Annotated in this window: 52 protein-coding genes, 2 tRNA genes and 1 pseudogene (1 of these 55 running past the window's edge); 30 read left to right on the top strand and 25 right to left on the bottom strand. The window is 32.7% G+C overall.

All coding sequences use genetic code 11. The annotated features are described in order from the left end of the window. Both J3U24_RS00275 and J3U24_RS00270 read left to right on the top strand, forming a co-directional pair. On the top strand, nt 1–383 hold the 3' portion of the coding sequence (locus J3U24_RS00275) for a hypothetical protein (protein ID WP_267336847.1). Its footprint begins 295 nt before the window's first position; the window shows 383 of its 678 coding nt (coding positions 296–678); its start codon lies beyond the left edge, outside the window; its stop codon occupies nt 381–383. A 570-nt stretch (nt 384–953) separates the two neighbouring features. Next, nucleotides 954–1,304 (top strand): hypothetical protein, encoded by a 351-nt coding sequence (locus J3U24_RS00270; protein ID WP_267336846.1) that lies wholly within the window; start codon nt 954–956, stop codon nt 1,302–1,304. 222 nt (nt 1,305–1,526) lie between these two features. Here J3U24_RS00270 and J3U24_RS11545 read toward each other — a convergent pair. Then, nucleotides 1,527–2,582, bottom strand: a pseudogene (locus J3U24_RS11545) (bifunctional transcriptional activator/DNA repair enzyme AdaA). A 301-nt stretch (nt 2,583–2,883) separates the two neighbouring features. Here J3U24_RS11545 and J3U24_RS00255 point away from each other — a divergent pair. Next, nucleotides 2,884–3,534, top strand: coding sequence for a DUF421 domain-containing protein (locus J3U24_RS00255; RefSeq protein ID WP_267336842.1), 651 nt, complete (start codon nt 2,884–2,886; stop codon nt 3,532–3,534). A gap of 82 nt (nt 3,535–3,616) precedes the next feature. On the opposite strand, the gene ispE is transcribed toward J3U24_RS00255, so the two are convergent. Further along, entirely contained in the window at nt 3,617–4,456 is an 840-nt protein-coding gene (ispE, locus tag J3U24_RS00250; protein WP_267336840.1) for a 4-(cytidine 5'-diphospho)-2-C-methyl-D-erythritol kinase, read from the bottom strand. Nucleotides 4,457–4,467: 11 nt separating this feature from the next. Next, nucleotides 4,468–5,088 carry a lipoprotein insertase outer membrane protein LolB gene (lolB, locus tag J3U24_RS00245; protein ID WP_267336839.1) on the bottom strand — a complete coding sequence of 207 codons (621 nt, stop codon included), beginning with the start codon at nt 5,086–5,088 and terminating at the stop codon, nt 4,468–4,470. 156 nt (nt 5,089–5,244) lie between these two features. Here lolB and hemA point away from each other — a divergent pair, with 156 nt between their 5' ends. From hemA to J3U24_RS00225, 5 genes are all read left to right on the top strand, one after another. Then, the gene (gene hemA / locus J3U24_RS00240) at nt 5,245–6,516 is read left to right on the top strand and encodes a glutamyl-tRNA reductase (protein WP_267336837.1); all 1,272 of its coding nucleotides are present in this window, start codon (nt 5,245–5,247) and stop codon (nt 6,514–6,516) included. A 30-nt stretch (nt 6,517–6,546) separates the two neighbouring features. Continuing rightward, a complete protein-coding gene (locus tag J3U24_RS11540; RefSeq protein WP_065563430.1) occupies nt 6,547–6,795 on the top strand; it encodes a DUF1289 domain-containing protein in 249 nt (82 codons plus the stop codon). A gap of 113 nt (nt 6,796–6,908) precedes the next feature. After that, nucleotides 6,909–7,151 (top strand): zinc ribbon domain-containing protein, encoded by a 243-nt coding sequence (locus J3U24_RS00235; protein ID WP_065563429.1) that lies wholly within the window; start codon nt 6,909–6,911, stop codon nt 7,149–7,151. Between the two features lie 99 nt (nt 7,152–7,250). Beyond that, nucleotides 7,251–7,337, top strand: a tRNA-Leu gene (locus J3U24_RS00230). 136 nt (nt 7,338–7,473) lie between these two features. Continuing rightward, nucleotides 7,474–8,268, top strand: coding sequence for an acid phosphatase (locus J3U24_RS00225; RefSeq protein ID WP_267336836.1), 795 nt, complete (start codon nt 7,474–7,476; stop codon nt 8,266–8,268). Between the two features lie 65 nt (nt 8,269–8,333). Here the strand turns inward: J3U24_RS00225 and J3U24_RS00220 are convergent, their stop codons facing one another. Then, complete coding sequence (locus tag J3U24_RS00220) at nt 8,334–9,215, bottom strand: LysR family transcriptional regulator (protein ID WP_065734148.1); 882 nt, start codon at nt 9,213–9,215, stop codon at nt 8,334–8,336. Nucleotides 9,216–9,369: 154 nt separating this feature from the next. Here J3U24_RS00220 and J3U24_RS00215 point away from each other — a divergent pair, with 154 nt between their 5' ends. Beyond that, nucleotides 9,370–10,332 carry an aldo/keto reductase gene (locus J3U24_RS00215; RefSeq protein ID WP_267336834.1) on the top strand — a complete coding sequence of 321 codons (963 nt, stop codon included), beginning with the start codon at nt 9,370–9,372 and terminating at the stop codon, nt 10,330–10,332. A gap of 122 nt (nt 10,333–10,454) precedes the next feature. Here the strand turns inward: J3U24_RS00215 and J3U24_RS00210 are convergent, their stop codons facing one another. Together J3U24_RS00210 and J3U24_RS00205 are read right to left on the bottom strand one after the other, a co-directional pair. Further along, complete coding sequence (locus J3U24_RS00210) at nt 10,455–11,207, bottom strand: hypothetical protein (protein ID WP_267336832.1); 753 nt, start codon at nt 11,205–11,207, stop codon at nt 10,455–10,457. A gap of 29 nt (nt 11,208–11,236) precedes the next feature. After that, nucleotides 11,237–12,001: a hypothetical protein gene (locus J3U24_RS00205; protein ID WP_267336830.1), complete on the bottom strand. Its 765-nt coding sequence runs from the start codon at nt 11,999–12,001 to the stop codon at nt 11,237–11,239. 284 nt (nt 12,002–12,285) lie between these two features. On the opposite strand from J3U24_RS00205, the gene J3U24_RS00200 reads away from it, so the two are divergent. The 3 genes from J3U24_RS00200 (at nt 12,286) to J3U24_RS00190 (ending at nt 15,477) form a co-directional block, all read left to right on the top strand. After that, the gene (locus J3U24_RS00200; RefSeq protein WP_220226059.1) at nt 12,286–13,110 is read left to right on the top strand and encodes a MetQ/NlpA family ABC transporter substrate-binding protein; all 825 of its coding nucleotides are present in this window, start codon (nt 12,286–12,288) and stop codon (nt 13,108–13,110) included. Between the two features lie 172 nt (nt 13,111–13,282). Further along, complete coding sequence (locus tag J3U24_RS00195; protein ID WP_267336829.1) at nt 13,283–14,245, top strand: hypothetical protein; 963 nt, start codon at nt 13,283–13,285, stop codon at nt 14,243–14,245. Nucleotides 14,246–14,577: 332 nt separating this feature from the next. After that, nucleotides 14,578–15,477, top strand: a complete 900-nt coding sequence (locus J3U24_RS00190) for an endonuclease/exonuclease/phosphatase family protein (protein WP_220226057.1) — start codon at nt 14,578–14,580, stop codon at nt 15,475–15,477. A gap of 75 nt (nt 15,478–15,552) precedes the next feature. Here J3U24_RS00190 and cmoB read toward each other — a convergent pair whose 3' ends face one another. Continuing rightward, nucleotides 15,553–16,521, bottom strand: coding sequence for a tRNA 5-methoxyuridine(34)/uridine 5-oxyacetic acid(34) synthase CmoB (cmoB, locus tag J3U24_RS00185; RefSeq protein ID WP_267336828.1), 969 nt, complete (start codon nt 16,519–16,521; stop codon nt 15,553–15,555). A gap of 34 nt (nt 16,522–16,555) precedes the next feature. Next, nucleotides 16,556–17,326: a carboxy-S-adenosyl-L-methionine synthase CmoA gene (cmoA, locus tag J3U24_RS00180; RefSeq protein ID WP_065734141.1), complete on the bottom strand. Its 771-nt coding sequence runs from the start codon at nt 17,324–17,326 to the stop codon at nt 16,556–16,558. Nucleotides 17,327–17,358: 32 nt separating this feature from the next. On the opposite strand from cmoA, the gene J3U24_RS00175 reads away from it, so the two are divergent. Together J3U24_RS00175 and rnd are read left to right on the top strand one after the other, a co-directional pair. Then, nucleotides 17,359–18,510 carry a metallophosphoesterase gene (locus J3U24_RS00175; protein WP_267330344.1) on the top strand — a complete coding sequence of 384 codons (1,152 nt, stop codon included), beginning with the start codon at nt 17,359–17,361 and terminating at the stop codon, nt 18,508–18,510. 14 nt (nt 18,511–18,524) lie between these two features. Next, nucleotides 18,525–19,613: a ribonuclease D gene (gene rnd / locus J3U24_RS00170; protein ID WP_267336827.1), complete on the top strand. Its 1,089-nt coding sequence runs from the start codon at nt 18,525–18,527 to the stop codon at nt 19,611–19,613. A 40-nt stretch (nt 19,614–19,653) separates the two neighbouring features. Here rnd and J3U24_RS00165 read toward each other — a convergent pair whose 3' ends face one another. Next, nucleotides 19,654–20,346 carry a 5'-methylthioadenosine/adenosylhomocysteine nucleosidase gene (locus J3U24_RS00165; protein ID WP_065734138.1) on the bottom strand — a complete coding sequence of 231 codons (693 nt, stop codon included), beginning with the start codon at nt 20,344–20,346 and terminating at the stop codon, nt 19,654–19,656. A gap of 102 nt (nt 20,347–20,448) precedes the next feature. Between J3U24_RS00165 and J3U24_RS00160 the strand changes: the two genes are divergently transcribed. Then, on the top strand, nt 20,449–21,219 hold the full coding sequence (locus J3U24_RS00160; RefSeq protein WP_267336825.1) for an SDR family oxidoreductase: 771 nt from the start codon (nt 20,449–20,451) through the stop codon (nt 21,217–21,219). Nucleotides 21,220–21,246: 27 nt separating this feature from the next. Then, nucleotides 21,247–22,116, top strand: a complete 870-nt coding sequence (locus J3U24_RS00155) for a co-chaperone YbbN (RefSeq protein WP_267336824.1) — start codon at nt 21,247–21,249, stop codon at nt 22,114–22,116. A gap of 169 nt (nt 22,117–22,285) precedes the next feature. Here J3U24_RS00155 and map read toward each other — a convergent pair whose 3' ends face one another. Next, the gene (gene map / locus J3U24_RS00150; protein WP_267330348.1) at nt 22,286–23,074 is read right to left on the bottom strand and encodes a type I methionyl aminopeptidase; all 789 of its coding nucleotides are present in this window, start codon (nt 23,072–23,074) and stop codon (nt 22,286–22,288) included. A 208-nt stretch (nt 23,075–23,282) separates the two neighbouring features. Between map and rlmC the strand changes: the two genes are divergently transcribed. The 6 genes from rlmC (at nt 23,283) to J3U24_RS00120 (ending at nt 31,761) form a co-directional block, all read left to right on the top strand. Further along, nucleotides 23,283–24,425 (top strand): 23S rRNA (uracil(747)-C(5))-methyltransferase RlmC, encoded by a 1,143-nt coding sequence (rlmC, locus tag J3U24_RS00145; protein WP_267330349.1) that lies wholly within the window; start codon nt 23,283–23,285, stop codon nt 24,423–24,425. Between the two features lie 274 nt (nt 24,426–24,699). Beyond that, complete coding sequence (locus J3U24_RS00140) at nt 24,700–26,895, top strand: TonB-dependent hemoglobin/transferrin/lactoferrin family receptor (RefSeq protein ID WP_267336823.1); 2,196 nt, start codon at nt 24,700–24,702, stop codon at nt 26,893–26,895. 90 nt (nt 26,896–26,985) lie between these two features. Continuing rightward, entirely contained in the window at nt 26,986–28,644 is a 1,659-nt protein-coding gene (locus tag J3U24_RS00135; protein WP_267336822.1) for an ABC transporter ATP-binding protein/permease, read from the top strand. A gap of 45 nt (nt 28,645–28,689) precedes the next feature. Next, complete coding sequence (locus J3U24_RS00130) at nt 28,690–29,217, top strand: HugZ family protein (RefSeq protein WP_065562842.1); 528 nt, start codon at nt 28,690–28,692, stop codon at nt 29,215–29,217. Nucleotides 29,218–29,417: 200 nt separating this feature from the next. Then, the gene (gene gshA, locus J3U24_RS00125; protein ID WP_065734133.1) at nt 29,418–30,980 is read left to right on the top strand and encodes a glutamate--cysteine ligase; all 1,563 of its coding nucleotides are present in this window, start codon (nt 29,418–29,420) and stop codon (nt 30,978–30,980) included. A 1-nt stretch (nt 30,981) separates the two neighbouring features. Continuing rightward, entirely contained in the window at nt 30,982–31,761 is a 780-nt protein-coding gene (locus tag J3U24_RS00120; RefSeq protein ID WP_065562840.1) for an endonuclease/exonuclease/phosphatase family protein, read from the top strand. Here the strand turns inward: J3U24_RS00120 and J3U24_RS00115 are convergent. From J3U24_RS00115 to rnhA, 3 genes are read right to left on the bottom strand one after another with little or no spacing between them, the layout of a single operon-like run. Next, the gene (locus tag J3U24_RS00115; RefSeq protein ID WP_081303339.1) at nt 31,742–32,992 is read right to left on the bottom strand and encodes a transglycosylase SLT domain-containing protein; all 1,251 of its coding nucleotides are present in this window, start codon (nt 32,990–32,992) and stop codon (nt 31,742–31,744) included. The genes J3U24_RS00120 and J3U24_RS00115 overlap by 20 nt on opposite strands. A gap of 42 nt (nt 32,993–33,034) precedes the next feature. Beyond that, entirely contained in the window at nt 33,035–33,763 is a 729-nt protein-coding gene (gene gloB, locus J3U24_RS00110; RefSeq protein ID WP_267330355.1) for a hydroxyacylglutathione hydrolase, read from the bottom strand. A gap of 40 nt (nt 33,764–33,803) precedes the next feature. Further along, complete coding sequence (rnhA, locus tag J3U24_RS00105) at nt 33,804–34,277, bottom strand: ribonuclease HI (RefSeq protein WP_065562837.1); 474 nt, start codon at nt 34,275–34,277, stop codon at nt 33,804–33,806. 158 nt (nt 34,278–34,435) lie between these two features. On the opposite strand from rnhA, the gene dnaQ reads away from it, so the two are divergent. From dnaQ to J3U24_RS00090, 3 genes are all read left to right on the top strand, one after another. Next, complete coding sequence (gene dnaQ, locus J3U24_RS00100; RefSeq protein ID WP_267336821.1) at nt 34,436–35,167, top strand: DNA polymerase III subunit epsilon; 732 nt, start codon at nt 34,436–34,438, stop codon at nt 35,165–35,167. Nucleotides 35,168–35,290: 123 nt separating this feature from the next. Beyond that, nucleotides 35,291–35,367 (top strand) — tRNA-Asp (locus J3U24_RS00095). Between the two features lie 86 nt (nt 35,368–35,453). Beyond that, the gene (locus tag J3U24_RS00090; protein ID WP_065734130.1) at nt 35,454–35,816 is read left to right on the top strand and encodes a YbaN family protein; all 363 of its coding nucleotides are present in this window, start codon (nt 35,454–35,456) and stop codon (nt 35,814–35,816) included. A gap of 94 nt (nt 35,817–35,910) precedes the next feature. Here the strand turns inward: J3U24_RS00090 and J3U24_RS00085 are convergent, their stop codons facing one another. Further along, nucleotides 35,911–36,963, bottom strand: coding sequence for a hypothetical protein (locus tag J3U24_RS00085; protein WP_267336820.1), 1,053 nt, complete (start codon nt 36,961–36,963; stop codon nt 35,911–35,913). Nucleotides 36,964–37,477: 514 nt separating this feature from the next. On the opposite strand from J3U24_RS00085, the gene J3U24_RS00080 reads away from it, so the two are divergent. The 3 genes from J3U24_RS00080 (at nt 37,478) to J3U24_RS00070 (ending at nt 42,790) form a co-directional block, all read left to right on the top strand. Further along, nucleotides 37,478–40,249 (top strand): flavocytochrome c, encoded by a 2,772-nt coding sequence (locus J3U24_RS00080; protein WP_267336819.1) that lies wholly within the window; start codon nt 37,478–37,480, stop codon nt 40,247–40,249. Nucleotides 40,250–40,278: 29 nt separating this feature from the next. Next, nucleotides 40,279–41,238: an FAD:protein FMN transferase gene (locus J3U24_RS00075; RefSeq protein ID WP_267336818.1), complete on the top strand. Its 960-nt coding sequence runs from the start codon at nt 40,279–40,281 to the stop codon at nt 41,236–41,238. A 91-nt stretch (nt 41,239–41,329) separates the two neighbouring features. Beyond that, nucleotides 41,330–42,790, top strand: a complete 1,461-nt coding sequence (locus J3U24_RS00070; RefSeq protein WP_065734126.1) for a DASS family sodium-coupled anion symporter — start codon at nt 41,330–41,332, stop codon at nt 42,788–42,790. A 46-nt stretch (nt 42,791–42,836) separates the two neighbouring features. Here J3U24_RS00070 and J3U24_RS00065 read toward each other — a convergent pair whose 3' ends face one another. The 4 genes from J3U24_RS00065 to J3U24_RS00050 form a co-directional block, all read right to left on the bottom strand. Further along, nucleotides 42,837–44,360 carry an exopolyphosphatase gene (locus J3U24_RS00065; RefSeq protein WP_267336817.1) on the bottom strand — a complete coding sequence of 508 codons (1,524 nt, stop codon included), beginning with the start codon at nt 44,358–44,360 and terminating at the stop codon, nt 42,837–42,839. 10 nt (nt 44,361–44,370) lie between these two features. After that, nucleotides 44,371–46,428, bottom strand: coding sequence for a polyphosphate kinase 1 (ppk1, locus tag J3U24_RS00060; protein WP_065562829.1), 2,058 nt, complete (start codon nt 46,426–46,428; stop codon nt 44,371–44,373). Nucleotides 46,429–46,540: 112 nt separating this feature from the next. Then, nucleotides 46,541–47,953, bottom strand: a complete 1,413-nt coding sequence (gene pykF / locus J3U24_RS00055) for a pyruvate kinase PykF (protein ID WP_065562828.1) — start codon at nt 47,951–47,953, stop codon at nt 46,541–46,543. Nucleotides 47,954–48,284: 331 nt separating this feature from the next. Next, nucleotides 48,285–48,701: an META domain-containing protein gene (locus J3U24_RS00050; protein ID WP_267336816.1), complete on the bottom strand. Its 417-nt coding sequence runs from the start codon at nt 48,699–48,701 to the stop codon at nt 48,285–48,287. Nucleotides 48,702–48,774: 73 nt separating this feature from the next. Here J3U24_RS00050 and hrpA point away from each other — a divergent pair, with 73 nt between their 5' ends. Continuing rightward, entirely contained in the window at nt 48,775–52,644 is a 3,870-nt protein-coding gene (hrpA, locus tag J3U24_RS00045; protein ID WP_267346951.1) for an ATP-dependent RNA helicase HrpA, read from the top strand. Nucleotides 52,645–52,693: 49 nt separating this feature from the next. Here hrpA and J3U24_RS00040 read toward each other — a convergent pair whose 3' ends face one another. From J3U24_RS00040 to J3U24_RS00030, 3 genes are all read right to left on the bottom strand, one after another. Continuing rightward, nucleotides 52,694–53,737 (bottom strand): YdgH/BhsA/McbA-like domain containing protein, encoded by a 1,044-nt coding sequence (locus J3U24_RS00040; protein ID WP_267330365.1) that lies wholly within the window; start codon nt 53,735–53,737, stop codon nt 52,694–52,696. A 47-nt stretch (nt 53,738–53,784) separates the two neighbouring features. Further along, on the bottom strand, nt 53,785–54,414 hold the full coding sequence (locus J3U24_RS00035) for a helix-turn-helix domain-containing protein (protein ID WP_267346950.1): 630 nt from the start codon (nt 54,412–54,414) through the stop codon (nt 53,785–53,787). A gap of 406 nt (nt 54,415–54,820) precedes the next feature. After that, nucleotides 54,821–55,303: a phage/plasmid replication protein, II/X family gene (locus J3U24_RS00030; protein ID WP_267346949.1), complete on the bottom strand. Its 483-nt coding sequence runs from the start codon at nt 55,301–55,303 to the stop codon at nt 54,821–54,823. Nucleotides 55,304–55,337: 34 nt separating this feature from the next. Here J3U24_RS00030 and J3U24_RS00025 point away from each other — a divergent pair, with 34 nt between their 5' ends. Next, the gene (locus tag J3U24_RS00025; protein ID WP_065734120.1) at nt 55,338–55,535 is read left to right on the top strand and encodes a hypothetical protein; all 198 of its coding nucleotides are present in this window, start codon (nt 55,338–55,340) and stop codon (nt 55,533–55,535) included. Between the two features lie 419 nt (nt 55,536–55,954). On the opposite strand, the gene J3U24_RS00020 is transcribed toward J3U24_RS00025, so the two are convergent. The 4 genes from J3U24_RS00020 to J3U24_RS00005 form a co-directional block, all read right to left on the bottom strand. Then, nucleotides 55,955–56,242 (bottom strand): hypothetical protein, encoded by a 288-nt coding sequence (locus J3U24_RS00020; protein ID WP_267337874.1) that lies wholly within the window; start codon nt 56,240–56,242, stop codon nt 55,955–55,957. 195 nt (nt 56,243–56,437) lie between these two features. Beyond that, nucleotides 56,438–56,722, bottom strand: coding sequence for a hypothetical protein (locus J3U24_RS00015; RefSeq protein WP_267337873.1), 285 nt, complete (start codon nt 56,720–56,722; stop codon nt 56,438–56,440). Between the two features lie 28 nt (nt 56,723–56,750). Then, nucleotides 56,751–57,035: a hypothetical protein gene (locus J3U24_RS00010; protein ID WP_267337872.1), complete on the bottom strand. Its 285-nt coding sequence runs from the start codon at nt 57,033–57,035 to the stop codon at nt 56,751–56,753. Nucleotides 57,036–57,190: 155 nt separating this feature from the next. Next, nucleotides 57,191–57,475 carry a hypothetical protein gene (locus J3U24_RS00005; protein WP_267346948.1) on the bottom strand — a complete coding sequence of 95 codons (285 nt, stop codon included), beginning with the start codon at nt 57,473–57,475 and terminating at the stop codon, nt 57,191–57,193. Nucleotides 57,476–57,671: the final 196 nt, after the last annotated feature.

Genomic DNA, 57,671 nt, shown 5'->3' with positions numbered 1-57,671 from the left:
TTTCAGAAAAGGCTTATGATGTAATTAAAATGTATAAAATCCCATCATTATTAAATAAAATTAATATAAGTATTGAAGGATGGGAAAATGATAAATTTTATTTGATAGGTTTTCCGATGATCCCTGATACCGAAATAGATTTAAAAAAATCCATTTTTTATGACACACAAAGAAATGAAAAAGTTAACTTCAAAAGTTATCAAGATTATAACGAGATAAATTTTAATCTAGTAGCATTGAATCTATTTCTACTTAATAAGTATCATTATGATATTATTAATATACAAGGAAAAGGTATGTTTTTTTCAGAAGACCTAATTTATGCATTAAAAGAAAATAATATTATTGGTTTTGAAATTAGAGAAATTATTTTAGAAAATTAGATAATACATTAATAACTAAATAAAAAAGCCTACTCAATGAGTCGGCTTTTTAAATTTAGAATATTATTCAACTGGTCTAAAAGTTCTCATTCCGAATTAGGGAGTAAGGATTTAACAAGCAAAAAAAGGTTATAAAAATCTAACGTAGAATGGCAGAGCGTAAGCCCTTTACACTCCGTTTCCGCTAAAAGGTCTGTTTACTCGATAATACAAATAGAGTTAAGCATAAAACCTAAATTCTTGTCATCAGGAATCAATAAGATTTGGTAAATTAGTTAAGAATTCTTGAGGATTAATGAGTAAATTTATACCTAAATACGATTTAGAAAAAGCACCAGCTAAAAATTAGTCCCTAAAGCAGGGTTATACAATAAAAAATCTTATAACAAACACTGTAGTTTAAAGGAGTATAAAAGGAATTAATACGGCAAAAATTTATTAGCTAGAGACATTAGGGAACTTAAAAGAGTATATCCAGATATTCCAAATTCAAAGCTAAAAGAACTCATAGCGTTTAAAGAGATGTAAACTGAAGCGTTTAAAAAAGCCTGAAATAAGATGAAAATAAATATGAACGATGTAGAATTTGTAAATAATATAATTTTAGAAGTATTGAAAAATAATTTAGATCAGTATAAAGTTAATTTGAGTAATTTGGATAATAAACAAGATGAATTACCTGAAGGGGAATGGAAATATGGAGTATCTCTTTATAATAAGTTAGATGTAAAAGACAAAGATAAATTTATATCTTTTTTAAAATTATCAATTACAGATACAATTTCTAATTTATTAGGTATTATTGACGGTGTCAGTTATCTGAAAGGGCAAGAGGAAGATTTCCAATTTTCATATAAAGGAAAAAAACTTAATGGAAATCTACAGGATATATTTTTAGAGGAAATAGAAGATGAAAGTTAATAATTAAATAATAACATTGGAACATGAAACGGGGCTTTATCATAATTAGTTACGATATTATAATTCTGCAACCAGCTTATATATTAGCCAAGACCCGATAAAACTTGAAGGAAACTATTATTTTCATGGTTAAGAATCCTCAATCCTGCTGTTCTCATCAATCCTTTTAATATACTCTTTTAACTTTGTTAAATTAATCTATTTTTTAGATAAAAATAGTTATTAATTTGAGTGTGTATCTGATTTTATGATTCTATTTTCATGTTCAATTAACCATTTTTTTCTTTCTAATCCACCACCATAGCCAATAAGTTCGCCATTTGTTCCGATTACTCGATGGCAAGGTATAATGATCGCAACTCGGTTATAACCATTTGCGCTGGCTACGGCTCGGATTGCTTGTGGTTTATTAATCTTTTGCGCTTGTTTTTTATAGGTGGTTAATTCACCATAAGGAATTTGCTTTAAGCAATCCCAAACGGTTTGTTGAAATAACGTACCTGGGATATGTAAGGCAATGGTAAAATCTTTTCTTGTTCCCTTAAAATATTCGGCAATTTGAACTTTAGTTTGTTTAATATGTTTATTTTCACCAAAAATAATCTTCATTTTAAGTAGAGATTGTAGTTGTTCAAATTCGGTTTCTAGCATTCTTCGATCTACAAATTCTAATAGACAAACTCCTAGACTAGTTGCGCAAACAAACATTGGGCCGAGAGGGGTAGTAAAACGGTCAATTAAAATGATGTCTTGTTGATTGCTAGTTGAAGGTGATTTTTTCATGATTTTTTTGTAGGTGTAACCAAATCCACTTAAGGAGTTGTAGCCACTATCCATTGCAGTATTAATCACATTTTTTCCTTATTTTAATTCTTGGAAAGCATTGTTAATTCGATACATTAGTTGATAAGCATGGAAGGTGATCCCATAGTGTTTTTTGAACCATCTGCGAATGATTTCAGGGCTTAATTGATTTTGTCTTAATTGATAATCGGTAATCTTATTTTTAGGAGTATTGCTAATTAATAATATTGCTTTAATTATTTCGTCAGGTGCAGCGTTTTCAGTGGGTCTACATATTTTGCAAGGTCGATAACCCGCATCAAGCGCTGATTTGAATGAAGAGAAAAATTCAACATTTTCAAATTTTGGTTTTCTGGCTCGGCAAGTAGCAATACAAAAAACTGAAGTGGTTTTAACTCCAGAATAGAAAACTCCAACATAACTTTCATCTTTTTCAAGTAACGCTTTGTAATAAATTTCTTTTTGATTAAGCATTTTATATCTTAATTTTGAACTGTTAAATGATGGAGCAAGCTCATAAAAAAAAGCTTTTGTTTCGCAAAATTGATAACTATTTTTATTTAATCTTTTATTATATTTTTTATCAATATGAAAAAAATAGATTGATAAATTAATCAATATCAATCTAATATTAAAGCGTCACTGAATTACTCACGATTTATATAATCAAATTTTCTAATTTATTAAAATCTCTTCTAAAATTTTATAGGTTTTCAGTATTAACTTTAATATTTATTGTTTTACTAGCTTAGGTCTTTAACATTTGGAGAGTACTATGCTTAACTATCTGGATTTTATTATTATTGCTTTAAAGTTATTGGTTGTTTTTATATGTATTGTTTTATTTCTAAAAATAACAGGTAAAACTTCACTGTCGCAAATGTCGAGCATTGATTTTATAGGGAATATGATATTAGGTGGGATTGCAGGTGGAATTATCTATAATCCTAAATTGACCATATATGATTTTATTGTTGTCTTATTGATGTGGACAGCAATCATGTATACCTCTAATTATTTAAAAAAACGAAGTCAAAATGCTAAAGCCTTTATTGTTGGTAATCCAATTATATTAATGGATCATGGAAAATTAAAATTGGATGCTTTCACCTCGATTAATTTAGATTTGGCTAGTTTTGCAGTACTACTCAGAATGAAGAATGTTTTCAACATTCATTGTGTTGAAAAAGCTATTTTGGAGCCTAATGGGCAATTATCAATAGTTAAAAAAGGGGATAAGGACATATCCGTCATTGTATTAGAAAACGAACAACCCGTTGATAATGTTTTAGAGCAACTAGGTAAGGATGAAAAATGGTTAAAATCCTCGTTAGCTGATCAAGGTTATAAAAGTTTTGAAGGGCTTTATTGCGTTGAGTATTATGATCATCATCTTTTTGTTATACCAAATGATGCTATACACTAAGGTTGGGACTTTTTCGATTTTATGGTGATTAACCATATAAATTAGTTATATTTATATGGTTAATCATGTTAAACAAAATTAATTAATCTGCATACAGCGGTGATAAGTTTAGTGATTTAGTTATAAAGTTTTTGACTGAGAGGGATTTCAGCTCATTTTGTATCGACAATGCTTGTTCTTTAGAATCACAACGAGTGAAAACACATGCTCCTGTCCCAGTTAGCCTTGTTGGAGCAAATTGGGATAAATACGATATAAGCTGATCGACTTGAGGATAACGTTCACGCACAATAGGTTCACAATCGTTAGTAAATTTATCAAAAGGAATTGACATTAATTGTTCAATAGTTCGTTTAGGTGTGTCACGCTGTAATTTAGGATCGTTAAATACTTTAACTGTTGAAATTTCAATATTAGGACAACTAACTAAATACCAATATTGAGGAATATCAACTTGTTGAAACTGATCGCCGATACCTTCAGCAAATGCTGAGTGACCATAAATGAAAATAGGCACATCGGCTCCAATTGAACGGCCTATTGTTATTAAAGTTTGTTGCTCAATATTTAAATTCCATAATTGGTTTAAAGCAACAAGAACTGTTGCAGCATTGGAAGACGCACCGCCAAGTCCTCCTCCCATTGGGATCATTTTCTCTATAGCAATATCCACACCGAGTTCACTATTATTTGCATAGGATTTTAACCGCTGAGCTGCAATAGTGATTAGATTTTTATCTTCAGGGACTTGTTCAAATTGAGTTAATAATCTTATTTTACCATCATTGCGAACATTAAAAGTCAGTTTATCGCAAACATCAATAAACTGGAATAAGGTCTGTAAATTGTGATAATTGTCTGGACGACGTCCAGTAATGTATAAAAATAAATTTAATTTAGCTGGCGATAACCAATGTTTCATATTCTGTTCCGTTAGTTTAACGTCCAGTTGCTAATTTTTAAGCGAATAAGTTCATCATCATGTGAAAGTTCAATGATGGCGGGTAAATCAACTTTTTTATTTTTGAAAGTATAAGTTGCATAGCTCAAAATCTTTAATGTCCATTTATTGTTATTTTGCATAAAAGATGTTGATGCAAGCCTACCTGAGTTATCTAATTTATCTGTTTGGTTATCATCAGAAAATCCTTTTAACCAATTATGTAAAGAGTTAAGAGGAATGTTGATGTTAGAAACTTTTTTCATTAATCTTTCAATATTAACATCATTATAACGTCCACCATTTTTATCCACTAATTCGGCATAGTTTGGTTCCGACTTTAGTGTTAAAATATTGGTGCCTACAGGTGTCGTTAATTTGACCTCATAATGATCTTGTGATTGTTGAATAATAAGGAAACGACCATAGTTTTTCGTTTTTGTTCCAGTATGAGCAATACTACCATTAACCTTAAAAGAATTAATTTGTTCAAGTATCTGTTTATGGCTTTGCCATTGTTGCTCGATTGATGCATTAGATTGGTATTTTGTTGTTTGACATGCAGTAATCATTAATGGCAATATAAAAAGTAACGCAAATTTGATTTTTGTCATAAAATAACTCTTAAGTAGTTATGGTCAAAAGTAGGGCATATTATAGCTGATAATTTTGCGAATAAGAAAAAGTAACTGTAATTAACCTTTATTATTTTTTTAGCTATAATATTTAAATTTAGACGCTTTATAAACTATTATAAAAGAATCAATGCAATGTCTATTACAGTATTGGGTGTAAACCATAAAAGTGCGTCAGTCGCTTTAAGAGAAAAAATTGCTTTTTCTAATGAGATTATTGATAAGGCATTATACAGTCTATATCAGCATCCTTTAATTACTGGGTGCGTCATTTTATCAACTTGTAATCGCACAGAAATTTACCTAAGTTATGAGGATGAGGCAGATTTTTTTCGAGTAAAGCAATCTGTTGAAAATTGGTTAGGACAATTTCATCACGTTGATTTGGATGTTTTTAATAAGTCACTATATTGCTATGAAGGCCAGAAAGCTGTCGAACATCTTATGTCTGTTGCTTGTGGTATTGATTCGTTAATTATTGGTGAGCCTCAAATTCTTGGCCAAGTAAAACAAGCTTATAATTTTGCTCAACAAAATAATTGTTTGTCAGTTCAGCTTGAAAAACTCTTTCAATCTATCTTTCATGTAGCCAAAATTGTTCGGACTGAAACTAATATTGGAGCAAATACCGCTTCGGTAGCTTACGCGGCGTGCTTAGTTGCGCGTGATCTTTTCTCTGATGTGTCTGAGTTAAGTGTAATGCTAGTGGGAGCAGGTGAGACCATTGAGCTTATTTCTCGCTACTTAAAGCCTCATGGATTCAAACATGTTATTGTTGCTAATCGAACAAGAGATAAAGCGCTAAAATTAGCATCTATTATTGATGCTGAGATCATCTCTTTACCTGATATTGCTAATCGACTCAAAGAGGTTGATATTGTCATTAGTTCAACTGCTAGTCCTTTACCTATTATTGGCAAAGGGATGGTTGAACGGACACTACATGAACGAAATAATAATCCAATGTTATTTATCGATTTAGCCGTTCCTCGTGATGTTGAGTCAGAAATTAGTCAACTAGAAAATGTTTATCTTTATACTGTTGATGATCTGCAACAAACCGTTCAGAACAATCTAGAACAACGGATTATTGCCGCCAATGAAGCTGAATATATTATTCATGAGCAAGCTGAGTTGTATATCGATTGGCTAAAAACCAGACATGCTGTTGAATATGTAAAGCAATATCGCCAGAATGCACAAGTTATTAAGCGTGAATTAGAATTAAAAGCGTTAAAAGCAATTAAACAAGGTGCCAATATTGATGATGTATTTTTTGAGTTTTCACATAAATTGACTAATAAATTGATTCATGCACCAACACAAACTTTGCTTGAAGCGGCAACACATGATTGTGATGATTGTTTTAAAATATTAAGTAAAGGATTAGGCTTAAAAGAGCTTTAATAGTTGTTGATCTTCATAGGAAGAGATAGATTGGATCAAATTGAATTTTTTGACATACAAAGCCCATGTAGACGAGTATGTGAGACAGATAAGCAAGGTTATTGCATCAAATGCTTTCGTTCCAGGGAGGAAAGATTCAATTGGTTAAAATTTTCAGATGTTCAAAAACAAGAAATTTTGCGATTATGTAAGCAAAGGGCATTAAGACGCCGCTATCAATTATTACAACAACAAAATAATAATCAAATAAATACTGCACAAATCGATTTCACTTTCTAATAAAAAATAGCCATTCTTATATATCTTGTATTCAATCTAAACTCGGAGTAGCATTTTTATTCAGGTTAAGTCGATTTATTTTAATTACCTGCAAATTAATTGGAATTTAAAATATGAAAATGTGTATTGCTTGTGGTATGCCAATGACAGCTATTGCTGATTATCCTTTACATGATTTGTCGAAAAACTACTGTAAACATTGCGCTCATTCAGATGGTTCAATGAAAACATTTGATGAAAAATGGCAAGAAGTTACTCTTAAATATTCAAATAACCATAATGTTGATTATTTAGTGGCAAAAGAGACCGCTTATACTATTTTAAAAAAATTACCTGCTTGGAAACGTAAATGGTAGTAGAAATTTTAGGCAACTAACTGCGTTTATAATAATATCTGTTGCAGATATCACAAAGCTTAGTATAATTGCCAACGTTTACTTATTTACACTTCAGATGCCAGTGTGGCGAAATTGGTAGACGCAGCGGATTCAAAATCCGCCGCCCTTAAAAGCGTGTCGGTTCGAGTCCGACCACTGGCACCAATAATAGATCATATTTCAATTGCTCACCCAAATCCTAAAAAATTAATACTAAATAAAGTTATTATTATCATCAAAATTTTTCCAAGTTCTCCGAAGTAAGCCTGTTTAATCATTAATCTGGTAATAGGAGCAAAATATGGCAGAAAAAATAAATGTTAGAAAATTGACAATTTTCATTTCAACACTCTACTGTTCTTTAATATTTTCTTCATCATTATTTGCTTTTCAAAAAGGGTCAACCGAAGACTTTCTTGGTCATGAAGTTGGGGTTACATATCATACTGCCGATCAAGCTGTTAGTAGTAAAGAATACTTGCCTATTTATCCTCAAGAAGGTACGCCTGAATTTGAAGCAGATAAGATTGCCTATTTACATGGTTATAATCTTAAAGATACTGATCGTTGGAAACAAGCAACAAAGGATGCTGATTTGCATACGGCAAATGTAGCTGAAATTTTTTCTGAACCTTTAGGTATTACAATATCACCCGAAACAACACCCATTTTATATAAAATGTTTGGTGATTTATTGGTTGATTCTGCTGATAATGCCACTAAAACGGCTAAAGAGTTTTATATGCGAAAACGTCCTTTTGTCTATTTTGGTAATCACTCTTGCCAGCCTGTTGATGAAGAAGAACGATTACGTCAAAATGGTTCATTTCCATCAGGTCATACCGCTTATGGTTGGACATTAGCTTTAGTTCTAGCTCAAATTTCACCTTCACATGCTGAAGCGTTAATCAAACGAGGCTATGAATTTGGTCAAAGCAGAATGATTTGTGGGGCCCATTGGCAGACCGACGTAAATGCCGGTAGAATGGTTGGGGCAGTGGAATACTCAAAATTACAAACTATCCCACAGTTTCAAGAAGATCTTCGCAAAGCAATTGACGAAGTTAATCATCAATATAGTTTATTAAAAAATTGATAGGCCATTTTGGAAAATTAAAAAGGCAGTATTACTGCCTTTTTAAAATATAAAGATTAATCTAATTAAGATTTCAATGCATCTAAAACAAGTTTAAAAACATTTGAATGGCCTTTACGGCTTGGATAATAGATATAAAATGGCTCATAGGTAATTGAATAGTCGCTTAATAATTCTATAAGTCTTCCAGTTGCTAATTCATTTTTTACATCAGGATAACCAATCCAACAAATACCTAAGCCATCAAGTATCGCCTGTTTTCTTAAATGATTATTGATGGAGAAGTGAGTAGAGGGGTGATATTGAATAATATTACCACTATTAGTAAATTCCCAAATTGTTTCCATTCCATGTTGGCTTGAAACTTTTTTGCCAATTAAAAGATGTTGATCTAAATCACTTATCTGTTTAGGCTCTTTTCTCTGCTTTAGATAATCAGGACTAGCAACTAGGACCATTCGCAAAGGATCTGATATTTTTACAGCAACCATTTCTTTAGCAAGGTCATTCCCAATTCTACAACCCATATCAAAACCATCTTTAACGATATCGACTAGATTATTGTCACATTCAATTTCAATCTTAATTTGTGGATAGCGTAAGGAAAATTGACTTAATTTAGGATATATAAAGTTTTCAATCGCAATATTTGATGCGTTGATCCTAATTGTACCTGATGGCGTATCTAAATAATCGCCAAGTGCGTTAACTTCTTCATTTATCTGTTTAAATAGAGGCGCTAGTTGTTTATAAAGTTGTTCACCAGCTTCAGTTAGTGAAAGACTTCGAGTTGTACGATTAAATAGCCTGAGATTTAATCGAGTTTCTAAATTCCTCATACTATGGCTTAATGCGGAAGAGGAAACTCCCAAAGATTTAGCTGCTCCAATAAAGCTTTTTGCTTCAGCGATAGTAATAAAGTAATTGAGTTCATTATAGTTATGCATAATATATAAAATTAATGAATTTAATTCATGATACTATAAATGAATACCCTGTTTATCTCAATAAAAGTTATCTCTAAAATAATATTATCAAAATTGACTTTTTATCAATTTATTAAATTATTTAAACGATTCTGACATACTGAGGAGTTATTGTATGGATTATATAAAATTAGGTACTTCTGATATTGAGGTCTCCAGGTTTTGCTTAGGATGTATGAGTTTTGGTGATCCTGCCAGTAAAATGCATGACTGGACACTTAATCCCGACCAAAGTGAAGCCATCATTAAACATGCTTTAGATCTAGGTATTAATTTTATTGATACAGCTAATACTTATTCAAGTGGAACTAGCGAGGAATATGTTGGAAGAGCATTGAAACGAAATATCGCTAGAGATAAAGTCGTTTTGGCCACTAAAGTCTATTTTAACGAAGGACACCTGTCTAAAACAGCTATTGAAAAAGAAATTGATGGATCGCTTAAACGATTGGGTACCGATTACGTCGATTTATACATAATTCATCGTTTTGATTACAGTACACCGATTGAAGAGACCATGGCGGCATTACATCATTTGGTCGAGATAGGTAAAGTCCGAGCATTAGGTGCATCGGCAATGTATGGTTATCAATTTTATAATATGCAGCTGGCAGCTAAGCAAAATGGTTGGACTCAATTTGTTTCAATGCAAAATCACTATAATTTATTGTATCGCGAAGATGAAAGAGAGTTAATTCCGATCTGTAAGCAATTCCATGTTTCATTAACTCCTTATAGCCCATTAGCGGCTGGTAGACTTTCCCGATTAGAATGGAAAACCGATACGTTGCGAAGTAAAACTGATAAAGTTGCTATTGCCAAATATGATAGTACGCAACAAATAGATAGAGAAATTGTTGTAAGAGTAAATGATATCGCACAAAAATATGGTGTAACCATGACGCAAGTTGCGCTAGCATGGCAATTTGCTAAAGGCGTTGCATCACCTATCATTGGTGCAACCAAAACGCAATATTTGGATGATGCAGTCGGCGCGTTAAAAGTTTCATTAACTAAAGATGATAGTGCTTATCTTGAGGAACTTTATATCCCCCATGTTATTATGGGAGCAATCTAAAAGTATTGTTTTTTAACTGTTTTTTACAGCTCACTAATCCTCGATATTATATTTGAAATATCGAGGGTTAAATAATAAATTGATTTTAAATAATATTTAAATGACTTTTTTTATCAATTTAATCAAAAGTATTCCAAATTTCGTAAATAAAAATGCGTCGTCACTTTATTTGGACCTAAACAATATTCTTTAGTCCAATCGCCGTGCTGATTATAATCACCATAAGAACACTCTTCCTTCATCTCAGCTATTCTTTGATTGTTTTCATCGAGTACAATTTTGCCAAATTCAATTTTGTAGTCGTATTGAATTCTTTTACTCAATTGTTTTTTATCATTATAAAAATATTTATATTCTCTTAAAACAACGATGAAACTGTCAGTTTCATCGTATTTTTGAAAAATTTCTACAACCCTTTTAGAGACTAAATCGTTTTCATAATAAACTTGACTAATGAAATCCAAGTCATAGGTTGAATCTTCAATTTTTATTATTCGCCCATTAGAATCATAACCTACCAATAATTTATTATTTTTTTTAGCATCCTGATAAGAAAGAATATTTTTTTCTTGATCAAACTTGATATCAAGATTCAGGTTCTTATTTTCAGATTCATAAGTATATTTCCCATTTTTATAATCAATAACAAATTTATAATAATCTAAAGTCATTGATTCAATGAGTCCATCGGTATTTGCCGTTAAAGTTACAGGATTATCCCCTTTTATTGACTGTTCTTTAATTGGAATGGAATAGGGGGCTAAATCTATACCAGCATGAATTAAATAGCTATTTTCAACGGCTATATTGGGTGTATGATTATCTTTACATCCAAATAGCGCTAAACTTATAAGAAGAATTATTTTGATTTTCATTATTATACTCCTATTTATTTACTTAAAGGTTAATATTCAATTTCACGTAAAACAAAGAAACTGAAATTTTCATTAGGCTTTAAGCAATAATATTTCGTCCAATCACCAAATTGATTAAAATCATAAAATTGGCATTCTAATTTTTGGTTATTTTTTGTTATATAATCATCTAAATAAATTATTTTTTTATCAATTTGATGATTATTATTATAAAAATATTCCACTTCATTTTTTGACATTAGTTTTGTTTCATCATTTTCTTTAATTGTGGTTTCTTCAATGATTTTTTTCAAATTATTTTGGTCATAAAGAAATGTTGATACGAAGGTAATAAGATTGGGATCAGTTTTTTTTGTAAGCTTAATCAATCTTTTTTGCTCATCATAATTAGCATACCAAGCAATAGGTAGTTTTGCTTCATGAATTTCGGTCATATTCTTGTCATTATCAAATTTTATATAAAATTCTAAAAGAAATTGATCTTGTTGCGAGAAAATCATTAAGGATTTTTGGTAATCAATATCTATTTTGACTGGAAATTCTTTATCTGATGATTGATTAAAAGTAGGTTTAATTTCGGGTGAAACAACAGAGGTAATAAAACCTTGCTGATTTATAGTAAACTCTTGGTTTATGCTACCAGATAGTATTTGTTTTTTTATTGGTTTGGAAAATGGTTTAAGTTCAGGAGCTTGAAAAAATAAGTAATTATTATTAATAGCTTGCTCATTATCACTCTTTGGGTTACAGCCAATTATCAAAAATGATAAAAAGCAAATGATAGTTTTTTTCATTATGATCCTTATGTTTAAAATCTGGTCCTAATCCTAAGGATACCATTATTTTTTTAATATAATAAGGACATTGAACTAAAAAGCTTAATAATATTAAGGATACTAGTTTAACTAATTTATTGATATCCTATTTTCTTAGCGATATTTTAATCTTATTTCACATATTTCCAATTTGAATATAGATATAATTTTTTCGTATTATCCCAATAGTTATTCACCGTCTATAATGACTCAATAGTCGTATCAGAATATGTTCGACTAATTTATCTTAATAGGGAGTGATAATGAAAAAATATATTTACTTGTTTATATTATTAGGATTTACATTAATTGGCTGTGACAACAAGTCTGATTCAGCTAAAAACAATCAACAAGAGAAGAAAGAAATCGTAGTTGGTTTGCCGCCAAGTATGCATAATATAATGATGGAAAAAGTCGTAAAACCTGCTTTAGAACAAGAAGGTTATAAAGTTAAGATGGTAAATTTCAGTTCATTAAGGGATTCAAATACCGCTTTAGTTGAAGGAAGTATCGATCTCAATGCCGCTCAACATCAATCTTATTTAGATGTATATAATAAAGAAACTAAGAGTGATCTTGTTTCTTTAGTTCATATTCCTTCAATATCCGCGGCGCTTTTTTCACAAAAACATCATTCAATAAATGAAATTGCTGATGGACAGACAATTCTTATTCCAAATGACCCATCAAATAAAGCTCGTTCATTACAATTATTACAAAGTTTGAATTGGATCACCTTAAAACCTGAAAGTGAAGCAGGAACGTTAGATTTAAATGATATTGCAGAAAATAAGTATAATTTAAAATTTAAAGCAATATTATCTGAAATTATTCCTAGAACCCTTAATGAAGTTGATTATGCCATAATGCCTGGGGGAATAGCATGGTTAAGTCATATTCCTGCAGATAATGTTTTAGTTCAAGAAAAGTTAACTCCGAATCTTGAATTAATGGTCGTAGTTAAGAAAGAAAACTTAAATACCAAATGGGCGCAAGATGTAAAAAAACTTTATCAATCAGATCAGCTTAGAAAATTTATTAATGAAGATCCTGACGCTAAAGGTCGCTTTATTTGGCCACAGCAGTAAATCTTTCCAAGATATCCTAATTACTATTAGGATATTTTTCATATTTTATATAACTGCTTTCAAACTTTGATTTGATCAAAAACTATTTTGTAAAGCAATTTAAAGATAAATAATTCATTTATTTTGATTTTTCACCATGATAAAATTGTTATCTCCCCAATTATGAATATAAATGAATGTGATGAAAAAAATTCAATTACCCATTTTAATTGTCTGTGGCGTTATGCTTTGTAGCTGTTCCGATGAACCTAAGTCAGTTGTTCGTATGATTGATAATCCCACTGATAATGAAATTGTAGTAGCCATTGATGGTAAAGAACTCGCTATTCCGGCTAACTCTAACACTACCTATACTTTTGAATATGGTAAGCATAATTTAGCTTATAACAATGAGTCGCTCGATTTTATCGTTAAACCAGCTAGGTTTCCTAATGATGGTTTTATTAATCCTACACAAAGCAACTATATGTTTCATACCTATATCTACGCTACTGAAAATACCAGTGACGAAGATTATGATAAGTTATATGAAAAATCTTTACGAAAAGTCTCCATTATTATAAATGGTGTAGAAGAAGAAGTTGAACTACCTGTTAAAGTGATAAATGATGTTTTTATCGAAAGGGAAGATAATACTTGGGACTATTCAATCAACCAGGAAGCCCCTAATGAACTTCCTAAAAAATTTAAAACCAAAAAAGATATCCAACTTCCTAGAATTAAAGTCTATCGTGAAAAAGATTATATCACCTTATTAAAAAATGAATTTTTTGAATCCAATGAAGATCCAGAGACAGGATTTGAAGTAAGTTTTCCTAATAAACCAGTAAAATTTGCTGAGATTGAGCAATACGTATTCCCTAAAATTAATTTGGGTGGAATTGAATGTGATGCTGGTAAAAAATATTTAGCAGACACATTAGATAATTGGAAACAACTTTTCACTTTAAATGGTGATGACTTTGCTAGTAAGTATAAAAAATTAGGTGGAGAGGAAGGCATAAATTCTTTAAGAAAATCTGATGAACTTTGTCCTAAAGAAATAGATCCAAATATGACTTATTACCAAGCATATGGCCCATTTGAAAAATTTTTAAATTTTACCCAAGATACTAATATCTATATTATCAAATAAATTTTAGTCATTGTGTAATTTATCACTACAATAATTATAAAAGGCATAATATTTTTATTATGCCTTTTATTTTATCAATAACCGTTATTCTGAATTTATTGAATTGTATTTATATTATAAAAAAAGTTGAGGAGCGGGGTTTTTGAAGTTTCAAAATCGCAATTATCCAATCTTTATATTCACAGATCATGCTCCTTCCTTGAATAAAATTCGAATCGCACGAATTGTAGATAATAATATTGACCTAAATCACATAAATCATAAAAAGAATTTTGATTAAAATCGAATCAATATAATATTTATAGTGAGTTAATAAAATAAAGGAATATCTTATGAGTAAAACTAGATTGAAAATTGCAGCATTAATTGGTGGTATTATTTTTAGTGCTTCAAGTGCTTACGCATCAATTGATGATGTTAAGCAACTTAAAATCATCAGTTATAATGTTTATAACGGGATGAAGTTAGATGAGAGCGAAGGCAAGCAGAAATATATTGATTGGGCAAAAGCGCAAGATGCCGATATCATTGCCTGGCAAGAGATGAATTTCTTTACTCGAGAAAAACTTGAAAAATTTGCAGCCAGTTATGGTCACAAATACGCTGTTCTGTTAAAAGAGTCACCAGATGATCCTGCTTTTTTCCCAGTTGCCATTACCTCAAAATATCCTATCGTAAATGTGAATAAAGTGGTCGATAATTTATGGCATGGAGCGCTGTTTGCAGATGTTGGTAATTATCATTTTGTGATAACCCATATGAACCCGTTTTGGACGGCTAAGCGTATCGATGAAATTAATTTGATTATAGATTCAATTAAATACAGTCGTGATCCTAATGGTAAATGGATAATCGCGGGGGATTTGAATTCATTCTCTCCAGCAGATAAACCTGATTATGATAAAAGCACGCTTTTAGAAGATATAAAAGAAAAACAGAAGAAAAGACCAATTCTTGATAATCTGGTAAATGGCCAATTAAGCTATACCGTTCAACAAAATCTACTTGATGCGGGTTATATTGATGCATTAAAGATAAAACACAAAGAATTTATCTCAACCGCACCAACTAAAGTCTTTTATGATCAAGCATCAGTACCATTACGTTATGATTATATCTATGTCTCACCACCACTTAAAGATAACGTGATTGATGTTAAGGTACTCAAAGATGATTTTACTGATAAGTATTCAGATCACTACCCAGTTCAAATGATTATAAAGAATAATTAATATCATCTATAGAATTAAGAATAAAACGGGCATAAGCCCGTTTTTTATGTTAATTAATACGATAAGCTCATTGCACTATTTTCGGGCAACAAACACCGCTCGTATTGGAGCAGGGTAACCTTCAATCGTTTTGTTCAAATTGTTCGGATCAAGAAACTCAGCTAATGAGTCAGATTCCATCCAGTCTGTTTTGCGCTGTTCATCTAAACTGGTTTTCGATATATCAACCATTTTTATCTCTTTAAAACCACATTTATGTAGCCAATTTATCATGGTGGGGACAGATGGGATGAAATAGACATTTCGCATTTGAGCATAACGTTCACCTGGCATTAATGCTTGGTGTTCGACTCCCTCAATAACCAGGGTTTCAAGCACTAATTGTCCACCATCAACTAATTGATCTTTCAATTGGTAAAGATGATCAAGTGGCGAACGGCGATGATATAATACGCCCATTGAAAAAACCGTATCAAATGCATTTAATTTTGGCAGTTCCTCAATTCCTAAGGGTAGTAAGTGAGCTCGTTGATCATTACCTAATAGTTTTCTTACTGCTTCAAATTGGCATAAATAAAGCGCCATTGGATCAATACCAACGGCAAGTTTAGCTCCTGCGCCAACCATTCGCCACAAGTGATAACCACTATTACAACCAACATCGAGAACTGTTTTGCCCACTAAATTTTCAATGTGATTAATTAGTCGTTCCCATTTCCAATCAGAACGCCATTCTGTATCAATATCCACACCATAAAGATGAAAAGGGCCTTTACGCCATGGCATCATGGTTTTCAATAATTGGGTGATTCTTTGCTGTTCCCCTGAAGATAACGGTTGCTCAGTTTTAGCCGTTACGCTGTGTAAGAAGTCGATTTGAAAAGGGATAATTGCTGGCAAGTGTTTAATGCTATTTAACCATTGGCTAAAACGGTTATCTAAATTTTGCTTTTGCCAATTAGCTAGTTGTGCTGGTAATACTTCAAGCCAATTTTTAAGCTTATTTTTTGCGATAATTTGGTAAAAATCACCAAAATCAATCATTCGTTATTCCTTTGTAATTGGGTTAAATCTGATGTTATTTTATAGCAATGATGGAACCGAAATTAAAACATTGAAACCAGGTATCGACATGTTTAAATCCTGCTTTAGCAAGACGCTGTTTATGGGTTTCAATAGTATCGGTAAGCATAACGTTTTCAAGCATATTCCGTTTTTGGCTAATCTCTAGTTCACTGTAACCATTCGCTCGTTTGAAGTCATGGTGCATGTTAAATAATAATTCATCAACACTCTTATCATTAAAACTAAATTTTTCAGATAGCACTAATATGCCATTAGGGATTAATGCTTGGTAGATATTATTTAAAACACGTTGACGATTGTCTGGCGTTAGAAATTGCAAGGTAAAATTTAGGACAACCATTGAAGCATTTTGCATATTAATATTGCAAATATCTTCACATATAACATCAACAGGTGTAGTTGATTTATAGGCATCAAGGTGTTTTTTACATCGTTCTACCATTGGTAATGAATTATCAACGGCAATGATATGGCAATTTTCTTGTTTGATATTCCGACGAATTGCAAGTGATGCAGCGCCTAGCGAGCATCCCAAATCATATATCATTGAATTGGGTTGAACAAATCTTTCAGCCAACATGCCTATCATTGAGATTATATTCGAATAACCAGGAACAGAGCGTTGCACCATATCGGGAAAGACTTCGGCAACTTTTTCATCAAAAGTCCAATCGCCTAATTTATCAATTGGTGTTGAAAATAACTGATCTTTTTTGCTATTCATAAAAGTTATTGGTGCTATAGGGTCTAATTCTGTTATCATACCATTTTTTGCTTTCGATTGTTCGGATAATTATGACATTTGTTGATTTTATAGCCATTTTTGCAACGATTGTTATTAGTGTGTTTGTTACATTCTATTTTGGTAAACGTTGGCAGTTTTGGTTTAATTTGAATTTAACAGGTTACTTTCGAATTATTTATTGGGTCACTGTCTGTTTTGCCGGATTATCATTAATTTTTGCTAGATTATTAGATGGTTTTATACCTTCATATATACATCTTTCTTTAATCTCCATTTCTGGATTGATGATTTGTAGCGTTTTTATAGCTACTATTTTTGATATCACTTATTGGTTTAGTAAAAAAAGATTAAAACCCAATCTATGGATTAAGGTTAGCTTTATTATTGCTGTTGCAGCGCTGTTTTGTTTTGGGCATGAAATGGCGATAAATCCTCAAATTGTCCATTATAAAGTTGAAATTAATAAACCTGCCCATGTTGAGCATTTAAGAATTGTTCAACTTTCAGATATTCATATCAATGAACATACGTCTACCAAAATGATTCGAGAAATGGTCGAAAAGGTAAACGCTTTGGAACCTGATTTTATTGTGATAACGGGGGATACACTGGATAAAAGTTTAAAGCCTTTTTTAGAAGATGGCTTTGATAAGCAGTTTCAACAATTAAAACCCAAATATGGTAGCTATATTATTTTTGGTAATCATGAATATTTAGGAATTAATGACGCTAATAATCGTGAAGATGATATTATTAATGCCTTCAAAAAAGCAAATTTGAAAGTCTTAAAAGATGACATAGTCTATCTTGATGAAGTTGGTATAACATTGATAGGGCGGGATGATTTTTCTTCATCTCGGTATGATATTAAGCGTGCTTCATTATCTGATTTAATCCTGTTTACTGATACCGAGAAACCTATAATCTTGTTAGATCATCAACCAAGAAATATTGATGAAGCCGCTGAACAAAATGTAGATTTGATGCTATCTGGACATACACATGGTGGGCAAATTTTCCCGGTTAATATTTTAGTCGCCATGATGTATAAAAATGCTAAGGGAATTTATCAAGATACTAATCATCATTTTACCAGTATCGTGAGTAGTGGTTATGGGTTTGGCGGGCCGCCAATACGATTAATGACACGTTCTGAAATTGTTGTAATAGATGTATCATTTGCAAAAAAATCGACCTCTTAAATAGGATTCATATTTTGAGTTATCAATATATTACTACTGATGAAGAATTATCTAGTTATTGTTTAAAAATTGCGAACAGCAATGCAATCGCATTAGATACGGAATTTGTTCGCACGCGAACATTTTATCCTCAATTAGGACTTATTCAGGTTTTTGATGGTAAACATGCAGCATTAATTGATCCAGTTAATATTAACAATTGGCAGGATTTTTTAGCTATTTTAGCCAATCCCACAATTGAAAAATATTTTCACTCTTGTAGTGAGGATATTGATGTATTTCTTTCTACATTTAACTGTGTACCCACTCCAATTATAGATAGCCAAATTTTGGCATCATTCTTAGATAATCCTGTTAGCAGTGGCTATGCTAGTTTAGTTAATAAATACCTAGGCATTGAATTAGATAAAAGCGAAACTCGAACAGATTGGTTAAAACGTCCTTTGACTGAAAAACAATGTGAATATGCGATTAATGATGTGATATATCTCTTCCAATTAATGGAAATTCTAAAAGCTAAACTCACAACTAATCATTATTTAGATGCAGCTTATCAAGAATGTCAAAGTGCGATTGCCCGTAAATGCAAGCCGTTTGATCCTAAAGATGCTTACCTAAATATCGGAAATAGCTGGCAATTAAAAGGTGACAGCTTAGGACAATTGGCTAAGTTAGCATTATGGCGATACCAATTAGCCAAATCTGAAAATATTGCATTAAATTTTGTTATACATGAAGCTGTTTTATTTAAGATTGCCCGTTTCCAACCTTCGTCGTTAGCTGAACTTGATAAATTAGGAATGAAAGGGAAAGAAGTTCGGCTATATGGTCCAACCATTTTGGAAATATTGCAGGAACCTATACCGAATATTCCACCAATTAAACGAATGAATAGTTATCCAAATTACAAAGAAACTTCTGATTTATTAAAGCAAATCACTGAAAATATTTCATCACAGACTGGACTTAGCCGTGAATTAATTATATCAAAACGGTTAATCAATCAATATATAAAATGGAAAATAGATAAAAACGAAAGTATGCCTGAAATATTATCTGGGTGGAGAAAACCACTATTTGAACAATATGGCTTATTAAATTGATCAATATCTAGGGTGTCAAATGAAATTGACACCACGTTATTTAAGCAAGTTCACTTAGCATCGATTCAACAATTTTAGATGATTGAGCTGCGGCTAACTTTAAAAAGGATTGAAAATCAATTGCTGATTCATTATCCCCATTGTCTGAAATCGCTCTAACCACTACAAAAGGAACTTTAAATAACCAACAAACATGGCCGATCGCAGCAGCTTCCATTTCAACGGCAATTGCGTCAGGATAAGTTTGCTTAATTCGTTCTAGATTACTTTTTCCATTAATAAAAGCGTCTCCACTACCGATTGAACCAGCCACGGCATTGACACCATGTTTTTTGATACAAGCTTCGGCTAATGATCGATAGTTTTCATCAGCAGGAAACGAAACAGGGCAACCAGACATTTGGCCCGGTTTATATCCAAAAGCAGTTAGATCCACATCATGATAAAAAACATCTTTTGATACAATAATATCACCGATACTGAGCTTAGTTGAAAGCCCACCAGCTGAGCCAGTGTTAATTACCGCATCAACTTGGTAATTATTTAAAAGCAGGGTAGTTCCTGATGCCGCAGCTACTTTACCGATACCTGATTGTAATAATACGATGTCGCAATTAGCAATCTTGCCAATGTGAAAATCACATCCTAAATGATGTTCTAATTGATAATCAGTAATTTGACTTTTTAATATTGCAACTTCTTCTTCCATTGCTGCGATAATAGCAATTTTCATAAGGACCTCTAGGTGTTTATTAGCCGTATATTTGTTTTAAATGTGCTATCATAATTGCCATAAGTGAACTTGACAATAAATGAATCATAACGGAGATAAAATTTGCGTACAATTTTTATAACAGGTTGCTCAAGCGGTATTGGCTTGATTTCAGCAATAGCATTAAAAAAGCGAGGTTATCGTGTTATTGCTTCTTGCCGTAAAGTTGAAGACCAAAAAAAATTAGTCGAGCAAGGTTTTGAAACCGTTCTTTTAGATTTAGATGATCCAGACTCTGTTACTCAAGCTGCACAAGAAGTTTTAACTTTATGTGAAGGAAAATTATATGCTTTATTTAATAATGCCGGATTTGGGGTATATGGTCGATTAAACACCATCAGTCGATCGCAGTTAGAATCACAGTTTTCAACAAACTTTTTTGGTGTACATCAATTAACTCAATTATTGTTACCGGCAATGCTAGATCAAAATGAAGGAAGAATCATTCAAACAAGCTCTATTGTTGGAATTGTTGCAACCCCAGGGAGAGGAGCTTATTCAGCCAGTAAATACGCCTTAGAAGCATGGTCTGATGTATTAAGGTTAGAATTAGCTAAAACGAATATAAAGGTTTGTTTAATCGAACCTGGTCCATTAAAAACCTATTTTTCAAATAATGTGAATCAAACCGAAAAAGAGAATATTGTAAAAAATCCACCAATTGCTAGACGTTTTACCTTAGCTCCCGAAGCTGTTTTACCCTGTCTTTATCATGCATTGGAGCACGATAAGCCAAAAATACGTTACAGGGTAACTAAAGTAACGAAGTTAGCAGCGATAGCTAAACGTTTGCTTCCCGACAGATTAATGGATAAAATTTTAGAAAATAAGTAATAAATTAAATTATTCATAGGATAAATTATGTCAAATCAATTTATTTTTGATGTTAACGAACAGAATATTCAAGAAATTGTCGAAAAATCGACAAATACTCCCGTGTTATTCTACTTTTGGTCACCAAGAAGTCCAAATCATCAAGAGATGACAAACACGCTAACAAAATTAGCGACAGAGCATCAAGGACAATTTATTTTAGCCAGCGTAAATTGTGATGAGCAACAAATGCTTGCAGCACAATTTGGTTTAAGAGCGATTCCAACAGTTTATATGTTCCAAAATGGGCAGCCAGTTGATGGTTTTCAAGGTCCACAAAGTGAAGATCAAATTAAAGCATTTTTAGCCAAAATCTTACCTAATGAAGATGAATTAAAACTTGTTGAAGCTCAAAAATTATTTAATGAAGGGGTATATGACCAAGCTTTACCTTTATTAAAACAAGCATGGACGACGCTAACTGATCACTTAGGCAAACCAAGATCAGATATCGCATTAATGTTAGCTAAAGCGCAAATTGAACAAAAGCAACTTAACGATGCTAAAGAAGTTTTAGCAACAATTCCGTTACAAGACCAAGATTCGGCTTTTCATGGATTACAAGCTGAGATTGAGTTACTTGAACAAGCGGCAAATTCACCAGAATTACAGCAGTTGCAAGCTGAATTGGCAAAACAGCCTGACAATATTGAATTAATGATCCAACTTTCATCACAATTGATGCAAGTAGGGCGACACGAAGAGGCTTTAGAGCTTCTATTCAAACCGTTAACAAAAGATCTAAATGCGGGAGATGGTCAAGTTAAGAAAACATTACTTGATCTGTTAGCTGCATTGGGTACTAATAACGCTTTAGCTAGTAGTTATCGTCGTAAGCTTTATACGCTATTATATTAAGAAATATTTAATTGATTTCTGGCGATGGTAATAGCTTGGCATTAATTCATAAAAAATTTTAAGAGCTTCTATCGAAACTTTGGAAAATTAAAAGATATCAAAAGAAAGTTGATAGATTAGAAGAATGAAATGAAGAGATTCAACAGTTTTGTTGAATCTCTTTTTTTATTTAATGTTCGATAATACGAGGAAAGTTTTCGTTACTACGAAGGGTTAAAACCTCAACCCCGTTATCGGTTACTAAAATAGTGTGCTCATATTGAGCTGAAAGTCCATGGTCTTTGGTTTTAACGGTCCAACCATCTTTCATTGTGCGTGTACGCCAATCGCCAGTATTTACCATCGGTTCAATCGTAAAAGTCATACCAGGTTTTAAAATTACGCCACCATCATCTGCATCATAATGTAATACTTGAGGTTCATCATGATATACCTCACCAATACCATGACCACAATATTCACGAACTGAAGAGAATCCAAATTTATCAACATATTTTTGAATAGCTTTACCGATTTCTCTCAATCGAATTCCTGGTTTTATGATTTTAATCGCTTCGTATAAGCTCTCTTGAGTAACTTGGCAAAGTTTTTCGCCAGCAACAGTGGGTTTACCTGCAATGTACATTTTTGAAGTATCCCCATGATAACCATCTTTGATCACAGTTACATCTATATTAAGAATATCACCATCTTTTAATTTTTTATCAAAACTTGGAATACCATGACATACCACGTCGTTAATGGATATACAACTTGTATGTTTGAATCCATGATAACCAATATTGGCAGGAATAGCTTTTTGTACATTTACAATATGTTCATAACAAATTTTATCGAGTTCACCAGTACTAATTCCTGGTTTAACATACGGCTCGATCATCTCTAAAACTTCAGCAGCTAATTTGCCTGCAATACGCATTTTTTCAATTTCGGCGGGAGTTTTTAACTTAATAGACATTAACGTGTTCCTGTAATTTTAATGGCAATATCCTATCATATACCGTTGTTTCTTTAAAGCATAGCGGTGGATAATTCCTCTTGATTAAAAGTTTAAATTTTACGAAAAAAAAGTTGAGGAACGGGGTTTTTGTGTATAAAAAATGAAAACTAATACAGCTTGAAACCGTTTAATTATATAATAAAACATTATAAAAAAAGGTTTCAATATGATGCAATGTAGCTATTATCAAGAAAAAAAATGTTTGTCTTGTCATAAAATTAATCAACCATATCATTCTCAATTAACTGAGAAACAAAGTCATTTGTTGGAGAAATTAGCTGATTTTAATCCTAACCAAGTTAACGATCCGTATGCGAGTCCTGAATCAGGGTTTCGTAATAAAGCTAAAATGGCAGTGCTGGGTACGGTTGAAAAACCAATTTTAGGCATTCAAAACGGTAATGATGCGATTGATTTGTGCGATTGCCCGCTTTATAGCTCGAACATGCAAAATATTCTAAAATTGGTTCGTACTTATATTCGTAAGCAAGGATTAGTTCCCTATAATATCAACAAGCGAAAAGGGGAGTTAAAATTCGTTATCATCACAGAAAGCATTATTGATAATAACAGCCATTTTATGCTGCGATTTGTATTGAAATCACATAAATTTGTAGAAAAAATTAAAAATAGTTACCACAACTTGCAAATAAATAACTTAGAAGTTGTTACTATCAACATCCAACCTAACCATGCAGCGATATTAGAGGGGGAAGAAGAACTGATTTTAACCGATAACCCTTTTTTAGCGTTCCAATTTAATCAGATACCTTTATATATTAAATCTAAAAGTTTCTTTCAAACAAATAGTTACATTGCAGAAAAACTCTATCAAACGGCTAGTGATTGGGTGGCAAACTTAAATGTTAACTCAATATGGGATCTATTTTGTGGAGTAGGTGGTTTTGGTTTGCATTGTATTGGTCATTCTAATAATGAAAAGATCCAATTGACTGGCATTGAAATTAGTTCTGATGCCATTGAGTGCGCAACAAAATCCGCTGAAAAACTTGGTTATGATAAACTCGATTTTAAATCGTTAGATGCCACTAAATATGTAAACAATGAACAAGGTATCCCTGATTTAGTCTTACTTAATCCTCCAAGACGCGGGGCTGGTAAATCACTCATTCAATACTTAGATAATATAAAACCGAAATATATATTATATTCAAGTTGTAACTTAGCATCTATGGTAGAAGATTTGCAGCTTTTAAGCGATTATCAAATGACTAAAGCCCAATTGTTCGACATGTTTCCGCACACTTCACACATGGAAGTTTTGGTTTTGTTGGAAAAATACAGATAGTTATTTACTGATTTAGGCTATTAATGACTAATATTTATATTAATAACTATTGGTCTAGATTTGCTTCTCTATTAAACCTCATTGATATTAATCGCTTATTTTAATATTTTAGCCTCTCGTATTAAAGCTAATGATAATCATTATCTAATATAAATGATAATTATTCTCATTGATCATATTTTTTATTTTTGCTAGATTAATTAGTAAAAAATGATAATTATCAAATATTGGGAATTAATTTGAGCAGTTTATTAATATAACTTTGTGGTGAAAAATGAAAATAAATAAAATCTTTTTAACCGTTTTGACTGCTTCAATCTCCTTCTCAGTATTTGCTGCTGATGATGAATTGGAAACTATGACGGTTACGGCTAGTAGACAAAAAAGAGCCAAATTAGCTATTCCAGAAACCGTTGATGTCATCTCTAGAAAGAATATAGATGATCATCAAATGTCAACAATGGAAGATTTAGTTAGATATTTACCGGGAATATCAGTTAATCGGCAAACTTCAGGGACCGACCCTTTTGGTAATTTAGGCAGTATTAGAATACGTGGTATGGCGGGTAACCGTATTCAAATGCAAGTTGACGGTTCAAGAGTGATTGAAAGTATCCAAGACGGCAATAGAAATTTTATTGATTTAGCAAATATAAAAGCTGTTGAAGTCATTCGTGGACCTGGCTCGGTATTATGGGGGGCAGATGCTGTTGGTGGGGTAGTTGCGTTTAAAACCATAGATCCGAGTGATTTACTTAAAGGTAAGTCTTATGCTGTTCGAGTAAGTGGCGGTTATGATAGTTTAAATAAACAAAATACCAAAACGAGTATGTTAGCGCTTGAATTGATGCCTAACTTAGAAGGATTGATCAGTTTTAGTCGAAGAGATTACCAAGAAACCAAGTTAACTAAAGCTAAAGCAAATGGCGGTATTTGGGGCTGTCCACGTGGCGCAGATGCTATTAAATGTAATAAATTAAATCCGTTGGATGCTAAAGCTGAAAATATGTTAACCAAATTGGTTTATCATAATGATACTCGAGAAACAAAGTTAGCATTTGAGAATTTCCGTTCTAATTCGTATGTAAAACAAATGTATGATTATGGATTACAAACCAATGGAACATTCAACGGGGATTATCGAAGAACACAAATTCAAACTCGTAAAAGGTTTGCGATTGATGATAGTTGGACTCCCGAAATAAGCTTTATCGATCAAATCAAGACCATGTTCTCTTACTCGCCGCAAGAACGTTATTTAAAATCGCATCGTCAACAAAAAGATCGAAGACAAACACCGATTTATACTTATACCACGAATGATTATAAAGAAAAGTTTTGGCAGTTGGATCTTCAGTTAAATTCAAACGTTGATTTTTTCAATACAACGCATGATTTAATTTATGGTTTTCAAGGGGATATTACCCGTAGCAATTATCGTAATGAGAGCACAAAAAATGGCGTAAAAACCATAGGTGGCGGATTTAATTTTGCTAACGCTAAAACGCAGCGTGCAGATATTTATCTTCAAGATGAATTTCACTTTATATCAGAAAATTTAAAAATTAAACCGGGTTTACGATATGCAACGTATAAAATTAAACCCAATACGGATAGCCATTATGCGGTGGTTAAAGGCAAAGAGCCTCGTGATTTGAGTTCACATCGCCTCATTCCGCAGTTAGGCATATTATATAACATCACTGATCAATACTCTGTTTATGCCCGTTATGCTGAAGGATTCAAAATGCCAACGGCTCAACAGCTTTATACCTCATTGCCTTCGGTAACGATGAATCTAATTCCTAACCCTAAACTAAAACCAGAAAAAGTGAAATCTTATGAGACCGGCATCAGAGGCGATTTTTCAGAAGGTTGGTTTAGTGTAGGCTTATTCAAAGCTGATTATAGCAACTATATCAAGAATTTCATTCGGGTTGGACCGAAGGATTATACCTACAAAAATTTATCCAATGTTAATCTATGGGGAATTGAAACATCGGGCGAGTGGCATTTTGCGCCAAATTGGACTTTGAATGCTTCAAGCTCATATCAATATGGAAAAAAACAAGATTCCCCCGGTGATAAAAGAACTTATTTTAATGAAGCCATGCCTCTGCAAGGTAATATCGGTTTGAAATGGAATGTTCCCGATTTTAATTTTGATACTGAAGTCGTCGGCACTTTTTCCAAAGCGGTATCTCACGTTTCTAGGGATAAATCCTCATCAGATGAAATATTTAAGCCAAGCGGTTATGCAGTCTATGATGCCTATTTAAATTGGCACCCTAGCAAAAATATTACTATTCGGGGATCGGTGTTAAATATATTTGACCGCCGTTATTTTAAATGGCCGATGTTTAGTAGTTATTATAAAAATCCACAAAATAATGTAAAAGTGACGAATCCTATCGAGCTTCAAACCGCACCGGGAAGAACTTTTGCAGTTAGTGCGGTTATTAATTTTTAATCATTAAAGTTAAAAACTTCTGTCAAATTGATAATTGGCAGAAGTTGATGTAGAAAAAAGGCAGTTTTGAGAGTATAAGTTGTGCAAACATTGAAAAATATAATCTTGCTTATGAAGCTTTGCTTCAAATCAAGACAAGGTAAATATGGTTATTGTTATGCTTTAATTATTATTTGTTTAAATATTATTTTAATTAAAATTAGTCTTGAAATGATTAATTGGAATAAAAACTTTTTTAATGCATTAGAAAAATATGACATGCAAGGCGTTATAACCCAATTAATCGTTTTTATGTTATTAACTATTTCGGGGGCAATAACTTACTTAATAATTGAATTTTTAAGAAAAACCTTAGTGATTACATGGCGCAAGGTTTTAAATGATTCGATACTTGATAAATGGCTGAATAACAAGGCATATTGGTATTTAAATCAAGACCAAATTGATAATCCTGATCAGCGTATTTCCGAAGACTGTCTGCTATTTATTGAGCGATTAACAAATGAAGGCTTTTCGCTGATTACTCAATGTATAGGCATGTTTTCCTATTTTATGCTTCTATGGAAAATTACCGATAATTTTGTTTTAAATTTTAGTCTATTCAATATTGATATAAGTATTTCTCATTATTTAATTTGGCTAGCACCTATCTATGTATTATTCACTTCTTGTATTGCCCACATGCTGGGGCGCCCCTTAAAAAACGTGTTAATTGAACAACAACACTTAGAGGCAAATTATCGCTTTGTCTTAACTCGATTTCGTGAATCGAAAGAGGCAATCGCGTTAGCGAATGGTGAAATAGTGGAGAAACAACAATTTGAACAGCATTTCAATCATATTATCAAAAATTGGTATTTATTAATCAAACGTCAACTTATTTTAGGCTGTTTTACACGGCCTTATTATTTAACGGTGTTAAGTGTGCCTATTTTCTTTTCTTTGCCTATCTATTTAATTGGTAAAGTTAGCTTAGGTTCTTTAATGCAAATTAGTAAATCATTTAGTAATGTTGTGACTAACTTGTCTTGGTTTATTTTCAATTATACTAAACTTGCCGAACTTATTGCATGTAGTTATCGTTTAACCCAGTTTTTTGAAAAAGCTAATCAAGCTGCTCATCAATATCAATCAGCTAGCCAATTAGAGATTAATCAAGATGCATTTTCGATTGAAGATTTAACTATAAAAAAACCGGATGGCACTGTTTTATTAACACTACCCAATCTTTATCTTAATAAAGGCGATTCGGTTGTTATATCCGGTGCATCGGGTATAGGTAAATCAACATTTTTCAAAGTAATTTCTGGCCTTCATCCCAATTTTGAGGGGATGATTAAAGTGCCAAAATTAAAGACATTATTTTTATCGCAAAATGCCTATTTTCCGGTTGGGGGATTAGCTCATGCAATAAGCTATCCGCAACCTTTGTTTGAAAAAGATTTAAGTTTGATTAAGCAACTTCTATTAAAAGTTGGTTTTTCTACAGAATTTATCGATAGAAATTTACTCAGTGATAATTTAAAAACACTTTCCGGTGGTGAAAAGCAACGACTAATGATTGCAAGAATTTTAATGCATAAACCTGATTGGATTTTTATGGATGAAACAACCAATGCGTTAGATAAGCAGTCAGAAAAACAATTGCTGAAATTGTTAAAGACAAACCTACCGACAAGTAGTTTTATTATAATTTCTCATACTGATATTTCGAACTATTTTGATAAATGCATCCAATTGAATTTATAACAATGAAGTTAATAAGTTAACTGAATAGACAAACAAGGAGTAATTATGGCTGAGTCCAAAAATGATGTTGTTGAAAGTACAATAGAAAATTTACATGAAACAATTCGCACAATTATATTATCAACAATGACTAAAAATGGTGAAGTAGATACGAGTTATTCACCTTATTTTTTTGATGGAAAAGATTATTACGTTTTAATATCAGATCTCGCCCCTCATAGTCAAAATATGAAAGATAATGCAAATCTCTCTTTTTTAATTATTGATGATGAATGCAATACCAAGAATATCTATGCTCGTAGACGACTATCGTTCCGTGCAACAACAAGCATTGTTGAAAGAGAATCTGAGCTTTTTGATAACATCATTGACCAACTTGCTAAAAGGGTAAGTAAAATGGTGTATATGTTAGCGGAAATGAAAGATTTCAATTTGTTTAAAATCACACCAACAGTCGGTAGATTAGTTTTAGGTTTTGGAAAAACCTATATTGTTGATCATCAGAATAATCTTATCACACCGGTCGATGAGGATTATGTCGCTAATCAAAAAATTGAACAAGCCAATAAATAAGCTGATTCATTAGCAAAGTTACTAACCATTATCTATCTAGTAGATAATGGTTTCTTATTTGTGACATTCTATTAGTTTATATTATTTTGTATATTGATAGATTTCTATTTTCTTTTTAATAGTCACAAAACAGCCTATATAAACCATTAAACTATGCTAAAATTAAGCCAATTTAAACTGAATTTAGGAAATATAAAATTATGATTCCTGATGTTTCTAAAGCACTCAATTGGTTGGAAAAACACTATACAATTTTACAAGGCATTCAACGGGGTGTTGAACGTGAAACGCTCAGAATTTTACCAGACGGCTCTTTAGCAAAAACACCTTTTCCTAATAAAATTGGTTCAGCATTAACTCATCCTTGGATAACAACCGATTTTGCTGAGTCGATGCTTGAATTTATCACGCCGGTTAATACGAATATTGATTATATGCTCACGTTTTTGCGTGATTTACATCGTTATGCTAGTGTCAGTATCGGCGATGAGATGATGTGGCCATTAAGTATGCCTTGTTTTGTGGCAAATGAAGACGATATTATTTTGGCGCAATATGGCTCCTCAAATGAAGGGCGTTTTAAAACGGTTTATCGAGAAGGATTGAAGAATCGTTATGGCGCAATGATGCAAACCATATCCGGCGTGCATTATAACTTCTCTTTGCCTATGGCATTTTGGCAAGCTCGGTTTGGGGTGAAAAACGCCGAAGAAGGAAAAGCGGTTATTTCTGAAGGTTATTTTACTTTAATACGTAATTATTATCGATTTGGTTGGGTGATTCCTTACCTGTTTGGCGCATCACCTTCTATGTGCTCTTCATTTATTCAAGATAAGCAAAAAGCTAAAGCATTTATAGAACAAACCAATGGTAACTGCTTTTTGCCTTATGCAACTTCATTAAGATTAAGCGATATTGGTTACACCAACAATGCCCAGAAACAATTAGGTATTACCTTTAATCATCTAGATACTTATGTTGAAGGATTAAAACGTGCCACCCATGTCAAATCAGATGAGTTCAGTAAATTAGGCATTAAAGTTAATGGTCATTATCGACAACTAAATGATAATGTTTTACAAATTGAAAATGAATTTTATGCACCAATTCGTCCTAAACGAGTTCCTAGAGCAGGGGAGTTACCTTCAGATGCCTTATTACGTGGTGGAATAGAGTATATTGAAGTACGTGCGCTTGATGTTAATCCATTTTCACCAATAGGTATTACTGAGGAACAGATCCGCTTTATTGATCTATTTTTGATATGGTGTGCGTTAGCGCCAGCGCCTGAAATGAGTAGTGCCGAACTTGAGTGTACAAAATTAAATTGGAATCGGGTTATTATGGAAGGGCGTAGACCGGGCCTTGAAATTGGTATCGGCTGTGATAGTTATCGTGAGCCATTATCGAAAGTCGGCCACGAATTATTTAAAGATTTGCTCCGTGTTGCTGATGTATTGGATCATCAAGATGATAAACAACATTATCGTAAAGTTTGCGAACGGCTTGATCTGATGTTTGACCAGCCTGAATTAACACTTTCAGCAAGAACGCTTGAGGCTATCAGCGATTTAGGTACTGCTAAATTTGGCTTAGTTTTAGCAACTCAATATAAAAATCAGCTTAGTTCAGAACCTTTGCAATTATTGACTGATGGTGATTTTGTTCAGCAAAGAACTATGTCAATTGAAAAGCAACAAAAGAAAGAACAGAATGATACTTTGTCATTTGATGATTATTTAAAAGAAAAAATGAACGGTTAAAATGTTTAAACATCGAGACTATACACTACGATATCAAGGAAATAGTAGTGTTGAACTGATATTACCAAACCATAAGATAGTCAATGATGAACCACTAATTGATCAATCATCATTCTCGGTTTTGGTTTGGAATATTTTTAAACAGAAAAGGGCTGATTGTATTAAAATTCTTGAGCAATATGCTAGCCAATCCAAGTTAATGCTATTACAAGAAGCCCAAACAACACCACAATTATTGAATTTTATATCTGCGAATAACAAAGTTGCCGATCACGTACCAGCTTACTGCTTTAATGATATTTTTGCTGGAGTTATGACTATAACTGATTCAGCACCGACTAAAATATTATCGTTTAGAGAAAAAGAGCCATTTATTCGGGTACCCAAATCAGCTCTAATTACTGTTTATCCAATTAAAAATTCTACTAAACAGCTGTTAGTTGCCAATATTCATGCCATCAATTTTAGTATTGGCGTAAAGATATATCGTCAACAGATGTATATGTTATTAAATTATATTAAGCAACATGATGGACCAGTGATTTTGGCAGGTGATTTTAATGCATGGAGTCGGCAACGACTGAATTTACTCTATCATTTGACTCGATCAATAAATCTTAAACCGGTTAATTTTGCTATTGATATTCGAAAAACGTTTTTAGGTAGGCCATTGGATTTTATTTTTTATCGAGGTTTGAAGCTTGATGCGGCTAAGATAATTAGTACAGCCGCATCGGATCATAATCCATTATTAGTCAATTTTAAAATGAATTCGAATTGACTAAATTAATTGTTAATACATCACCTTCTTTTACTCGTCCATTTTTTAATTTATTCCATTGTAAAAGATCGGTGATTTTCACTCGGTAATTCCTCGCAATGGAATAAAGATTATCACCAGCTTTAACTTGGTAAGTAATCTGTTTTTTGCCATTACTTAAAATAGATTTAGCATCTTTAGCATTTACTGTACTGTATTGAATTGTCGTTGATTTAATTTCAAACGGCATATTGTTATGTGGCACATCTTCTAAAAGCTCAGTTACTTGACTAGTAACTAAATTCTCATTTTTCAACTTTTTGAATAGTTTATTAGCATGAGAATAAGGAACTAATAGATGAAAAGGGCCATTTACAGTTTGTTGCACATAACCGGCATTGTATGTCATTAAGTCATTTAGTGATAATCCAGTATATTGCGCTATTTTAGACAATGAAATGTTTTTAGACATATCAATTCTAACTAAAGAGTTTTGATAATTACAATCCGGTAGTTTAATTCCATAACGTTTATTGTTTTTAACAATGTCGATGATAGCTAATATTTTTGGCACATAATGCATTGTTTCTTGTGGTAAATCTAAAGACCAATAGTCAATAGGTAGTCCTTTAGCTTTATTTTTATCAATCGCTCGTTGAATTCGACCTTCACCTGCATTATATGCAGCTAATGTTAATAACCAGTCGCCATTAAAGCGGTTATTAAGATTTTGTAAAAGAGATATAGCTGAGCTTGTTGAAGCAATTAGATCTCGACGTCCATCAAAACTACTGCTACGTTTTAAACCATATTCTTTAGCTGTAATTGGCACAAATTGCCATAAACCAGCCGCTTGAGCAGGCGAGGTAGCTAAAGGGTCATAAGCACTCTCAATTAATGGAATTAAAGCAAGTTCAACCGGTAGCTTATTTTTTCGTAACTGATTAATGATGTAATATACATAAGGTTCAGATCGTAATGCAATATTTTCAAATCCCTGTGGATTACGTAGTAAACGTTCTCTTTCCGCGACAACTCGGCTGTTGTTCGGAACATTTACGTTAATTTGAGTTAGCATGTAATGCCAAGGATTTTGCGTGACTGAAGCGTAATTAACACCACCACTTTTAACGCTAGAATTAACTATTGATTTAGAATTGTATGGTTTTGAGCCAGAAGTGTATCGCGACCCTTGGTTTTGACACCCGACTAAAAAAGCACATAACACTGTAAATATTAATAATTTTTTCATTAGATTATAAGTTAGGACATTAATTTAAACGACTTATTATACCTAAAAAATGTCCTTTTGGCTCCTAAAAAAAGCAAACAGTTCTAACTCATTGTTACAATTGAATTTATTTTGTAAAGATTTTTCTTTACACCGTAAAAATAAGTTAATCTGTTTTTCTTTGGTTAAAATAGAAGGCAAAGTAATTTTCTTTTTGCAAATATAATTATAATATTCATGAATAACTTTATCATGTGGAACCATCATTTGTGCAAAGTTCAAATTAGCTTTAGTATATTCGTGTCCTGCACAAATAAGCGTATCATCAGGTAGTCGCTTTAAATTATTAAGCGAGCTTAGCATTTGCTTATAATCACCCTCAAAAATTCTACCACAACCAGCAGACATTAAGGTATCACCACAAAATAGATATGGTCGGCAATAATAAGCTAAATGTCCTAATGTGTGTCCCGGTACTGAAATAATATCAAATTGAAAATCAGCAATTGATATTTTATCTATATTATCTAGATAGTTAATCTGCAAATTAATTTCACTAGGCCCATAAACTTCAATATCGGGATAAAATGCTTTTAGCTCTGTTACCCCGCCAGTGTGATCGATATGGTGGTGAGTTAGTAAAATTGCAAGGGGTGACAAGTGATGTTTTTTTAGATAACTAATTACAGGGGCAGCTTCACCTGGGTCGATAATAACAATTTGTTTATCGTTGTTTTCCAACAACCAAATATAATTATCTTTTAGGGCCGGGATAACATGTAATCGATACATAGTTATTATACCTTCTTAGTTATCTAACTGTTTTTTGTATTCAGTCCTTTAACGATGCTTCAAAAATAGTATCGTGTAAAGTTGGGGATTCGGCTTGATTTTTAGCAATAATATCACAACGCTCATTTTCGATATGACCAGCATGACCTTTAACCCAAATCCATTCAATAGTATGTGATTTAGCTATTTCATCTAAACGTTGCCACAAATCAACATTTTTAACAGGTTGTTTATTTGATGTTTTCCAGCCATTTTTTTTCCAGCCATGAATCCAATTCATAATGCCATTACGTAGATATTGGCTGTCAGAATACAGTTGAATTTGACACGGTTCTTTAAGAAGCTCTAAAGCAACAATTGCAGCTAATAATTCCATTCGATTATTGGTAGTTTTAAAATAACCTTGAGCTAATACTTTTTCTGTTTGTTTATATTTTAAAATTGCGGCATATCCACCGGGACCAGGGTTACCCAAACAAGAACCATCTGTGAAAATTTGAATTTTTTTTAACATACTAAATAAACTTTGCCTATTGAATAAAATTTAGAATTAAATAATGTGATGTTGTGTAATTAGTGGCGAAAACACTGTAGGTATCAACATCAGCGCATTTTGGTGTTAGACTATACCATTAATTATTAAATTTCCCAATTTTAGAAGAAGAGTATAACGTGATAACACATTCAACACGTCAAATTGTATTAGATACTGAAACAACAGGTATGAACCAAGACGGTAATAATCACTATGAAGGGCATAAGATTATTGAAATTGGTGCTGTTGAGGTATTAAATCGGCGACTAACTGGCAATCATTTCCATGTTTATATCAATCCAGAACGTTTAATTGATGAAGAAGCCTTTAGAGTTCACGGTATAAGTAATGAATTTGTTAAAGATAAACCAATATTTAAAAATATAGCACATGATTTTATAAAATTTATTGATGGTGCTGAATTAGTCATTCATAACGCATCTTTTGATGTCGGATTTATGGATTATGAATTTCGTCTTTGTGGTTTAAATTTTAAAACAGCTGAACATTGTATTGTTACTGATACACTAGCTATGGCTCGGCGGCTTTTCCCTGGTAAACGAAATAATCTAGATGCACTATGTGAGCGTTATCAGATTGATAATTCACATCGTACACTGCATGGCGCTTTACTTGATGCTGAGATTCTAGCTGAAGTTTATTTAGCTATGACAGGGGGGCAAACGACGTTAGCATTCAGCGCTGAAGATAATCCATTATCAATGTCAAATAATACCGTCAAGAAAATTCAACGTAATGGAACTCCTTTAAAGATAATTAAAGCAAATGAATCTGAACTCTCTGCTCACGAGTCAATTTTAGAAAAGATTGATAAAAAAAGTGGCGGGGCATTATGGAAAGCACATTAAAGTACATTAATGATTGTTTTCTATTCAATTGAACTTTATTTTTAAAAATTTTATTGACGAAAATAAAAATAATCTTTAACATCACGCCTACTTTGATTTTCCACATTAAAGTATCTAAAAAGCGGAGCGGTAGTTCAGTTGGTTAGAATACCTGCCTGTCACGCAGGGGGTCGCGGGTTCGAGCCCCGTCCGTTCCGCCAATTCTTATTTTTCTTTATACTTTCCTTGTTTATTATAATTGTGCTATCTTCGATATCCTATGAATATTAATTAAATTGATTTAGACATGCTAAAAAAATCGATATTTGTTGTTCTAGGTGGAGTTTCTTTTGCTTTAGGAACTATTGGTATTTTTATTCCTTTGTTACCTACAGTACCTTTTTATTTACTTACTGCATATCTATGGTTAAATAGTTCAGAGCGCCTCTATAACTATTTTACACAAACTAGTTATTATCAAACTTATATCCAAAAAATGCTAATTGAAAAGAAGGCAACCAGGTCAAGTTTATTTAAGATGTTGGCAATGGTGTTTGTTGTGCTACTTATTCCTTTTATTATTTTTAATTCTTTACATGTTAGAATAATCTTAGCCACTGTGTTTTTTGCTCATGTCGTTTTTGTCTACTATTATTTTAATAAAAAATGATCAATATAAAGGTTGAAATTAAGAGAAAACAGGGTAAATAAGTTACCCTGTAACAAAAGTATTAGCTCTTTATTGCGATGTATTATTTTTACTATTATTTCAAACTCTTTTTAATTTCAATAGCAAGTAACGGATTCCACATCGCACCTGTTGCACTCATTACAGCATCAGCACCATTTTTTATAAATTGATGATAATGTTCACTGTTACTAACTCCACCAACACCTATAATTGCAAATTTTAAATCCATTTGTTTACGATATTTATCGAGTCGACTAACCATATCTAAGCCAGCCCAACGAATTGCATCGCCACAGATACCGCCTTCTTTTCGGTTTTCACCTAAAGCTGGATGACCATTTGCGTCAACAGGTTTTGCTGACAACGTATTAATCGCGCTTAACCCATCAACTATATTTCCAATACGAGTTAATAATGAAACGATTCTTTCATCATCTGGGAAGTAAGCTAATTTCAGGATAAGAGGGCGGTCAGGTACAGCATTTTTAATTTCTTTAACAATTCTTTCAACTCTATCTACATCAAAGCAAAGTAATTTACTTGCACCTTCATTCGGGCAACTTAAATTAGCTTCTAAAATTGGTGCATTGGTTTCTCTTACTAATTTAGCGGCTAATGCATAATCTTGTTCAATCACTCCATTACCTTGAGTTCCTTGGAAGCTACCAATAACACATTGTCCTGGACCAGCAGCTTTAACAGCATCAGCCATATCTGGTTGCCATATATCAGGAGCAAATGATGGAACCCCAAATGAATTAGTGATTGAAAGAGGTTGGCTATAATTGGTATCAGCTAAAACTGTGTCTAAATTACACGTAAGTTTACCTTTCGGATGAACAGATAAAACATTAGGTAACGGATGGCATTTGTGTAATTTTGTTCTTACCGTTTTATATACACATAAATCGAATCCATAAGCAAATGCTGCTTTAATATAATTTGCATTTAATAAAGGCCCAGCGGGTTGGCCAAATGGTAAATTAACATCAACATTTAAGAATTTGGTTGGTTTAGTTGAAACTTGTTCTGCTTTATCTAATTCTGCAAAAAGTCCAAAAGGTCCTTTAGCATAATTATCTTCATAGCTAATACTTGGGTTATAAAAAGGGATCAAAGATTTCATGGTATCTCCTGTTTATGGCTGTTCTGGAAGTGGTATTGTTTAGTAATTTGATATAAAATTGGAAGGTTGAATTTATAGATATAAAAAATCCTCCATAAAGGAGGATGAATATTCAAAATAAAAAGACAATTCAATTTTATTATTGGTTTATTTGTATGGACCATAAGCATAATCAAATTCTCTTTTCTAAAATTGGTAAGCATTTTAGTCGAATAAAAATAAAGTACAAGTGATAGAAGTTAAAAAAAATATAAGTAAATGAAATAGTTATAGTGTTTTTTTTTAGACAGGTTTATGCAGTATTGTACGCAAACACTTTCAAAATAATATAAAAAACAGACAATTCTTTTTGTTATATCCATAGGTTGTTTTATAAATTATTAATAAATTTGAATAAATTTTTGTCGAAAAAATGATATTTTCCGACTAATGAAACTTATGTAAGTGGAGAAGAAAAATTTCGGATGTTATGATCCACGTTAACATTTAAATATTAATGATTAGGTAATGAAATATGAAAAACGAAGATATTTTTAAACCAGTAATCTTACCCAATGGTGTTTCCCTAAAAAATCGTATTATGATGGCACCAATGACTACTTGTTCAGGGTTTTACGAAGGTTCTGTTACGCATGATTTAATTGAATATTACCGAGCAAGAGCGGGTGAAATTGGCACTATTATTGTTGAATGTGGATTTGTTGACAATAAAGGGTTAGCGTTTCCCGGTGCGATTGGTTTAGATAATGATGATAAAATAGAAGGATTAGCGAAGATCGCTAAAGCCATTAAAGAGAAAGGCTCCAAAGCGGTTATCCAAGTTTATCATGGTGGCCGTATGGTTGAGCCTAAACTTATTGGTGGACAATCGCCAGTTGGGCCAAGTGCGATAGCTGCACCACGACCAGGCGCAGCAACCCCAATTGAATTGACGGCAGATGAAGTTGATGAAATGATTGATAAGTTTGGTCAAGCTGTTCGTCGAGCGATCCAAGCTGGATTTGACGGTGTCGAAATTCATGGCGCTAATACCTACTTAATTCAACAATTTTACTCACCTAACTCAAATCAACGAACTGATAAATGGGGTGGTAGCCGTGATAATCGAGCTCGATTCCCATTGGCTGTTCTAGATATTACTCATAATATGGTTAAAGAGTATGCCAATCCTGATTTTATTGTTGGTTATCGTTTTTCGCCGGAAGAATTAGAAGTACCTGGAATTCGTTTTGATGATTCGATGTACTTACTTGAAAAATTGGCTGAAAAGGGACTTGATTACGTTCACTTCTCTATGGGTGCGATCTTAAGACCATCTATTGTTGAAACTAATGATCCAACGCCTTTAATTAATAAATATGTTGCAATGCGATCACAGACATTAGCTAAAATTCCGGTTGTTGGTGTCGGTAATGTAGTTAATATAAGTGATGTAGAAGCCGCTATGGATAACGGCTTTGATCTGGTTGCAGTTGGTCGTGCATGTATTGCTTACCCTGATTGGCTTAGTCGAGTCGAAAAAGGGGAGAAACTTGAACTCTTCATCAATAGTGATAAACGTCAAGAACTCAATATACCTGAGCCACTATGGCACTTTTCATTGGTTGAAAGCTTGATTCGTGATGTGAATCTTAATGTAAAAAAATTCAAGCCGGGCAATTATCAAGAAAAGGTTAATGATGAGTCTTATGAATACTTAATTAATGTTGAATTAGGTAATGACTTTGTTAAAGACATGCAATTGCTCAATGCTAATGATTTTGATAGTGAAGTGGTCAACAACTTTTCTGAGATCAAACATCGTATTATTGACTCTAATAGCCCTCACGTCGATGCAATTTCTGGCGCGACATCACAATGTGAGGCGTTCAAAAAAGCCGTAACGAAAGCTATGGCGAAATCAAATAAAGAAGCTATCCTTGCTGAGGGTGGTGATCCTAATGATAAAGCTTATGATGTGGTGGTTGTTGGTAGTGGTGGCGCTGGACTAGCAGCCGCTATTCAAGCACATGATTTAGGAGCAAGTGTAGTTGTGGTTGAAAAAATGCCGGTTATTGGCGGCAATACAAATAAAGCTTCTGCCGGTATGAATGCAGCTGAAACTAAATTCCAAAAACTTAAAGGCATTGTGGACAGTAAAGATCTGTTCTATAAAGAAACGTTAACAGGTGGTAAAAACAAAAATAATCCTGAGTTACTTCGTTATTTTGTTGAAAATGCTCCTGATGCCATTGACTGGTTAGATAATAATGGTATCGAACTTAGTGGTATCACAACAACGGGGGGCATGAGCATTGACCGTACGCATCGCCCGGCAAGTGGTGCTGCTGTTGGCGGATTTTTAATTAGTGGATTGCAAAAAAATATCAACCGACGTGGTATTGAAGTTATGCTTGATACCAATGTAACTGAAATATTAACTGAGAATCATAAAGTTGTCGGAGTTAAAGTCAGTGAAGAAGACGGCTCCGTTCAAACGATTAAAGCCAAAGCGGTTATTATTGCTACTGGTGGATTTAGTGCAAATCGTGAAATGGTTGAAAAATATCGACCAGATCTGAAAGGATTTGTTACTACTAACCATAAAGGTGCTACTGGTTCCGGAATTATGATTCTAGAAAAACTGGGCGCAGGCACAGTGGATATGAAAGAAATTCAGATTCATCCAACTGTTGAGCAAACAACTTCGTATTTGATTTCCGAATCAATTCGTGGTGGCGGGGCGATACTGGTCTCCCAAAAAGGGCAACGCTTTGTCAATGAGTTAGATACTCGTGATAAAGTTTCAGCAGAAATTATTAAATTACCTGAGCATTATGCGTATATTCTATTTGATCAACAAGTTCGTAATGAAAACAAAGCTGTTGAAGAATATGTATCACATGATTTAGTCGTTCAAGCTGATACGATTAACGATCTTGCTGATAAACTCTCAATTGATAGCAATACTTTATCTCAAACTGTTGAGCGTTATAATCAGTTCGCTGAAACAAAACGTGACGAAGACTTTGGTCGAACGACTGGTATGCGACATCCTATTAACAAAGGACCATTTTATGCGATTAAGATTGCTCCGGGTGTGCATCATACTATGGGTGGGGTAACGATTAATACCGATACTCAAGTTTTAGATGCGGATAAACATGTAATACAAGGCGTATTTGCTGCTGGCGAAGTGGTCGGTGGTGTTCATGGTGCCAATCGTATCGGTGGAAACGCTGTTGCTGATATCATTATTTTTGGTATGCAGGCAGGTAGAAAAGCCACTGATTACATTAATCATTAATTGACTAATATGACTTAAGCTTGTTTAAAATGCTTAATTCAAGCCATGAATATACTCAAGTATTAATGGGTACCACGGTTTCATTAACGCTTTATGAGCCTAATGAAGCCGTAGCTCATAGGGTGTTTCACACCATAAAATTACTTGAAGATAAATTGACCGTTAACCGCCGTCATTCAGAAGTTATGTCGATTAACGCTGCTGCGGGTAAACATCCGGTTATCGTTAGCCGTGCTGTTTTTTCGCTTATTGAGCAAGCTTATAAAGTCAGTTTAATGCCCAATAGTTGTTTCAATTTTGCTATTGGTCCTTTAGTCAAATTATGGAAAATCGGTTTTCAAGGCCAGCAAGTTCCCTCCCCACAGCAAATTTATGATCAACTATTATTAACCGATCCTAACGAAATTGAGCTTGATCCTAAAACTTGTGCAGTTTTTTTGAAAAAAAAGGGAATGGAAATTGATTTAGGTGCTATAGCCAAAGGCTATATAGCAGATGTGGTTAAAGTAGTCTTACAGCAAAATAACATACATCAAGCTATTATCAATTTAGGTGGTAACGTCTTAACTTTAGGCAAATCACCTTTAAATAGGAATGGCAATTGGCAAATAGGTTTGAAAGAGCCATTTTCACTCAACAATGAACTGGCCGGGATTATTCAAGTTAACAATAAATCTGTTGTTACATCAGGGATTTATGAGCGTTACTTTACCTTAAATAATCACCGTTATCATCACATATTCAACCCTTCAACCGGTTACCCGTTAGATAATGAATTAGAAAGTGTAACGGTAATTTCAGATACGTCGCTTGAAGGAGATATTTTTTCAACTATTCTCTATGGATTAGGGGTTAAAAAAGCTAGTAAATATTTGATTGAACATCCGAATTTATCAGCCATATTTGTTTTAAAAAATAAAACAATCGAACTAGTTAATACTGATAATTTTGCTTTTCAGCTAATTAGCCAACAATATGTTTTACATTAACATTTTATTGGAAACGAAAAGATTTATATCAAACTGAATCGTTTTTATTATGAATTAAATTAAGTCATTTTTAATTAAAAAGGAAAATACTATGAACACAGTGAAAAAACCACCTGTCAAATGGTTACCGCTCATAATTATTGCTGTTATTTCAGCAATACTATGGGAACTTGTTTCTCCGCCTGAAGGAATTAGTATTGAGGGTTGGCAAACCAGTATCATCTTTGTTGCAACTATTGCCTGTATTGTTGCTGAAATTATGCCAATTGGTGCAATTGGATTATTAGCGATAACAGTTTTTGCGGTTCTAAGACCATCAGGGGCTGCAACAGCGACAGAGGCGATTAAAATTTCATTAAGCGAATTAAACAGTAGCCTTATTTGGCTTATCGTTATTGCTTTTATGATAGCACGTGGTTTTATCAAAACAGGGTTAAGTAAGCGTATAGCTTATTATCTAGTTAAACTTTTAGGTAGAAATACATTAGGTTTAGCCTATGGACTGTCGGTAACGGATATGGCATTAGCTCCAGCTATTCCTAGTACGACAGCTCGTGCTGGCGGTGTGATTTATCCAATCGCTGAAGCATTAGCGATCAATTTTAATTCAAATCCAAAAGATGAATCAAGAAATCGTATTGGCACTTTCTTAATGTTAACCATTAGTCATGTAAATGATATTACATCGGCAATGTTTTTAACTGCCTTTACCGGCAACTTGTTGGCAGCCAAATTAGTAACGAGTCAACTTGGTATTACTTTAGGCTGGGGACAATGGTTTATGGCGGCTATTGTACCTTGTTTAGTCTCATTTATTGTTATTCCTTTAGTTATCTACTTTTTAACCAATCCTGAACTTAAAAAGACACCAGAAGCGCCTAAATTAGCCACAGAAGAACTTAAAAAAATGGGGGCTCTGACCTTTAAAGAACTTATTATGGGTTCAACTGTTTTATTACTGTTAGGCTTGTGGATTTTTGGTAAAAACTTTGGTATTGATTCAACTACTACTGCATTTATCGGCTTAACAATTTTAATTTTAACCGGTGTACTTAGTTGGGATGATATCAAAGGTGAAAAGGCCGCTTGGGATACTTTAATTTGGTTTGCAGCATTACTGATGATGGCGGGACAAGTCAATAAACTTGGCGTAACTAAGTGGCTAGGCGATACAATTGGTAATGCGGTTAAAGGTCACTTAGGAGATAGTAGCTGGGTTTTAGTCATTGTTATTTTGTGTGTAGCCTATGTTTATCTACATTACTTCTTTGCGAGTGGTAATGCGCATATTGCTGCTTTATTCCCAGTATTTTTAACGGTTGCTTTAGCGCTCGGCGTGCCGCAAATGATTGCCATTTTTGCATTAGTTATTTGTACTAACTATTTTGGTTCGATTACCCAATTTGCTAATGCTCGTAACCCGTTACTGTTTGCTGAAGGCTTCGTACCGGTTAAAACATGGTGGAAAGTCGGTTTCATTTGTAGCGTAGTAAATTTAATTATTGTTTTCACTATTGGTATTTTATGGTGGAAAATCATTGGATTAGGCTAAAAGTTTAGCTATCACCGCCAGTTTAACTGGCGGTTTTTTTGAGTGATTAAAACATTTCAATCGATAATTTCCAATCATTAACCGATTTCCAATATTTCTGCTCCTGCTCTAAATCAAGCAAGATTAACTTATTATTTTCAACAAACTTTTCATTGAGTTCTATCGTCAGTTTGCTCAATTTATCACTATTTAATTTTAATCTAAATGCAGTGAGATCCAGATCGTTATTACGCTGATTATTAAATAAAACGGCAAGCCGCAAAATCTGCAATAACGAGATGATATGCTTGTATTCGAATAAACTAAAATAGGGCAGTTCATCAATGTTAATTGACTTTCGATGATAACGTACAAGGGTAGACAATAAAAGCTGTTGTTCTTCGTTGAATCCAGGTAGGTTACTATTTAATAGAATATAACTCGAATGTTTGTGAATTGATGAAAAATTTATTTTCAGTCCCACTTCATGGAGTTGCGCTGCCCAATAGAGGATAGATTCTAAATGTTGCGGAATATTAGTCGAAGTTTGCATTTTCCATTGTGCAAAAAGATACTTTGCCGTTTTCACCACTTGTTTGGCATGACGCTCATCAATGTTGTAATGCTGAGAGAGTGATTCGGCTGTTGTTTGTCTTATATCTCGATAATTTGGACCATCAATAAGTTCATACAAAACTCCTTCACGCAATGCGCATGGGCTAAATTGAAGCTCTTGTAACCCTAATGCATTAAAAACGCCACTAAAAATGGCTAACCCGCTGACGAAAACGTTTTTTCTTTCTTCTGAAAGCGATGGATAGTCAATATCATGAAAAGACTTGAATTCTAAAATATAACTGATTAAATCATCCAAACGTTTAGGCGTAATGATTCCATCGCTGACACCTAAATCTAATAATATTTTGTAAATACTTTTGATTGTGCCGGAAGTACCAAATGCGACACTAATATTTTGTCTTTTTATTGTGGTAATAAGATTTTCAATTTGTTGTTCAGCTGCCAGTTTAGCTCTTAAAAATGAATATCGGTCAATGGTCTTTTGTGGAAAAAATTGCCTAGTGTAAGTAACACAGCCCATTGGTCGACTTGCTACAATAAATGGTTTGAGATCGTTTCCTCGACCTATGGCAATTTCAGTCGATCCACCACCAATATCAATAACAAATTTGGTATCTTCTTCGGCGGTTGATTCGGCTGTCATGGTACCTAAATAGATTAAACGGGCTTCCTCTTGTCCGGAAATAATTTCAATTGGGTAGGGTAGAACCTTAGCCGCTTCGGCTAGAAATTTATGCCGATTGGTGGCGATACGTAACGTATAGGTTGCAACAATTCGAACATTTTCCGGGGGAAATCCATTCAACCGTTCAGCAAAGAGTGCAAGGCATTCTATACCTCGTTTAATACTTGACTCACTTAGCTCATAGAATTCATTTAAACCGGTAGCTAAATGAATATTTTTTTTATTTTTGTAAATAATTTGTGTTGCACCATCAATACAACGTGCAATGACCATATGAAAACTATTCGAGCCTAGATCAATAACAGCATATTCATCAAATTTATTCACGTTCAAATCCTTAACTTGCTGATTCTAATTGTTTTAGATAATCATAAATTGCACGTTGTGCTCTTACTTTCTTTTTATTACCTCTTTGGACGTAATTGTTCATATTATCTTTATCGATAATTCGAGCTTTGACATTATCATTACACTGAATATTGAAAATATTATGAATAGTGGATTTTAATGTCAGATCAAATATTTTTACGCCAACCTCAATCCGGTTATCAAGATTTCTAGGCATCCAATCGGCAGATGATATGTAGGTATCTTTATTACCGTCATTTTCGAAAATATAAACTCGAGCATGTTCGAGATATTGGTCAACAATACTAGTTACATAGATATTTTCACTTAAATTAGGAATTTGAGGAACAAGTATACAGGTGCCTCGCACAATCATACGTATTTTCACTCCAGCACAAGAAGCTTTGTAGAGTTGATTTATCATCTCTTTATCAGTTATTGCATTGAGTTTAAGATAGATCCCTGAAGGTTTCCCAGCTTTGGCATTATTGATTTCTCTTTCAATAAATTCATGAAAGCGTAATCGTGTATTTTGTGGTGAAACTAATAAATGGTGAAAAGTTACCGGTTTAAATGGGTTTTCAATAAAGTTAAATACTTTGATAACTTCATCGGTAATCGCGGGGTCAGCCGTTAATAATGAAAAATCTGTATAAATACGTGCAGTTTTTTCATTAAAATTACCTGAACCAATATGAGCATAACGGACAATTCGATCGTCTTCTTTACGATCGATTAAGAATAATTTGGCATGAATTTTAAGTTTTGGTTGTGAATAGATAACTTTTATACCACTACGAATTAACCTTTTAGCCCATTTTATGTTTGCTTCTTCATCAAATCGAGCTTGCAGTTCTACCACTACTGTGACTTTTTTACCGTTGTTTGCTGCATTTATAGCAGCATGAATAAATCTGGAGTCTTTAGCTACTCGATAAATATTCATACGAATATGGGTAACAGCAGGATCAAATGACGCTTGTCGCATAATTTCAAGCACATGTCCAAATGAATAGTAAGGATAATAGAGCAATACATCTCGGTCTTTTATTGTTGCAAAAGCATTTCTGAATTTCTTGAATCGATTATAAGCAAGGCTTGGTAAGCGTTTATTAAGTAAGTTTTTGACACCAAGATCTGGAAAATTTGCTAAATCTTTGAAATTGGGATAACGTCCACCAGGCATTGCATCTTGTTCAGTTAATCTTAGTTTATTTATCAATAATTCAAATAATGCCTTTGGCATGTCTTTTTGGTATGTAAAACGAACTGGCTGAGCAGTTAACCGCTGTTTCAAACCCTGAGACATTAACTCAAGTAAACTATCAAGTTCAGTATTTAATTCGTATTCAGCATCACGATTAATATTTATAGAATAAGCATTTAATTCTACCGCATCAAAGAAGACTTTAAAAATATCCGCTAAACAATAACGTAAAATGTTATCTAAAAAAATAATTGATTTATTTTTAGTTGAAACTTCTGAAGGTAATAAAACAAACCGAGGCGCATTATCTGTAGGAAGTTCAAGTAATGCATAGCTAATACTATCTTTACAGATAATTTCAACAGCTAAATAAGCATGATCATCTTTTAAAAATTGAATCAACTCAGTATGGCTATCTAACAAAATAGGGGTAATATACTGTCTTAAATTTTGCTTATAATAATTTTTTATCCAAGTTTCTTGATAAGTGGTAAGTTGCCTTTCATTTATTAGGAAAATCTGATTCCTTGCCATTTCTAATAATAGCTCGTTATAGAGCTGATCAAATTGTAATTCAAGTTGAATGACTTTTTGATTAACCTGACGCAATAAATGTTTAGCATTAGATGTTGCTTGAGCTTGTTCTTGCTCAATAAGGACATATTTTTTTAAATTTGCAAATTGGACTTTATAAAATTCATCAAGATTACTTGAGTAGATACCTAAAAAACGGATTCGTTCTATGAGAGGATTACTTTCATCAGCAGCCTCTTGTAACACCCGTTGGTTAAATGATAACCAACTTAGTTCTTTAGGTAAATATACTTTTTCTATTATCATTTTTTGTAATGCCCATTCCACTAATTTGATTTATTACAGAATAACGTAAGATAAAAAAAAAGCTAGCATATAGCTAGCTTTTTATCATTCATTTAAACAAAATTAAAGGTGATTAGATGCGGTGAACAGAAGTTGTGTTAGTTGTTCCGCTTGGAACTAATGCACCTGATACCATAACAATTGTATCACCTTGTTTTACATTACAAATTTTAACAGCCATTTCTTTACCTAAACGGTAGAAATCATCTGTTGAATTAATTGCATCAATTAAAATAGGTTCAACACCTTTAGATAAGGCAAGTTGATTGACAGTTTTTTGGCTTGAAGATAGAGCCAAAATACGAGCTGTCGGGAAGTAATGACGAAGTTCACGAGCTGATTTACCGCTACGAGTAGCAACAACAATTAATGGTACATTTAATCGTTCTGCGATTTCAACAGCACCACAACATACAGCAGCAGTAATACGTAATGTTTCTTCTTTTGTGGTTAGCTCTAATTTAGCTGGGATAGTACCATCAGTACGCTTACAAATAGTAGCCATCACATTAACTGCTTCAAATGGATATTTACCTTTAGCACTTTCGCCAGATAGCATAACAGCGTCTGTACCATCAATAATTGCATTAGCAACGTCACCAGCTTCAGCACGAGTAGGACGTGGGTTTTTGATCATTGAATCTAACATTTGAGTTGCAGTAATAACTGGTTTTGAAGCTTTATTACATTTTTTAATCATCATTTTTTGAGCAAAAATAACTTCTTCAACCGCAATTTCCACACCTAAATCACCACGAGCAACCATGATACCATCAGATGCTTCTAAAATTTCATCAAAGTTATCTAAACCTTCTTGATTTTCGATTTTAGAAATGATTTTGATTTCTTCACCGCCGTGAGCTTTAAGATGAGCGCGAATATCTTCAACATCAGAACGTTTACGGATAAATGATGCTGCAATAAAATCTACACCTTGTTCACAACCGAAAATTAAGTCATTTTTATCTTTTTCAGCTAGTGCAGGTAATTTGATTGAAACACCAGGTAAGTTAATACCTTTATTTTCACCAAGGTCACCGTTATTTAAAACTTTACAAATAACTTCGTTACCTTTGATTTCTTGAACGTCCATAGCGATTAAACCATCATCAACTAATACACGGTTACCTGGTTTTAGATCTTGAGCAAATCCTTTATATGTAACTGCTACACGTTCTGAATTACCAACTACATTTTCATCAGTAGTAAAAGTGAAAGTTTGGCCTGCTACAAGTGATACATCGTTTCCACCTTCAAGCTTAATAGTACGAATTTCTGGGCCTTTAGTATCTAACATGATGGCAGCTTTCAAGCCTGTTTCTTGCATTACTTCACGTAAATTTTTGATTCGATTACCATGCTCTTCATAATCACCATGAGAGAAGTTTAAACGCATTACATTCATGCCTGCATTTAATAATTTAGTTAGCATCTCTTTTGATTCTGATTTTGGTCCTATGGTACAAACGATTTTTGTCTTTTTCATAATATTATCTACTAGTTGTTAAAGTTAATGTTCAAATTTAAATAAATGGTTTTAAATATAAATATTTAAACAAAAAAAACCAATGCCAGTGCATTGGTATAAAAAGGGAAGAGTAACTTTAAAAAGTTACTCTTATTAAAAGCAATATCTAAAGAATTTAGTAATCTCATCAATATAAGCCATTCTTAAAAACTTTTTTTATTATAGTCTTAACGACATTTTAAATAAAGTTTTTTATCAAAAAACTAGACATCAATTGAGATAGAAAAAAACTAAAACATTTTTTTGGTTAAATTTTTACCAAGTTTGTGATAAAAAATGTCTTTTTAAATTACATTAAATCTTTAAGTTGATAAATTAGTTCAATATCTTTATTTTTTAAAGTCAATAGATCTTTGTCCAAACTGACTGATGCTCCGTCTTGAATTAATTGAGCGATGGTATCATCTAACTTACTCAATTGCTCATCATCACAAGCCATTTTTGCCATACTAACACCAGGGCCTTTGATCGTTTCGTTTTCCAATTCTACTTTTGCAACAAAGCGATTACACATTTTTCCATAAATATTCATGTTTTCACCAAATTCAAGCTCAGCGTTTTTATCTGTTGAAATATCTTGACCATTGGCTTTAATCAATACAAAGCGATGATGCATTAAATCTTCAGCTTTAACGCTCTTAGATTCACCACAACCAGTCATCACGAATGTTCCAGTAAAAAGCATTAATAGTAAAGTCTTTTTCATCTTAACTCCTAATAGTTGGCTAAATTTGATATAATCAGTTTAATTAAAATTTAATAATTACATTTTACTCTTTATGTTAATTCAACAGCAAATTAAATTTTTTCAATCAATGACTTTCTTAGATCAACACAAAATAAGAAAGCTTTCAAACAAAAATCAAAATTTAGATACCATCGAACAAGCGATTGCTCAAGCTGTTGCACATTATAATGTTCGATTACAATCGTTACCTAAAGATATCGATTTTCCAGATAATCTACCAGTAGTTGATAAGAAAGAGGCGATAGCTGAAGCAATTAAAAATAATCAAGTTGTAATTATTGCCGGTGAAACAGGTTCAGGAAAAACGACACAAATACCTAAAATATGTTTGGAACTAGGCTTAGGTGTTAAAGGTTTTATTGGCCATACCCAACCGAGAAGGTTAGCAGCTCGTTCAGTTGCCAATCGTATTGCTGAGGAATTAAAAACAGAAATAGGCAACTTAGTGGGCTATAAAGTCAGATTTTCTGATCATGTCAGCGAAACTACTTTGGTTAAATTGATGACTGATGGAATTTTACTGGCAGAGATTCAGCAAGATAAATTATTACTTCAATATGATACTATTATTATAGATGAAGCTCATGAACGTAGTTTAAATATCGATTTTATTTTGGGATATTTGAAACAATTATTACCTAAACGTCCTGACTTAAAAGTCATCATAACTTCAGCTACAATAGATGTTGAACGTTTTTCAAATCATTTTAATCATGCTCCAATCATTGAAGTTTCAGGTCGAACCTATCCTGTCGAAGTTAGATATCGTCCAACAATTCTTAATGATGATTATGGAAATGAGAAAAATAATGATTTTCAGCCTATTATAGATGCAATCGATGAATTATCTTTTGAAAGTAATGGGGATATTTTGATTTTTCTTACAGGGGAGCGTGAAATACGTGATCTGGCCGATACGCTAAGAAAAATTGAACTGAAACATACTGAGATTTTGCCCTTATATGCTAGATTATCTGCATCTGAACAAAACCGTATCTTTCAATCACACAGTGCTCGAAGAATTATCTTAGCTACAAATGTGGCTGAAACATCCTTGACCGTTCCTGGTATTAAATATGTTATCGATCCTGGTTTAGCAAGAATTAGTCGTTATAGTTATCGGACGAAAGTTCAACGATTACCAATTGAACCCATTTCTCAAGCATCAGCGAATCAACGAAAAGGGCGTTGTGGTAGAACTTCAGATGGTATTTGTATACGTTTATATGATGAACAAGATTTTTTATCCAGACCTGAATTTACTGAGCCTGAAATTCTTCGAACCAATTTAGCATCAGTTATATTACAAATGACTTCATTAGGATTAGGTGATATAGCGGCTTTTCCATTTGTTGAAGCACCTGATTCTAGGTATATCCGTGATGGTATACGATTATTAGAAGAATTAGGTGCAATTTATACTAAATATCATCATTATCATTTGACTGAGATAGGACGAATTTTATCTCAATTACCTATTGATCCTAGATTAGCTAGAATGCTAGTTGAAGCTAGACGGTTAGGTTGTATAAAAGAAGTTATGATTATTGTGGCAGCACTATCAATACAAGATCCTCGAGAAAGGCCATTTGATAAACAGCAAGCTTCTGATGAGAAACACCGTAGATTTGCTGATAAAGAATCTGATTTTATATCACTTATCAATTTATGGAATTATGTAACAAATCAACAAGCCGATCTGTCGGGTAATCAATTTAGACGGTTGTGTAAAAAAGAATATCTTAACTATCTTAGAATTCGAGAATGGCAAGACGTTTATACACAAATTAGACAAACCATTAAACAACTTGCTTTTCCGATTAATAGTCAATTAGCAGATTATCGTTCACTGCATACTGCGTTATTAAGCGGCTTATTGTCACATGTTGGTATGAAAGAAATTGAAAAACATGAATATATTGGTGCTCGTAATATTAAATTTGCTATATTCCCTAATTCAGCCATCTTTAAAAATCAACCAAAATGGTGTATAACTAGTGAACTTGTTGAGACAAGCCGTCTATGGGGTAGAACGGCTGCTAAAATTGAAGCAGATTGGATTGAACCATTAGCAAAACATCTAGTTAAATATAGTTATAGTGAGCCTAGATGGTCTAAAAAGAATGGGACAACTTTAGCCAATGAAAAAGTAACTTTATTCGGTCTACCAATTGTTGCAAACCGCATAGTTAATTATAGTAAAATTGACCCAGTACTAAGTCGTTCCTTATTTATTCGGAATGCTTTGGTTGAAGGTGATTGGCAAACTAATCACCAGTTTTATAAACAAAATCATAAATTAATCAATGAAGTTGAGGATCTTGAACATAAATCTCGTCGTCAGGATATTCTGATTGATAATGATGATCTTTATAATTTTTATGATGAACGAATAGACAAATCAGTTATTTCCGCAAAACATTTTGATACGTGGTGGAAAAACAAACAAAAAATAAACCCTGATTTTTTAAATATTGAAAAAAATATGCTGATTAAGCAATCAGCTCAACCTGTAAAAATAAACGATTATCCAGATTTTTGGTATCAGAATAACTTGAAATTACCTTTAACTTATCAATTTGATCTAGGTAATGCACGTGACGGTGTAACAATTTCTATTCCGCTTAATATATTAAATCAAATAAAAGATACAGGATTTGATTGGCAAGTACCTGGATTTCGTTATGATTTAGTTATTGCTTTAATAAAATCATTACCAAAATCTTTACGTAAAAGCTTAGTTCCTGCGCCTAACTATGCTGAGGCTTTTTTAAGTAGAGTTAATTCAATTGAACATCCATTACTTGAAACATTAGAAAATGAATTTAGGAAAATGACAGGTATAAAAATTCAGCCAACTGATTGGCAATTAGAACAAGTACCAGATTACTTAAAAATGAATTTTAGTATTGTTGATAATGAACGAGAAATAGCTTTTGGCAAAGATCTAATGATGATTAAAGAACATCTTAAAACAGAAGTTCAAGAAGCATTATCATCGCTGACTCAAAAAAAATCTGTCAAAATAGAGAAAGATAATATTATTGATTGGAATTTTGGTCACTTACCAAGTATTTATGAAGAAAAACAAAATAATTATACAGTTAAAGCCTATCCAGCCATCATTGATAATCAAAACTCGGTCAGTATTAAACTGGTTGATTCACTTGAGGAACAAAAAAGATTAACCAAGCTCGGGATTAGACGATTGTTGATTTTAAATATTCCATCTCCAATTAAATATTTGCACGAAAAGTTACCAAATAAATCTAAATTAGGCTTATATTTTAATTCATTCGGTACAGTTCTTAACCTTATTGATGACTGCATTGCCTGTGGAATAGACTACTTGATTAAGAAGTACAATCAGAAAGTTAAAAATCAAGAACAATATCAAGAACTGTTAGGTTATACCAAAGAGCATATCAATGAAATTGTAGTGGATATAGCTAAACAAGTGGAATCAATTTTAACTCTCCATTTTAATATTAATAAAAAACTTAAAGGCCGTATCGATTTGTCTTTAGCATTTGCGTTATCTGATATCAAAGCGCAGCTAAATGAGCTAGTTTATAAGGGTTTTGTGGCAAAAACTGGTTATAACAAACTCCATGATATTTATCGCTATTTAACTGCTATAGAAAAACGGATAGAGAAGTTAGGAACTAATGTGGCTAAAGATAGACAGTCGATGAATATAATAGAAGAAGTGAAAAACGAATATCAAAGTTGGTTTAATAATTTGTCAGAAAATCAAAAATCATTGAATGATGTTACGAATATTAAATGGATGATAGAAGAACTTAGAGTTAACTTATTCGCTCAACAACTCGGCACACCGTATCCAATTTCTGCAAAAAGGATAAAACAACAAATAGAAACTGTATCTTCTGAATTATAGAATATAATTATAAGGATAAAAAAGAAGGGCGCTTATGCGCCCATTTTGATTATTTATAAAGATCTACAAATACAGTGATGTTTGGCCCTTTAGAATCATGAGCAACTCGAGCAATATGATAATATTTAGCCCCAGCTTCTATTGCTCTTTTTCCTGCTTGATATGAAATTTCCTGATCAGTAACGTAGTAACCTCTAAATTTCAGTGTATCAAAGGCAACCATTTTAGCCGCAGTTGCATCGTTAAGTTCCTGAATTTTTCGCCCATCAGGAAGAGTGACAGTGTAACGAGTTACTCTTTGAGGTTCAGTGGCAACGGTACTTATTGTTTCTGTATTTGATGTTGTTGTAACTTTATTAGTTGCAGCAGAATTTGTTGTAGTTTTATCAATTACTTTATTATTAAATTTATCTGCATAATATTTCTCGTTAAATGCAGAAGGGGAGTAATAACCAGGTTTTTCAACCTGCATTGCAGCTTCTCCACCTTTAGCTAATGCTAATTGACCCGCTTCAGAATCGTAAGGAATAGCATTTTCAGGTTGTAATTTACGTTCAGGAGCATCTTTTTTAAATAAATAAGCAGCTACTTGAATATTACTGCCTAATTCTGAACGTGAATCTATGTAAAAGCCATATGCACCTTGCGCTGATGCTTCTTTAGCAATAGCTTGATTTACATCATAATCTGTCGGAAAGTATCCACGAATACGCACAATATTAAATGGTTCTAAGCGAATTGCTTTAGATTTTGGATATTCGTAAACACCTTCAAATTTACGTAAAGTTTCTGGTTGTTCTAAAGCTTTAGGTGCGTCTGCTTTGTATAATTTTGCATAAACGATACGCAAAGTATCATTAGAAGGGCTGATATTTGTTGTTGTTATGTAAAAAGAAGCAGCTCCTTCATTGTCTGCAGCCTTTGACATAGCCATAACATAATCGCTATCAGTATAAAAAGCACCTCGAATCGTAATGCTTTTAAAAGATTGCATGCTGTTTGCTTGTTCTTCAGTTAATTGCTGAGCAGCAAAAGAACAAAATGGAATAAGCGCAACAGTTGTAGCGATAATTGTTTTCTTGAAACTTAACATATAAAAAACCTTACAATGAATTTTTAGTTATTTTAGCATAAATAAATTTAATTTCCTAAATCTATTAAAGCTTCCAAGTTATTGATATAAATATATTTACCTTTAGCTATTAAAATATTTTGCTCTTGTAATTTTGATAAATTACGACTTACAGTTTCAATCGTTAATCCTAAATAATTAGCTATTTCAGCACGGCTCATTGCTAGTTTTATATTTAAAGAAGAATGTCCTCTTTGCTGATATCGAAGGTAAAGAGAATAAATAAAGGTGGCCAGACGCTCATCTGATTTTTTCTGAGAATAGCAAAGAACCAATTTTTGATAATTATAAATGTCAGCACTTAATAATCTAAAGATTAAATCTCTAACATTCTTATTAGTATCAATTAATGTCATTAATTCATCATAATGCAGTTCACAGATTAGTGTGTTACTTAATGCCTGAATGTTGTTGTTATAAACTTTGGTTGAAATGGCGTCTAAACCAACAATATCTCCAGGTAGATAAAATCCATTAATTTGTTCATTATTTTCAGAAGTTGTGACAAATGTTTTAAGTGCACCGGAATGAACGATGAAGAATTTTTTAAATGGCGTTTTTGCTTTAACTATTATTTCGCCTTTTGAATAAGATCTTTTGCGTTCTAAAACACTACTTAATGTATTATTGAGTAACATCGGAATACAGAGCCCACCGAGACTGCATAATTCGCACGGAACAGAATAACTATTGGAACGTAATGTCTTATAAATACTATGCATAATATCCTAAATACAAGGGCTGTTGATTTGAAGTGATAAGGTTACCATATTTTGTCATAAAACAAAAATTGACCAATTTTTTTTGTATTTCTATTCAATAAAAAGAAAAGAAATAGAAAATCACTATTAAATTTTTAAATAACTACACTAAGTAATTAATCTAAACAATATAAATGAATTCTTGATAAAAGAATAGTCTTATAAAGATTTAGAATTGTTAATAGAGGGTGAGTGGCGAATAAATGAACTTAATTGATTTAACACACCTTATTTAACATAATATACATTATGCGCACCAATATAGATTCATAAGAGAAGTACGTTAAACAGCTTTTAAAAATTCTAAATTTTTTGGATCATCATAAAATGATGTTGGTTCTACATACCAACTCGGACGCTGACAATTAAAATCAATATTTATAACTCTGCACAATGGAATTACATTATTTTTCTGTTGTTGTAGATTCTGTAATTGCATCTTGCTTAATCCAATCGATAAAAAATCTTGTTCGTAACGCCAAAACGTTTTACGATCCATGGAATTTTTAACGAATTGATAACCATCATTCAATAACGACCGATAAAACGAATAAATTTTATTTGACTTCGAATATGAGATTTTCCCTGTTCTAGTAACAGTAAAATAACTATCATTTAATAATGTTCGTATACGTTTATCATCATAAACATTCATATCTGCACCTTTTATAACAGACAATATATCCTTAAAAGCTATTTGCCATAATTCTCTAATAATATTAATGCCATTTTTTTGCTTATCCTTCTGATATTTAATAATATACAATACTGCATAAACCAAAAGACGTTTAGGAGTTAAAATGACAACGCAAAAACCAAAGAGAACTAGCCTAGCAATAAGCGCAGAAAGAAAACTAAGAATTGAAAGATTAGCAGTAGATTTAAGTTACAGAATAGGAAAATCCATTTCATGGACAGAACTAGCAACGTACATACTAGATAATTATGCAAAAGATGCGGTACAAGATATTATACATTCTGACAAAAAAATAAAATAAAGGCTAAAATGTGTCAAAATGACACAAGGTTGAACTATTATATATAGTTCAACCTTACACTAAATAAATTCTGTGAAAATATAAAAATGAAAAATAGAGACCCTAAAAATCTTTGGTACAATCCAAAGCTATATCGTTCTAAAAAAATAACAACAATAACACACATGACACACCAAGATATTTAATCTTTGCCGTTGGGTTTTGTGTAGGGTTTTATATATGTCATAGTTTTTTTTAGTTCGCATAATCTGCCGTTATGCTAAATTCTTGACTGTTAGCCACCTGCGGTGGCCAACATTATACAGCCTACGAATTAAACATAACGGCATTAACATTATGCGAACTGATTTTTTATAGAAATTATTAATTTCTATAAAATTTCTAATTCCAATAAAGTAATTGTGACGATAATTTATCGTTTAATCTCCCAACTCCATACCTTGCGATGTTATTTTCTGATCAATAATAGATTTTTCTGCTAAATTTTTTCCTGGAGTATCTAATGTCTGGTTTAACATTTTGCTTGATATTGTTGTATACTGTTTTTTAGCCGTTAAATATTTACTTTTGGTTAATGCCAATACCTTATCTGATTCAGTCAATGCCTTGCTTAACTCTGCCTTCTGAACATCTTTAACGTCACCAAATTTAGCTAAATTAAACTTAATATAAGCTAAATTATTATTTTTAAAACTTAACATTTTCATAATACTCATTATCTTTATATAAATCACTTTCAAAAAAGTTATTTTTTCATCCGGTTTTATCTGCAAATTATGAGTGTGTATTTCACTCTCAGTTAACCATCGGGTCTCTGAAAACCCCTTTTTGTGGCTATCTGAATATAAATCGTTTGCTTGATAGGCCTCTTGAGTATAAGGGTTTTTGGGATAGTTTCATTATTACATCTCAATTAGCCAGGAATATTCTAAATTTTCTTTAGTTCGATTACGCACAAAATCTAAGGCTACAATTTTTTCATAGTAGTTATTGATTTTACGCCAATCTTCAGCACGAAAAGTAAAACTATCTTTATATCTTTCATAAATATAAGACGTTAATTTATTGAGCTCCTGCAGATAATTATCATGTTGTTCTTGTGTAATTAAATTTACCGCCAAAGCATGTCTGAATTCATTTTTCATAATGCTTTCAATTGTTTTCACTCGTTCTTTTTGGTCTCGCATACTGCACTCCTTAGGGGGATTTCATCATTCACATCTCAATAAGCCAACTGTCTTCTAACCCTTCTTTTATATAATCTCTAACAAAATCTAAGGCTACAATTTTTTCATAGTAGTTATTGATTTTACGCCAATCTTCAGCACGAAAAGTAAAACTATCTTTATATCTTTCATAAATATAAGACGTTAATTCATTAAGCTCCTGCAGATAGTTGTCATGTTGTTCTTGTGTAATTAAATTTACCGCCAAAGCATGTCTGAATTCATTTTTAGTCAATCTTTCGATACTGTAAACTCGCTCTTTTTGGTCCCTCATACTGTTCTCCTTAGGCAGTTTTGGTGATATTAACGGCTGAATTATAACCAAATTTTTTGGGGGGTTGCATTGGTTTGTGCAAAATTCGAAGTCCCTTGCTTATCAATCCACTGTATCTGCTTGAAAAGTTGATTAATATTATCTACTTTCATCATTTACATCTCGATAAGCCAGTCATCTTCTAACCCCTCTTTTGTCCGACTACGAACAAAATCCAATCCAATAATTTTTTCATAATAGTCATTAATTTTAATCCAATCCTCATCATAAAAAGCCAAACTATCTTTATATTTTTCATAAACATAATAGGTTAATTCATTAAGCTCCTGCAGATAGTTGTCATGTTGTTCTTGTGTAATTAAATTTACCGCCAAAGCATGTCTGAATTCATTTTTCATGGTACTTTCAATTGTTTCCACTCGTTCTTTTTGGTCTCGCATACCGCACTCCTTAGGTAGTTTTGGTGATATTAACGGCTGAATTATAACCAAATTTTTTAGGGCATCCAAGCAGAAAGGCTCGCTAACTGTGTGACTGCGACTTTCGCTTTACTATTGACATTATCAATACTATTCAAGTATTAACATAATTAGCTTGATACACTTCTTGGGTATAGGGGTTTTTAGGGTGATTGGC

The organism is Gilliamella sp. B2785 (assembly GCF_026537005.1).
GTDB classification, from domain to species: domain Bacteria; phylum Pseudomonadota; class Gammaproteobacteria; order Enterobacterales; family Orbaceae; genus Gilliamella; species Gilliamella apicola_E.
Note: the sequence above shows the minus strand (reverse complement) of the source record. Positions and strands in the feature narration are given on the sequence as shown.

Bases quoted from the DNA above. Each gene is read 5' to 3' on its own strand.
- J3U24_RS00130 (WP_065562842.1), top strand. From the start codon at position 28,690: ATGGCTGAGTCCAAAAATGATGTTGTTGAAAGTACAATAGAAAATTTA.
- J3U24_RS00025 (WP_065734120.1), top strand. From the start codon at position 55,338: ATGACAACGCAAAAACCAAAGAGAACTAGCCTAGCAATAAGCGCAGAA.
- J3U24_RS00085 (WP_267336820.1), bottom strand. From the start codon at position 36,963: ATGAAATCTTTGATCCCTTTTTATAACCCAAGTATTAGCTATGAAGAT.
- gloB (WP_267330355.1), bottom strand. From the start codon at position 33,763: ATGTATCGATTACATGTTATCCCGGCCCTAAAAGATAATTATATTTGG.
- hrpA (WP_267346951.1), top strand. From the start codon at position 48,775: ATGTTAATTCAACAGCAAATTAAATTTTTTCAATCAATGACTTTCTTA.
- ppk1 (WP_065562829.1), bottom strand. From the start codon at position 46,428: ATGATAATAGAAAAAGTATATTTACCTAAAGAACTAAGTTGGTTATCA.
- J3U24_RS00075 (WP_267336818.1), top strand. From the start codon at position 40,279: ATGCTTAATTCAAGCCATGAATATACTCAAGTATTAATGGGTACCACG.
- map (WP_267330348.1), bottom strand. From the start codon at position 23,074: ATGTCTATTAAGTTAAAAACTCCCGCCGAAATTGAAAAAATGCGTATT.
- gshA (WP_065734133.1), top strand. From the start codon at position 29,418: ATGATTCCTGATGTTTCTAAAGCACTCAATTGGTTGGAAAAACACTAT.
- J3U24_RS00165 (WP_065734138.1), bottom strand. From the start codon at position 20,346: ATGAAAATTGCTATTATCGCAGCAATGGAAGAAGAAGTTGCAATATTA.
- J3U24_RS00050 (WP_267336816.1), bottom strand. From the start codon at position 48,701: ATGAAAAAGACTTTACTATTAATGCTTTTTACTGGAACATTCGTGATG.
- lolB (WP_267336839.1), bottom strand. From the start codon at position 5,088: ATGACAAAAATCAAATTTGCGTTACTTTTTATATTGCCATTAATGATT.
- J3U24_RS00115 (WP_081303339.1), bottom strand. From the start codon at position 32,992: ATGAAAAAATTATTAATATTTACAGTGTTATGTGCTTTTTTAGTCGGG.
- J3U24_RS00215 (WP_267336834.1), top strand. From the start codon at position 9,370: ATGGATTATATAAAATTAGGTACTTCTGATATTGAGGTCTCCAGGTTT.
- J3U24_RS00020 (WP_267337874.1), bottom strand. From the start codon at position 56,242: ATGAAAATGTTAAGTTTTAAAAATAATAATTTAGCTTATATTAAGTTT.
- J3U24_RS00090 (WP_065734130.1), top strand. From the start codon at position 35,454: ATGCTAAAAAAATCGATATTTGTTGTTCTAGGTGGAGTTTCTTTTGCT.
- cmoA (WP_065734141.1), bottom strand. From the start codon at position 17,326: ATGATAACAGAATTAGACCCTATAGCACCAATAACTTTTATGAATAGC.
- J3U24_RS00235 (WP_065563429.1), top strand. From the start codon at position 6,909: ATGAAAATGTGTATTGCTTGTGGTATGCCAATGACAGCTATTGCTGAT.
- J3U24_RS00225 (WP_267336836.1), top strand. From the start codon at position 7,474: ATGGCAGAAAAAATAAATGTTAGAAAATTGACAATTTTCATTTCAACA.
- J3U24_RS00080 (WP_267336819.1), top strand. From the start codon at position 37,478: ATGAAAAACGAAGATATTTTTAAACCAGTAATCTTACCCAATGGTGTT.
- J3U24_RS00010 (WP_267337872.1), bottom strand. From the start codon at position 57,035: ATGAGGGACCAAAAAGAGCGAGTTTACAGTATCGAAAGATTGACTAAA.
- J3U24_RS00195 (WP_267336829.1), top strand. From the start codon at position 13,283: ATGAATGTGATGAAAAAAATTCAATTACCCATTTTAATTGTCTGTGGC.
- J3U24_RS00210 (WP_267336832.1), bottom strand. From the start codon at position 11,207: ATGAAAATCAAAATAATTCTTCTTATAAGTTTAGCGCTATTTGGATGT.
- J3U24_RS00120 (WP_065562840.1), top strand. From the start codon at position 30,982: ATGTTTAAACATCGAGACTATACACTACGATATCAAGGAAATAGTAGT.
- rnhA (WP_065562837.1), bottom strand. From the start codon at position 34,277: ATGTTAAAAAAAATTCAAATTTTCACAGATGGTTCTTGTTTGGGTAAC.
- J3U24_RS00040 (WP_267330365.1), bottom strand. From the start codon at position 53,737: ATGTTAAGTTTCAAGAAAACAATTATCGCTACAACTGTTGCGCTTATT.
- ispE (WP_267336840.1), bottom strand. From the start codon at position 4,456: ATGAAACATTGGTTATCGCCAGCTAAATTAAATTTATTTTTATACATT.
- J3U24_RS00175 (WP_267330344.1), top strand. From the start codon at position 17,359: ATGACATTTGTTGATTTTATAGCCATTTTTGCAACGATTGTTATTAGT.
- cmoB (WP_267336828.1), bottom strand. From the start codon at position 16,521: ATGATTGATTTTGGTGATTTTTACCAAATTATCGCAAAAAATAAGCTT.
- J3U24_RS00220 (WP_065734148.1), bottom strand. From the start codon at position 9,215: ATGCATAACTATAATGAACTCAATTACTTTATTACTATCGCTGAAGCA.
- J3U24_RS00155 (WP_267336824.1), top strand. From the start codon at position 21,247: ATGTCAAATCAATTTATTTTTGATGTTAACGAACAGAATATTCAAGAA.
- rlmC (WP_267330349.1), top strand. From the start codon at position 23,283: ATGATGCAATGTAGCTATTATCAAGAAAAAAAATGTTTGTCTTGTCAT.
- J3U24_RS00015 (WP_267337873.1), bottom strand. From the start codon at position 56,722: ATGCGAGACCAAAAAGAACGAGTGAAAACAATTGAAAGCATTATGAAA.
- J3U24_RS00200 (WP_220226059.1), top strand. From the start codon at position 12,286: ATGAAAAAATATATTTACTTGTTTATATTATTAGGATTTACATTAATT.
- J3U24_RS00140 (WP_267336823.1), top strand. From the start codon at position 24,700: ATGAAAATAAATAAAATCTTTTTAACCGTTTTGACTGCTTCAATCTCC.
- J3U24_RS00270 (WP_267336846.1), top strand. From the start codon at position 954: ATGAACGATGTAGAATTTGTAAATAATATAATTTTAGAAGTATTGAAA.
- J3U24_RS00035 (WP_267346950.1), bottom strand. From the start codon at position 54,414: ATGTTACTCAATAATACATTAAGTAGTGTTTTAGAACGCAAAAGATCT.
- J3U24_RS00070 (WP_065734126.1), top strand. From the start codon at position 41,330: ATGAACACAGTGAAAAAACCACCTGTCAAATGGTTACCGCTCATAATT.
- hemA (WP_267336837.1), top strand. From the start codon at position 5,245: ATGTCTATTACAGTATTGGGTGTAAACCATAAAAGTGCGTCAGTCGCT.
- J3U24_RS00205 (WP_267336830.1), bottom strand. From the start codon at position 12,001: ATGAAAAAAACTATCATTTGCTTTTTATCATTTTTGATAATTGGCTGT.
- J3U24_RS00255 (WP_267336842.1), top strand. From the start codon at position 2,884: ATGCTTAACTATCTGGATTTTATTATTATTGCTTTAAAGTTATTGGTT.
- J3U24_RS00190 (WP_220226057.1), top strand. From the start codon at position 14,578: ATGAGTAAAACTAGATTGAAAATTGCAGCATTAATTGGTGGTATTATT.
- J3U24_RS00005 (WP_267346948.1), bottom strand. From the start codon at position 57,475: ATGCGAGACCAAAAAGAACGAGTGGAAACAATTGAAAGTACCATGAAA.
- pykF (WP_065562828.1), bottom strand. From the start codon at position 47,953: ATGAAAAAGACAAAAATCGTTTGTACCATAGGACCAAAATCAGAATCA.